At 47.7% G+C, this 57,671-nt stretch carries 42 protein-coding genes (2 of these 42 only partly in view); 26 read left to right on the plus strand and 16 right to left on the minus strand.

Translation table 11 applies throughout. The features are described 5' to 3' along the window. The 9 genes from SAPGRDRAFT_RS07915 to rlmB form a co-directional block, all read left to right on the plus strand. Nucleotides 1-2,811 carry the 3' portion of a CusA/CzcA family heavy metal efflux RND transporter gene (locus SAPGRDRAFT_RS07915; RefSeq protein WP_037349958.1) on the plus strand. 1,539 nt of this gene lie to the left of the window's left edge, so only the last 2,811 of its 4,350 coding nucleotides appear in the window; its start codon lies beyond the left edge, outside the window; it ends in the stop codon at nt 2,809-2,811. A 504-nt stretch (nt 2,812-3,315) separates the two neighbouring features. Then, entirely contained in the window at nt 3,316-4,497 is a 1,182-nt protein-coding gene (locus SAPGRDRAFT_RS07925; protein WP_002658548.1) for an efflux RND transporter periplasmic adaptor subunit, read from the plus strand. A 127-nt stretch (nt 4,498-4,624) separates the two neighbouring features. Beyond that, nucleotides 4,625-5,140: a hypothetical protein gene (locus tag SAPGRDRAFT_RS07930; protein ID WP_002658549.1), complete on the plus strand. Its 516-nt coding sequence runs from the start codon at nt 4,625-4,627 to the stop codon at nt 5,138-5,140. Between the two features lie 8 nt (nt 5,141-5,148). Next, the gene (locus tag SAPGRDRAFT_RS07935) at nt 5,149-6,153 is read left to right on the plus strand and encodes a leucine-rich repeat domain-containing protein (protein ID WP_002658551.1); all 1,005 of its coding nucleotides are present in this window, start codon (nt 5,149-5,151) and stop codon (nt 6,151-6,153) included. Nucleotides 6,154-7,050: 897 nt separating this feature from the next. Next, the gene (gene mutY, locus SAPGRDRAFT_RS07945) at nt 7,051-8,118 is read left to right on the plus strand and encodes an A/G-specific adenine glycosylase (protein WP_002658552.1); all 1,068 of its coding nucleotides are present in this window, start codon (nt 7,051-7,053) and stop codon (nt 8,116-8,118) included. 81 nt (nt 8,119-8,199) lie between these two features. Further along, a complete protein-coding gene (locus SAPGRDRAFT_RS07950) occupies nt 8,200-8,688 on the plus strand; it encodes a single-stranded DNA-binding protein (protein WP_002658556.1) in 489 nt (162 codons plus the stop codon). A 248-nt stretch (nt 8,689-8,936) separates the two neighbouring features. Next, the gene (gene gldE, locus SAPGRDRAFT_RS07955; RefSeq protein ID WP_002658558.1) at nt 8,937-10,304 is read left to right on the plus strand and encodes a gliding motility-associated protein GldE; all 1,368 of its coding nucleotides are present in this window, start codon (nt 8,937-8,939) and stop codon (nt 10,302-10,304) included. A gap of 15 nt (nt 10,305-10,319) precedes the next feature. After that, nucleotides 10,320-10,937 (plus strand): hypothetical protein, encoded by a 618-nt coding sequence (locus tag SAPGRDRAFT_RS07960; protein WP_002658560.1) that lies wholly within the window; start codon nt 10,320-10,322, stop codon nt 10,935-10,937. A 14-nt stretch (nt 10,938-10,951) separates the two neighbouring features. Beyond that, nucleotides 10,952-11,710 (plus strand): 23S rRNA (guanosine(2251)-2'-O)-methyltransferase RlmB, encoded by a 759-nt coding sequence (gene rlmB / locus SAPGRDRAFT_RS07965; RefSeq protein WP_002658562.1) that lies wholly within the window; start codon nt 10,952-10,954, stop codon nt 11,708-11,710. A gap of 565 nt (nt 11,711-12,275) precedes the next feature. Here rlmB and SAPGRDRAFT_RS07975 read toward each other — a convergent pair. After that, on the minus strand, nt 12,276-17,432 hold the full coding sequence (locus SAPGRDRAFT_RS07975; protein ID WP_002658566.1) for a contractile injection system tape measure protein: 5,157 nt from the start codon (nt 17,430-17,432) through the stop codon (nt 12,276-12,278). A gap of 599 nt (nt 17,433-18,031) precedes the next feature. Here SAPGRDRAFT_RS07975 and SAPGRDRAFT_RS07980 point away from each other — a divergent pair. Next, entirely contained in the window at nt 18,032-18,295 is a 264-nt protein-coding gene (locus tag SAPGRDRAFT_RS07980; protein ID WP_002658567.1) for a 4a-hydroxytetrahydrobiopterin dehydratase, read from the plus strand. On the opposite strand, the gene SAPGRDRAFT_RS07985 is transcribed toward SAPGRDRAFT_RS07980, so the two are convergent. Together SAPGRDRAFT_RS07985 and SAPGRDRAFT_RS07990 are read right to left on the minus strand one after the other, a co-directional pair. After that, the gene (locus SAPGRDRAFT_RS07985) at nt 18,279-19,142 is read right to left on the minus strand and encodes an STAS domain-containing protein (protein WP_002658569.1); all 864 of its coding nucleotides are present in this window, start codon (nt 19,140-19,142) and stop codon (nt 18,279-18,281) included. The genes SAPGRDRAFT_RS07980 and SAPGRDRAFT_RS07985 overlap by 17 nt on opposite strands. 123 nt (nt 19,143-19,265) lie before the next feature. Continuing rightward, complete coding sequence (locus SAPGRDRAFT_RS07990; protein WP_002658571.1) at nt 19,266-20,126, minus strand: STAS domain-containing protein; 861 nt, start codon at nt 20,124-20,126, stop codon at nt 19,266-19,268. 193 nt (nt 20,127-20,319) lie between these two features. Here SAPGRDRAFT_RS07990 and SAPGRDRAFT_RS07995 point away from each other — a divergent pair, with 193 nt between their 5' ends. Together SAPGRDRAFT_RS07995 and murB are read left to right on the plus strand one after the other, a co-directional pair. Then, nucleotides 20,320-20,616 carry a hypothetical protein gene (locus SAPGRDRAFT_RS07995; protein ID WP_002658574.1) on the plus strand — a complete coding sequence of 99 codons (297 nt, stop codon included), beginning with the start codon at nt 20,320-20,322 and terminating at the stop codon, nt 20,614-20,616. A gap of 4 nt (nt 20,617-20,620) precedes the next feature. Continuing rightward, nucleotides 20,621-21,619 (plus strand): UDP-N-acetylmuramate dehydrogenase, encoded by a 999-nt coding sequence (murB, locus tag SAPGRDRAFT_RS08000; RefSeq protein WP_002658576.1) that lies wholly within the window; start codon nt 20,621-20,623, stop codon nt 21,617-21,619. A 177-nt stretch (nt 21,620-21,796) separates the two neighbouring features. On the opposite strand, the gene SAPGRDRAFT_RS08005 is transcribed toward murB, so the two are convergent. The 4 genes from SAPGRDRAFT_RS08005 to SAPGRDRAFT_RS08020 are packed head-to-tail and all read right to left on the minus strand — an operon-like array spanning nt 21,797 to nt 25,114. Continuing rightward, nucleotides 21,797-22,384: a hypothetical protein gene (locus SAPGRDRAFT_RS08005; protein WP_002658578.1), complete on the minus strand. Its 588-nt coding sequence runs from the start codon at nt 22,382-22,384 to the stop codon at nt 21,797-21,799. A gap of 59 nt (nt 22,385-22,443) precedes the next feature. Continuing rightward, complete coding sequence (locus SAPGRDRAFT_RS08010) at nt 22,444-23,334, minus strand: STAS domain-containing protein (RefSeq protein ID WP_002658579.1); 891 nt, start codon at nt 23,332-23,334, stop codon at nt 22,444-22,446. 51 nt (nt 23,335-23,385) lie between these two features. Then, on the minus strand, nt 23,386-24,240 hold the full coding sequence (locus SAPGRDRAFT_RS08015) for an STAS domain-containing protein (protein ID WP_002658581.1): 855 nt from the start codon (nt 24,238-24,240) through the stop codon (nt 23,386-23,388). A 4-nt stretch (nt 24,241-24,244) separates the two neighbouring features. Beyond that, nucleotides 24,245-25,114 (minus strand): STAS domain-containing protein, encoded by an 870-nt coding sequence (locus tag SAPGRDRAFT_RS08020; RefSeq protein WP_002658583.1) that lies wholly within the window; start codon nt 25,112-25,114, stop codon nt 24,245-24,247. Nucleotides 25,115-25,834: 720 nt separating this feature from the next. Here SAPGRDRAFT_RS08020 and SAPGRDRAFT_RS08025 point away from each other — a divergent pair. Continuing rightward, nucleotides 25,835-26,503 (plus strand): hypothetical protein, encoded by a 669-nt coding sequence (locus SAPGRDRAFT_RS08025; RefSeq protein WP_002658585.1) that lies wholly within the window; start codon nt 25,835-25,837, stop codon nt 26,501-26,503. A 372-nt stretch (nt 26,504-26,875) separates the two neighbouring features. On the opposite strand, the gene SAPGRDRAFT_RS08035 is transcribed toward SAPGRDRAFT_RS08025, so the two are convergent. Then, nucleotides 26,876-31,843: a C25 family cysteine peptidase gene (locus tag SAPGRDRAFT_RS08035; protein ID WP_002658587.1), complete on the minus strand. Its 4,968-nt coding sequence runs from the start codon at nt 31,841-31,843 to the stop codon at nt 26,876-26,878. 428 nt (nt 31,844-32,271) lie between these two features. Further along, a complete protein-coding gene (locus SAPGRDRAFT_RS08045) occupies nt 32,272-33,393 on the minus strand; it encodes a PorV/PorQ family protein (RefSeq protein ID WP_002658589.1) in 1,122 nt (373 codons plus the stop codon). Nucleotides 33,394-33,725: 332 nt separating this feature from the next. Here SAPGRDRAFT_RS08045 and SAPGRDRAFT_RS08050 point away from each other — a divergent pair, with 332 nt between their 5' ends. From SAPGRDRAFT_RS08050 to queG, 4 genes are all read left to right on the plus strand, one after another. Next, on the plus strand, nt 33,726-34,133 hold the full coding sequence (locus SAPGRDRAFT_RS08050) for an ATP-binding protein (RefSeq protein WP_002658591.1): 408 nt from the start codon (nt 33,726-33,728) through the stop codon (nt 34,131-34,133). A gap of 4 nt (nt 34,134-34,137) precedes the next feature. After that, the gene (ybeY, locus tag SAPGRDRAFT_RS08055) at nt 34,138-34,575 is read left to right on the plus strand and encodes an rRNA maturation RNase YbeY (RefSeq protein WP_002658592.1); all 438 of its coding nucleotides are present in this window, start codon (nt 34,138-34,140) and stop codon (nt 34,573-34,575) included. Next, nucleotides 34,529-35,236 carry a nitroreductase family protein gene (locus SAPGRDRAFT_RS08060; RefSeq protein ID WP_002658593.1) on the plus strand — a complete coding sequence of 236 codons (708 nt, stop codon included), beginning with the start codon at nt 34,529-34,531 and terminating at the stop codon, nt 35,234-35,236. Before ybeY ends, SAPGRDRAFT_RS08060 begins: the two co-directional genes overlap by 47 nt. 184 nt (nt 35,237-35,420) lie before the next feature. Further along, entirely contained in the window at nt 35,421-36,350 is a 930-nt protein-coding gene (queG, locus tag SAPGRDRAFT_RS08065) for a tRNA epoxyqueuosine(34) reductase QueG (protein WP_002658594.1), read from the plus strand. Between the two features lie 452 nt (nt 36,351-36,802). Here the strand turns inward: queG and hisA are convergent, their stop codons facing one another. Next, a complete protein-coding gene (hisA, locus tag SAPGRDRAFT_RS08075; protein WP_002658595.1) occupies nt 36,803-37,528 on the minus strand; it encodes a 1-(5-phosphoribosyl)-5-[(5-phosphoribosylamino)methylideneamino]imidazole-4-carboxamide isomerase in 726 nt (241 codons plus the stop codon). A 507-nt stretch (nt 37,529-38,035) separates the two neighbouring features. Between hisA and uvrA the strand changes: the two genes are divergently transcribed. Next, nucleotides 38,036-40,867, plus strand: a complete 2,832-nt coding sequence (gene uvrA, locus SAPGRDRAFT_RS08085) for an excinuclease ABC subunit UvrA (RefSeq protein ID WP_002658596.1) — start codon at nt 38,036-38,038, stop codon at nt 40,865-40,867. 49 nt (nt 40,868-40,916) lie between these two features. Here uvrA and SAPGRDRAFT_RS08090 read toward each other — a convergent pair whose 3' ends face one another. From SAPGRDRAFT_RS08090 to SAPGRDRAFT_RS08100, 3 genes are all read right to left on the minus strand, one after another. Continuing rightward, entirely contained in the window at nt 40,917-42,374 is a 1,458-nt protein-coding gene (locus tag SAPGRDRAFT_RS08090; RefSeq protein ID WP_002658597.1) for a DUF58 domain-containing protein, read from the minus strand. 346 nt (nt 42,375-42,720) lie between these two features. Next, on the minus strand, nt 42,721-43,179 hold the full coding sequence (locus SAPGRDRAFT_RS08095) for a hypothetical protein (RefSeq protein ID WP_002658598.1): 459 nt from the start codon (nt 43,177-43,179) through the stop codon (nt 42,721-42,723). Between the two features lie 106 nt (nt 43,180-43,285). Next, nucleotides 43,286-44,392: a thioredoxin fold domain-containing protein gene (locus SAPGRDRAFT_RS08100; RefSeq protein ID WP_002658599.1), complete on the minus strand. Its 1,107-nt coding sequence runs from the start codon at nt 44,390-44,392 to the stop codon at nt 43,286-43,288. Nucleotides 44,393-44,698: 306 nt separating this feature from the next. On the opposite strand from SAPGRDRAFT_RS08100, the gene SAPGRDRAFT_RS08110 reads away from it, so the two are divergent. The 4 genes from SAPGRDRAFT_RS08110 to SAPGRDRAFT_RS08125 are packed head-to-tail and all read left to right on the plus strand — an operon-like array spanning nt 44,699 to nt 47,082. Continuing rightward, nucleotides 44,699-45,145: a GatB/YqeY domain-containing protein gene (locus SAPGRDRAFT_RS08110; RefSeq protein ID WP_002658601.1), complete on the plus strand. Its 447-nt coding sequence runs from the start codon at nt 44,699-44,701 to the stop codon at nt 45,143-45,145. Nucleotides 45,146-45,155: 10 nt separating this feature from the next. Then, nucleotides 45,156-45,824, plus strand: a complete 669-nt coding sequence (locus tag SAPGRDRAFT_RS08115; protein ID WP_002658603.1) for a CvpA family protein — start codon at nt 45,156-45,158, stop codon at nt 45,822-45,824. Nucleotides 45,825-45,833: 9 nt separating this feature from the next. Continuing rightward, entirely contained in the window at nt 45,834-46,415 is a 582-nt protein-coding gene (locus SAPGRDRAFT_RS08120) for an anthranilate synthase component II (protein WP_002658605.1), read from the plus strand. Between the two features lie 7 nt (nt 46,416-46,422). Continuing rightward, complete coding sequence (locus SAPGRDRAFT_RS08125; RefSeq protein ID WP_002658606.1) at nt 46,423-47,082, plus strand: CBS domain-containing protein; 660 nt, start codon at nt 46,423-46,425, stop codon at nt 47,080-47,082. A gap of 205 nt (nt 47,083-47,287) precedes the next feature. Here SAPGRDRAFT_RS08125 and lysA read toward each other — a convergent pair whose 3' ends face one another. Continuing rightward, complete coding sequence (lysA, locus tag SAPGRDRAFT_RS08135) at nt 47,288-48,529, minus strand: diaminopimelate decarboxylase (RefSeq protein ID WP_051018654.1); 1,242 nt, start codon at nt 48,527-48,529, stop codon at nt 47,288-47,290. Between the two features lie 94 nt (nt 48,530-48,623). Further along, nucleotides 48,624-51,392: a transglycosylase domain-containing protein gene (locus SAPGRDRAFT_RS08140; RefSeq protein ID WP_002658608.1), complete on the minus strand. Its 2,769-nt coding sequence runs from the start codon at nt 51,390-51,392 to the stop codon at nt 48,624-48,626. A 248-nt stretch (nt 51,393-51,640) separates the two neighbouring features. Here SAPGRDRAFT_RS08140 and SAPGRDRAFT_RS08145 point away from each other — a divergent pair, with 248 nt between their 5' ends. From SAPGRDRAFT_RS08145 to mutS, 4 genes are all read left to right on the plus strand, one after another. Further along, nucleotides 51,641-52,699, plus strand: coding sequence for a glycosyltransferase family 9 protein (locus SAPGRDRAFT_RS08145; RefSeq protein WP_002658609.1), 1,059 nt, complete (start codon nt 51,641-51,643; stop codon nt 52,697-52,699). Continuing rightward, a complete protein-coding gene (locus SAPGRDRAFT_RS08150) occupies nt 52,686-53,204 on the plus strand; it encodes a GNAT family N-acetyltransferase (RefSeq protein WP_002658611.1) in 519 nt (172 codons plus the stop codon). The genes SAPGRDRAFT_RS08145 and SAPGRDRAFT_RS08150 overlap by 14 nt, the downstream gene beginning before the upstream one ends. Nucleotides 53,205-53,347: 143 nt before the next feature. Then, the gene (locus SAPGRDRAFT_RS08155; RefSeq protein WP_002658613.1) at nt 53,348-54,412 is read left to right on the plus strand and encodes a Fic family protein; all 1,065 of its coding nucleotides are present in this window, start codon (nt 53,348-53,350) and stop codon (nt 54,410-54,412) included. A gap of 120 nt (nt 54,413-54,532) precedes the next feature. Beyond that, on the plus strand, nt 54,533-57,187 hold the full coding sequence (mutS, locus tag SAPGRDRAFT_RS08160) for a DNA mismatch repair protein MutS (RefSeq protein ID WP_002658615.1): 2,655 nt from the start codon (nt 54,533-54,535) through the stop codon (nt 57,185-57,187). Nucleotides 57,188-57,375: 188 nt separating this feature from the next. Here the strand turns inward: mutS and SAPGRDRAFT_RS08165 are convergent, their stop codons facing one another. After that, nucleotides 57,376-57,671 carry the 3' end of a DUF4837 family protein gene (locus SAPGRDRAFT_RS08165; protein WP_002658617.1) on the minus strand. Its footprint extends 787 nt past the window's final position, so 296 of the gene's 1,083 nt are visible here — the last part of the coding sequence; its start codon lies off the right edge, out of view; the stop codon is at nt 57,376-57,378.

Raw genomic sequence — 57,671 nt, forward strand, 5'->3', positions numbered from 1 at the left:
CGTTTGGTGGCTGCTTTGGAGCGGGCCTATAGCCCTGTTTTGGCCTTAGTGATGCGGGCCAAAGCCCCTATTTTGGGCCTAGCTATTCTGGCGTTGGGATTTAGTGGCTGGATATTTAGCCAAATGGGCGGGGAATTTATTCCCACTCTGGGCGAAGGCGATTTGGCCGCCCAATTTATTCTTCCTGAAGGCAGCTCTTTGGATCAAGAAATAGAGGTTTGTGGAAAGGCGGAAAAGCTACTCCTAGACAACTTTCCAGAAGTCTTGCAAGTAGTCTCTAAAATTGGTAGTGCCGAGGTGCCTACCGACCCCATGCCTATGCAGGTAGCCGATGGCATGGTCATTTTGAAGGACCGAGAAGACTGGGTATCGGCAACAAACCGAGAAGAACTAGTAGAAAAAATGCAGGCCGTTTTGGAGCAAATTCCAGAACTGACCACAGAATTTAGCCAGCCCATTCAAATGCGTTTTAATGAGCTAATGACTGGCGTTCGGGCAGATGTGGCCATTAAGATTTTTGGCGAAGACCTGGCCACCCTTAGCCAATTGGGCGAAGAAGTACAAAAGAAGCTAGCCAGCGTAGAAGGGACCGAAGATGTGCGAGTAGAGGCCGTTAGTGGTTTGGCCCAAATCCGCATTGAATATATTCGAGAGCGCCTGGCCTACTACCAACTCGATGTGAGTCGCCTCAATAGAATTTTAGAAGCCGCTTTTGCGGGAAGCAGTCTGGGCCAAATCCAAGAGGGGCAACGCCGTTTTGATTTGGTGGTTCGTCTAGCGGCCAAAGACCGCCAAGATATCAATGCCCTAAAAGCCTTGCAACTGCCCCTCCCCTCTGGCGAACAAATCCAGTTGGGCGATTTGGCCAAGATCGACTTTGTAGAAGGTCCCGCCCAAATTTCTAGAGAAGAGGGCCAAAGAAGAATCGTCATCAGCTTTAATGTGCGGGGACGAGATGTGCAATCTGTGGTAGAAGAGATTCAAGCTAAGGTTGAGCCTCAGCTTCAAATGCCAGCCTCTTATTACCTCAGTTATGGCGGACAGTTTAAGAATTTGGAAGACGCCAGCCAACGCCTTTTGGTGGTGGTGCCGCTGGCCCTTTTCCTCATCTTTTTGCTGCTCTATTTCACTTTTCACTCTATGGGCCAAGCCTTGCTCATCTTTACCGCCATTCCCTTTTCGGCTATTGGGGGGATTTGGGCACTTTGGCTTAGAGATATGCCCTTTAGTATTTCTGCTGCCGTGGGTTTTATTGCCCTTTTTGGTGTGGCGGTACTAAATGGAATTGTTTTGATTGCCCACTTTAATGAACTAAAAAAGAACCCTGATTTGAGTTTGGAAGAACGCATTTTACAGGCCTGTAGGCTTCGTCTACGGCCCGTCCTGATGACGGCCTCGGTGGCGGCTTTGGGCTTTTTGCCCATGGCGCTCAGTCAGGCCGCTGGCGCAGAGGTCCAAAAACCCTTGGCCTCGGTGGTCATTGGAGGCTTATTGACGGCTACGCTGCTCACTCTCTTTGTTTTGCCCATTTTATATTATTACAGCCAGCGATTGAGCTTTAACAAAGCGCCCAAATCGGTCCTCATGATTGGTCTTTTGATTTTGGCCAGTACTAGCTTGCAAGCCCAAGAAGCCAAAAGCTATGCAGCACTCAGAGCCTTGGGCCAAGAGAACTGGAGCCCGATCCAAGCCAAACAATCAGAATTGGCTGCGGCCCAAGCCCGCCAAGGCGGAGCCCGCAACTGGTCGCCCACAAATTTTCAGTTGGGTTGGGGCCAAATCAATACCCCAGAAAATGACTGGTCTTTTGGAATAGAGCAAGAACTGCCTTCGCTTTTGGCTTGGCGCCTCGAAGCGCAGGCCCGAGAACAAAAGGGAAAGAGCGCCCAGATAGCCGTGCAACTAGAACAGCAAAGTTGGGCCTATGAGCTACAGCAATTGCTCGCTCAACGAGCCTATTATCTGGAGCTCGCTCAGCTGTATCAGAAGAATATGACGCTATTGGAGCAACAGATGCAGCTTTTGCAAAAACAAGTAGAGCTGGGCGAGATTTCGCCCCTGAAGGTCCTGAGTCTAGAGCGTTTGCTCTGGCAATGGAGCGAGCAAAATAGGCAGCTCCAATTGGCCCAACAACAGCTGGAGCAATCGCTTTTGTTTCTTTTGGGCCTAGACGAATTGCCCGAGATGGAGGTCCCAACTTGGCAAAGCCGACTGCTTGAGATACAAGATAGCAGCCTACTGGCCCAACAACCCGAGCTCTTATTGGCCCAAATTGCCCAACAAGCGGCCCAACTAAAGCAAAAACAAGAAAAAGCGAGCTACCGCCCCCGCCTTAGCCTTAATTATCAAATCCAATCGATGAGAGAAGAGGCCCGGAATCAACAACTGCAGGCGCTGGGTTTGCCTCGCTACCAACAAATTGGCCTGGGCCTAAACGCCCCTATTTTGGGCCGCAAAAACCGAAAAAAAGAGCTGGCTGCCCTAGAGTTGGAGGCTCAAGCGCTGGGCCAAAGGGCCAATCAAAAAGCCGCCGCCCTAGGCCAAGAATATCTCCGCCTGAAGAGGACTGTAGATTTTTATCAACAGACGCTCAGTAATTGGGAGAGCCGCGCCGCCCAACCCCAAGCAGAATATCTGCAGAAGATGAAACGCGCTTTTGAATTGGGCGAAATTGAACAATTGGCCTATTTGCAGGCCTTACAGCAGTATTTGGAGCTGGAGCAACAACGGGCTACTTATGTCTGGGAACTGCATAAAGCCATGGACCGACTCGATTATTTGCTTGGCCGTTTTTTGCCTGAAGGGAATTAAGATTTGGGGCCTCAGCTGCGGCTTCGCCTTGCTGCGGTTACTCCCTTTGGTCGTCGAACTGCGGACTAAAGTCCTTGTTGTCGCTACAGGGCTCGCAGGTCTGCTCGGCCCTGCGGCCTGACGGCCTTGGTCTGCGGCTTCGCCGCCCCCTTTCGCATCGCTAGGCCTTTTTTACTGTAGGTGGAAACCTACAGCAAAAATGCTGTATTGCTTCGCAATGATCTATGAATGAGGGTTAAAACCCTCATAAAATTAACTTCTCGGCCATTCTTAGATAGAAGTGGTAGGGCTTCTACTTGGCCTTTTCCTGCGGCGGACAGGCGCCGAAGGCGCCGCAGGCTGAGGGATAGAAAGTGGGGCGGCGAAGCCGCAGACCTAGGGGCTGAAGCAAAGCGAAAGCCCCGCAGGGCCGAGCAGACCTGCGAGCCACGACATAGCCCGACCCGCCCGCAGGGCGGGGCAGCCCCAAAAAAATATTAACAAAAGAGAAAACTAAACAATTGTATGAAATCTATATATCCATTTTTGCTAGTGGCTAGCCTTATGTTTAGCCTTAGTGCTTGTGAGACAGAAGAACACAAAGCTGCGGAAGAACAAACAGCTAGTCCCGAAAGTCCATATATCGTTTGGACCGATGCCCAGCTCAAACAATCTAAATTAGAATGGGGGCAGCCTCAAGAACATCAGCTAGAAAACAGCATCAAATTGGGGGCTTATAGCCGCTTGCCCGAGGGGGCCAAGGCCAGCCTCAGTGTAGAGCTACCCGGAAAGCTTTTGGGCATCCGCAAACAAGAGGGCGAATATGTACAAAAAGGCGAAGCCATTTTACAAATTGAGAGCTTGGGCTACCAACAACTGCTTTTAGCAAACAGCCAATTGGAGCGCCAAATTGCCGAGGCAGAGCAGGCCCTATTTTACCTAGAAAAAGCCTTGCAACGCCAAGAAGCTCTGGCCAAAGAGCAAATCAACTCGGGCAAAGCCTTAGAACAGGCCCAGCTAGAAGTAGACAAGGCCAAAGCCAGCTTGGCCGGCATGAAAAAAGAGCTGAGCATTCGCCAAAACCAACTCCATCAATTTTCTTCGGCCCAAGCGGGGCACTATTGGTTGCAGGCTCCTATTTCTGGCTATATCAGCGAGCTCGACCTCAGTTTGGGCCAAAGCCTAAGCGCAGGACAGCCCCTATTGAGCATTGTAGATAACAAAAAAATGCAGGCCGAACTCGAAGTTTTTGAAAAAGACTGGCCCTTATTGGAAGAAGGCCAAAAGGTAGACCTCAGTTTGGCTGGGCCCATGGGCAAACGAAAGCTAAGGGCCAAAGTTTTGCGTTTGGGCCAAGCCTTTGGAGCCAACAAAAAAAGCATTTCGGTGCGTTTGGCCCTCGATAGCCTGCCTTTCAATCTAGTAGAAGGCCTTTATATGGAAGCCCAACTGCATTTAGGGCAACAGAAAGCCTTGGTTTTGCCCAGTTCGGCCATCTATCAGTTGGGAGAGCAAGCCTACTATTATGCCTTGGCCAAAACAGAAAATGGCCAACACTTTTTTGAGCCCCTCCCCTTAGTAGACGCCCAACAATATGATGATTTTTACTACAGCCCTAAAATTAGCGAGCAACTAAAAGGGCGGGCCGTTGTGCTCCAAGGCGCCTACTACCTAGGTGCCTCGGCCAATACAGAAGAGGGAGAGTAGAATGTTCACACTTTCTCCCTAGCTTGGGGGCGCCTAGGCAATTATGCCGTTCTTGGGTTTACTAAGAGCGGCTTTTTTTCTACCTTTAAAGGTCTTTTTATTTATTAGAAACAAACATAAAATCTAAATGAAAAATAGCCTTTATGCCGCCCTCCTTTTTTTAGGCCTAGCGGTACTGACAGCCTGTGGTGGAGAAACTGCCCCAGAAGAAAAATTTACCAAAGAATATGATTTGGCTCCTTTTGGCGTCATGCTAAAAGTGCGTGGACCAGAAGGCCTCAATATCAATAAAGTGACGGGTGGAATTTTGCCCCATGAAATTACGATGCAAGGAGAAGAGTTTCAGGTCTATCTCTATGGCCAAGGGGCCGAAACCGAAGATGTAAAAACCCTAAAGGAAGAACAAAAAGAAGAGACCAAGGCCAGCAAAAAAGGCTTTGAAATCATCAGCGAAGATGATAACGGCTATGTCTTTAGTATGCAATACGAAGGCGATACCACCAAATTCTACAACTTTGAGTACCTCTATATTCAAGGCGACCAACAGTTTCGCATGACTTCTAGCACAGTAACCCAATATAGCCAAGAAGCCATTATGGATATGTATAAAGCCATTGAACAGCGCCCTAGCGCAGAAAAATAACCGATGAGATGAGTGATTGGGAAAACATAGAAGCCCTGTTGTATTCGGGGCAAACCGAAAACATGGAATTGGCCCTTTTACTGGCCAAGGGAGAAGGCAAAGACCTTCGGCCTCGTTTTCAGCAACTGCAAGATTGCCTTGCCTTTTATGAAGAGCAATATCGGGCCCTCTATAGTTTTCCCAAACTCTTTAATCAGATTCGAGAAAAGGGCCTGCAATTATCGGGTTTGGGGTTATTTGAGCTGCCCGATTGCTTACTGGCTCTGGCCCCTTTGGCCAAATCGGTAGATATTAGCCGCAATAACTTGCGGAAGTTTCCGCTATTTTTGCTGCATTTTCAGCAAGCCGAAACCTTTAATTTGGCCCATAATCAGTTGGTCCAATTGCCCGATCATTTTTGGTCGCTCAAACAAATAAAAGCCCTTCATTTAGAGGACAACCTCCTCATCCGCTTGCCTGAGCGCATAGAGCGGCTGAACCAACTAGAAGAACTCTCTATTTCTTTTCAGCGGGCCTCTAAACTTCCGGCTAGTTTGGCCCAACTACAAGCGCTCAAGGGCCTATTTATTCAGTTGGATAGCCTCGACCGATTTCCTATGGTCATTTTTGAGCTGCGCAATTTGGAGCGCCTCATTTTGCAGGGCCAAGGGGTACAGCTCTTGCCCCAAGAGATTGGCCAGCTGCAAAACCTTCAGTTTCTGGCCCTCAGAGAGCTGCCCCTAGAAGAACTTCCGCCCAGTTTGGGCCAATTGCCTCAGCTTCATAGCCTACATTTGGTGGGACTTTCTCGCTTGGGCCAGCTGCCCGAGTTTCTTTGCGAGCTCCCTCAACTACAGGCCCTCAACCTTAATGATACGCCCCTAAACGGCTTGCCTCAAAACTTGGCGGGCTGGAAAAATCTGCGGGCGCTATCGCTATTTGGTACGGGCATCCAACCCCATGACGAACAACAATGGCAGGCTAAAATTCAGGCCGCAATAGGAACAATAGAGGAGCTAATTTGGGACTTTTAAAGCGATTTCTTTTTGATTAGGGTTTTGGGGCTGCCCCGGCCTTTGGCCGGGTCGGGCTGTGTCAGGGCTCGCAGGTCTGCTCGGCCCTGCGGGCTCATTTTATTTCGCCCTTGGTCTGGCCCTTCGGGCCACCCTTATCCATCCCTCAGCCGGCGGCTTCGCCGCCTCTAGACGCATAAAAGGAACTTCTCTAGGGACTGTTTAAACTTTTGTGTTTCTCCTTTTCTGCGCTGAAGCCCAGAAAGCAAGCAAAATCCTAGCTCGAGCTACTTAAACTCTAGCTCGAGCAAGCAAAATCCTAGGTCGAGCTACTTAAACTCTAGCTCGAGCAAGCAAAATCCTAGGTCGAGCTACTTAAACTCTAGCTCGAGCAAACAAAATCCTAGGTCGAGCTAATAAAGTCCTAGCTCGAGCAAGCAAAACCTTAGCTCGAGCTAATAAAGTCCTAGCTCGAGCAAGTAAAACCCTAGCTCGAGCTAATAAAAAGCTAGCTCGAGCAAGCAAAACCTTAGCTCGAGCTAATAAAAAGCTAGCTCATTAGCCTTTAGAAACAAGTTCATTAAGTTAGCACTTTAACTTATTAGTAACAATTGGACCTTTTTAAGGGGCCGAAGCGGGAAGCCCAGCTAAAACATAACTGTTGAGCGGCCTAGCGATGTGGAGGGGTGGCCGCAGGCCAGACCGAGCCGCTGAAAGCGGCGAAGGGCCGAGCGAAAAGCGAGCCCTGCAACGTAGCGCCCGCCGCAGGCGGGAGGCCCCAAAAAAATCAGCGAGCCTTGAAACGACAACAAGGACTTTAGGCCGCAGTTTGACGACCAACGGGAGTAACCGCCGCAAGGCGAAGCCGCAGCGGAGGCCCCCAAAAAAAATTGTACCTTTGAAAAAAAGGAAAGCAAGATGGATATAGACCTTTACTTTTCGAAGCAGCTGAGGCAGTGGTTTGAGCAGCGGGAGGGGCGTTATTTGCCTTGGAAAGAGGGCCAGGATCCCTATAAAATCTGGTTGGCGGAAATTATTATGCAGCAAACTCGTTTGGAGCAGGGCTTGCCTTATTACGAGCGATTTATAGCGGCATATCCGAGCATAAAAGAATTGGCGGAGACTGAAGAGCAAAAGCTGATGAAACTTTGGCAGGGCTTGGGTTATTATGCTCGGGCGCGGAACCTTCAGGCGACGGCAAAGCGAATAGTGGCAGAATATGCTGGTATTTTCCCAGACAACTACAAGGCTATTTTGGACCTAAAAGGCGTGGGTGAATACACCGCTGCGGCGATAGCCTCTTTTGCCTACGACCTGCCCTATGCCGTAGTTGATGGCAATGTATATCGGGTTTTGAGTCGGTATTTTGGGCAAGCATTGCCCATAGACAGCAGTGCGGGAAAAAAGTGGTTTAAGGCCAAAGCGCAGGCCCTTTTATGGGGAGATGATCCGGCCAACTACAACCAGGCCATGATGGATTTTGGGGCTCTGCATTGTCGGCCCAAAAACCCTAGTTGTGGAGACTGTCCCTTGGCCCAAAACTGCCAAGCCAAAGCCAACAAACAGCAGCTAGAGTTGCCCAAAAAAGGCAAAAAGCTAAAGATCAAAAAGCGTTATTTTTACTACTTCATTTGGCAGAGCCCTAGCGGAGCCTACTACCTAAGGAAGCGGCAAGAAAAAGACATTTGGCAGGGCTTATATGAATTCCCGATGATAGAGCTCGATAAGCCCCTAAAAACCAGCGAACTAAAATCACTTTGGGGGCATTGGGAGCTAGAAGAGCAGGGCTGGGCCTTAATTTCTGGCCAAGAACAACAGCAGCTCTCTCATCAGAAAATTATTGCTCGTTTTCTTTGGCCCAAACAGCCTTTACCGCAGGCTTTAGCCGCAGACTGGGAGCTAGTAGATGCCCAAAGCTGGCCCAGCTACCCTCTGCCTCGGCTCATTGCTCAGTATTGGGAGAAAAAACAATTGGCCTTTTTTTAATAAAAACTTTAATAACAGTTGCGAATCCAAAAAATTAGGCCTACATTTGTAAAACTTAGATATACTAAATATTTATAGACTATGATCAACAAAGTGACCTTAATTGGAAATCTGGGGAAGGACCCAGAAATGAAAACATTGCCCAATGGAACGGCCTATGTTCGTTTCAGTGTAGCAACAAATGAAAACTACCAAGTAAATGGGGAGTGGCAGACCAAAACGGAGTGGCACAATGTCATTATTTGGCGCCAGGCGGCCGAGCGTGCGGCTCAGCAGCTCAAAAAGGGCAGCATGGTATATATTGAGGGCAAACTCACCCACCGTAGCTGGGAGGATGAGAATGGCAACACCCGTTATATGACGGAAGTGGCGGCCAATCTTTTCCGCTCTTTGGATAAGCGCGAAGGCAGCGGCAACTCGGGCCGTCAGATGCCACCACCAGAGGAGCCCATGAATATGGGAGAAGAAAAGCAGCAGGCCACAGCTAGCGGCTCATCTAACTCTGGAGGAGATGCAACTAAAAAGGAGAGCTATGACAATGAAGGAGATAGTGATGATCTTCCCTTCTAGCATAGACTTTTTCTTTTAGCAGAAAGGACCAATAGCCTGATGGTTATTGGTCTTTTGTTTTGATGGCTTTTTTTCTTCTTAGCGTTCATTTATTTATCTGCTCTTGAAATAAATAGCAGATAGTTCTATATTCGCTAACTACTTAGTATATTGGGTAAAGGCTCTAGTAGAATAGCATTTTACTATTGGGTCTTGAGTAGTTGTCTTTTAGGGCAACGCCCTAACATTCTTCATCTAAGCGTATTATTTTGGACACAGACCTTATTCCATCCGAACTGGGCCTCAGTTTTTTATTTTTAACTGATTTGGGGCCCGCCACATGGATTTCTCTCGGCAGCATTATTCTTCTTTTAGCCTGTTCGGCCTTGTTATCTGGCTCGGAGGTAGCCTTTTTTTCTATTACGCATAATGATATTGAAGAATTACAGAAGCAGGCGGTAAATAAGGGAGGTCCAAGAGGGCGTATTCTGCGTCTTTTAGAGAAGCCACATTATTTGTTGTCGACTATTTTAATCAGCAACAATTTTGTCAATATTGGCATTATTCTCACCTCTAATTTTCTATTTGAGCAGTTGCTTCCAGAAAGCACTCCTGCTTGGTTATCTTTTTTGGTGACCGTAGTGCTTGTTACCTTTTTATTGGTTTTATTTGGAGAAGTAGCGCCCAAGGTGTATGCTAGCAGCAACAACATGCGGCTAAGCAAACTCATGGCCCAGCCCCTACTCATTTTGCGTCGTTTATTTTGGCTGCTAAGTTGGGTATTGGTTAATGCCACCCGTATTATTGAGCGCCGATTGGCCAAGCATTCGGGCATGAATGTCGTAACTGACAAAGACATTGAACAAGCCATTGAGCTTACTGTGGGCGACACCAAATATGCCGAGCAAGACATTGACATCCTCAAGGGGATTGTTAAATTTGGCAATACGACGGTCAAAAATATTATGTGTGCCCGGGTAGATGTAGAAGCTGTAGATAGCAGTATCAATTTTAGTGAGCTCTTGGCTGTTTTGCAAAACTCCAACTACTCTAGAATTCCTGTTTATGAAGAAACCTTTGATAAGGTTTTGGGGATTGTGCATACAAAGGACTTGATTGAGCACTTTGATAAAGATGACAGCTTTAACTGGCACAGCTTGATCCGCCCGGCCTTTTTTATTCCAGAGAACAAAAAAATCGACGACTTATTTAATGAGTTTCAGCATCGTCGGACGCATATGGCCATTGTGGTTGATGAATATGGGGGCAGCTCGGGGATTGTTACCTTAGAGGATGTTCTAGAAGAAATTGTGGGCGAGATTAACGATGAATTTGACGAGCCCGAATCGCAAGGTTATACCAAAATAAGCGAGCATATCTATATTTTTGAGGCCAAGACATCTATCCAAGAAGCTTGCAAAATTATGGATATTGAGCCTGAACTTTTTGAAGAAGCTCGCTCTTCTGCAGAAACGCTAGCTGGCCTACTTTTGATGATTCATGGAAGTATGCCCAAAAAAAATAGCCAACTGCTCTTTCAAGGGATCAAGTTTCAGGTCCTGAGCACTACAAAACGCCGTATAGAGACCATTAAGGTCACTTTGGCAGAGAGTGCCGGCGAGCAGGTTTTGGCCTAAAAATGACTATTCCTTATGAAGACTTCTTTCTTTTGGCTCTTTTTGGGTCTCTGTCTTTCTTTGGTTGCTTGCCAAGAAGAAGAGGTGTATATTCCCAAAAAACGCATCTACCCTAAGGTCGTTTATCCCGAGCGCAATTATCAAGCTCTCGACAAGAATTTCTGTGCCTTCCATTTTGATTATCCCGACTATATGGAGTTTGTCCAAGATACAACCTTGGGCAACCGCCAAGCGCTACATTCCTGCTGGTTCGACCTCAATTTCAAAAGCCTAAATGGCCGCCTACACTTTACCTATACCGACCTTTCTAAAGGCCCTATTGAAGAAGAACTCTATAAAATGTATAGCGATGCTTATCGCCTAGCCGAAGAGCATACCGCCAAGGCCGCTAGCCTCGATGATTATGTCATCAACCGCCCAGAAGATAAGGTCTATGGCGTTTTATTTAACATTGAAGGCCATGTGGCCTCGCCCTTTCAGCTCCTACTCACCGATAGTAGCCAGCATGCTGTTCGGGCCTCTCTCTATTTTAATACCCGCCCAGAAGCTGACTCTATGGCCCCCGTTATTGACTTTGTCAAAACGGATGTTATGGGAATGGTCAATAGCTTTAAATGGGCCAATTCTCAATAATCTAATCGCTTTTCATGCAGCACCGCAGACCAAAAAAGACGCCCGATCAAGAAATGATTTTTGGCCGTCATCCTGTAATGGACGCCCTTGAAGCTAAACGCAATTTTGAAAAAATCATCTTGGCCGCTAATGTCCGTGGCCCTTTTGAAAAGGATTTGCGCAAAACTTGCAAGGAACTAGACGTTCCCCTACAAACGGTCCCCAAAGAACGCCTCAATAATTATACACGCAAAAACCACCAAGGGGTGGTGGCCCTGCTCTCTCCTATCCCCTATTATCAGGTAGAAGATTTGCTCTTATTGGCCTACGAAAAAGGCAAACACCCGCTTTTTGTTTTGCTAGATGGCGTGACGGATGTCCGCAATATTGGCGCTATTGCCCGCTCTGCAGAAGCCGCCGGAGCCGACGCCCTGATTATTTCTAAAAAAGGCTCGGCCCAAATTAACGATTCGGCCATGAAGAGCTCCGCTGGCGCACTCAATCATTTGCCCGTCTGCCGAGTAAATAGCCTGATCCAAACGGCCGAATATCTGCAGATGAATGGCCTGCAACTAATCGCTGCCGACCTACAGGGCGAAAAAATGCTCTATGATTTAGAACTCAATCTCCCACTAGCCCTCATTATGGGCGATGAGCATAAGGGCGTCAATCGCGTTTTGCTCGAAAAGGTTGATGAGCATTTCCTCTTGCCTATGCGCGGCCAAACCGACTCTTTTAATGTTTCGGTGGCCACCGGCATTACGCTCTACGAAATCATGCGCCAACAAAAGTAATCTCGTTTTGCGCTATACCTAAAATGCCTATTCCCGCTTTTGAGGAATGGGCATTTTGTTTCTTGGGGCCTCCGCTGCGGCTTCGCCTTGCGGCGGTTACTCCCTTCGGTCGTCGAAGACGGCCTAAAGACCTTGTTGTCGTTTCAGGGCTCGCTGATTTTTTGGGGCCTCCGCTGCGGCTTCGCCTTGCGGCGGTTACTCCCTTCGGTCGTCGAACTGCGGCCTAAAGACCTTGTTGTCGTTTCAGGGCTCGCAGGTCTGCTCGGCCCTGCGGCCTGACGGCCTTGGTCTGCGGCTTCGCCGCCCCCTTTCACATCGCTAGGCCAAAAAAGCTGCCCTGATCGGGCAGAGAAAGGGCCTTGGGCCCAAATAAATGCGGCTAGTTGGGGCGGCAAAGCCGCCTTGGCCCTTGGGCCAAAATGGCTTAGCGCTGCGGAGCGGGTGGCCGAAGGCCAGACCGAGTTTTTTGAGCGCAGCGAAAAAAATGAAGGGCCGAGCAGGCTTGCGAGCCCCGCAGCATAGCGCCCGCAGCCCCAAATAAAAGGGCTGCGGGAAGCCCCCAATATTAGGTACCCGGAATATCCCATTCTACGGCAATGAACTTGGGCAACCAGCCATAACGGACAAAAGTAAAGCCCCAGGGCAGGGTGCGCAAAAGCATATCAAAAGAGCCTTTTTCCACCTTGAGTTTCCAACGGTCTCCTTCCTCCTTGATATTTCCATCTCGGATGAGGAAAGTGCCCCGCAGAGCATCCGGCGTCATGGTCCGCATGCGGCTCCAGTTATTAATGGCCCCCTGCAAAAGGCTATCACAGGTGCCTAGTTCTTGCTCCGTCAGGCCCACATCCATAGGGACCGGGGTCGAGAGCGGCAGGCCACACATAATTTTATTTAGAACCAATTCATTTTCAGGGGTTTCCGTTTGTCGAGTAGCAATATATTGCAGCATATGCGTAGCCCTAATTTGGGCTTCCTCATTGACAAATTTTCCTTTACTGACCATTTTAAGGGCCATAAAAAGGCGGGTATAATAAGGTTGAAGAATAACCAAACCTGCATTTCGGATATAAAGGGGTTCATCTACGGGCGGATCGGCGGGCTTGGGTTGTTCCTTTTTGGGTTTGACCTTTGTTTTCTCCTCAGCGGCTTCCAGTTCTGGCGCTTTTTCTAAGCGTTTCAACTCATTGATTCGCTTAATGCGCTCGGCTTCTAGGCGTTGTTCTTCCTCCTCTTGGGCCGTTTTTATTTCTTTTAGGCGGGCGGCTTCGGCCTGAGCGAGTTTGCGTAATTGGCGGCGGAACATCAGGCGCATTTTTCGGAAATAAACGCGGACCTTTTTGCGTAGGCTAGCCAATTCCTTGGCCATTTGGTCATCCCATTGCTCGGCTTCTAGGCGTTCCAACCACTCAATTTGTTCTTCCTCTCTTCCGCTCAGGCGTTGTTCCCATTTTTGGGCGCTATCCATATCGGGCAAGGCTTCAATTTCTCGGCGCCAATCTAGGCGTTTTTGGCTCATTCGCTGCAAGCTAGGCAGCAAGAGCTGCCGCATTTTAGAGCGCAAAAGCTCCAATAATTCGCGATTGGCCTGAAAGCCTTGGGCCAAATCCTCCCAATGGTCCTGAAGTTCTTGCAAATAGCGCTGGCGAATCCGGTCGGCCTCGGCCTGTTTCCAGGGCAGCTCCATCAAATAGCTCAAAAACTCTTGTACCTCTGGTGCTTGGCGAATTGTTTCTATGGGAAGATTGGGCTGTTCCCATTCATCCACCAACATCCTTTCGAGCAATTCTGGCTCGGGCAAGGCCTCTAGTTCAGTCTCCAAATCTCTTTGGAGCCGCTCTAACTCTTGGCGCAGGCGAATCAGGGCCAGCTCCTCTTTGGTGGCATCTTCGCCTTGGTCTTGCAGCTCCTTAAAGCGTTCTTGCAAAGTACGGCGCTGCTGTTCTAGCTGAGCAATTTCAGCTCTTATCTCCTTGGCAGAAAGGCCTTGTTTGGCATAACCTCCGAGTCGATTTATATTTGCATCTAGGCGCTCCATTTCAGCCCTGAGGTTCAGCATATCTTGTTGTAGCTGACGGATGGCAAAGGGCTCTTCTTGCCTCAGCAAATTGCGTTGGGCCTCTAGCTCGGCAATGCGTCGCCAGCGCAAAATCTTCTGCATGGCTTGGGCCTCATCAATATTGCTTTTCAGCTCCTCGATTTCCTTGTCGATGGCATCTAGGCGGCTATACAGCTCTTCTAAATCCTCTGGAACGATTTCTAGGCCTTCTTTTTCTAATCTTTCTCGGTTGAGGACCTGCAAGAGTTGGCGGCTAAAATGCTGTTGTTCTAGCTCTAAACTTCCTAATTGTTGGGCCAAACTGTCTAGCAAACCTGGGTCTTCGGTCGAGCGTCTTTGCGCCCGCAAAAGCGCAATTTCGGTTTCCAAAAGCTGCAAAACTAAGCCCGAGCGTTGGGCGGGTAAGTTCCGCAATTTGGTCTTCCAGTCATTGAGCAAGAGCATGGGGTCTCGCTGGGTGTTTCGGCTAATGGCCTTGAGCAGTTGTTGGACCAGACTGCGGACCGAGAACTGCCCGCCTTGGCTTAGCTCTAGCAGGTAGCGATATACCGTATCCTTGACCATAAACAGTTTTTGGTCATTGAGGGCACGGCCTAGCTCCTGCACATAATTTTGAGTGAGCGGCATAGCTGATTTGTTCAGCAAAAGGACCAACTCCCAAAAGATTTTATTGTCAAAATTGGTGACTAAACGCTCTCTGGCGGGGGCTCTGCCAATGGCATCGAGTAAGAGTTTGCGCAAAAACTGCCGATCCTGGACCAACAGCTCTTTGATGATCCCCTCCATTCCCGCTAGGGTATCTGTTTTGGCCCGAATTGCGGCTTCGGTAAACAACCCTTTGAGCAAATACTGCTCTAAAGCCTCTTTTTTCTTCTCTAGGCTCAAGATAAGGCCATCGGCTTGGCGCTGGCGAAGCAATAGCTCTTGGACCAATGCTTCTTCGGCGGCCAAAATGCTGGGGTCCTCCCCTAGATCGCCAATTACATCGGCAAAATAGGCCAAGCGAGTTTCGGGATTATTATGCGAGAGATTGGTCATGTACATCAATAGCTCTCGGGGCGAAATCTCATAGCTTCGGCCAAGTTCTAGGGCCAAATCCTTAAGAAATTGCTGGGGATTGCTGTGGCTGGGATGGAGGAAGAGGTACTCCAGAATTTTGTTCCATTTAAAGTCCTTGAGTGAAATAGACTTAATTTTGTCAAAGACCTGAGCCCCCTTAATTTTCTCTAGCATAATAGCCGTAGAAATGGCAAAACCCGCAAAGCGCGGAAAGAGCGCAATCAGGACCAGCTCCAAGACTTCCTCAGAAAGTTGGTTGACCATCCGTTGCCAAACGATGGGGTTTTTGCCTAATCGAGAAACCGCCTTACGGAGTTTATCTGCCTCTTTTTCGGCAAATTGCTTAAAGATAGCCTCTATAGAATAATCTCGGTATTCTTCGGCCCACCAAGGAATAGAACCATATTGAAGGAAAAAGACCAGAAAGTCGATTTGGGAGCTGGCGCTAGGTTCTTCGGCTGTTTCATCTTGCTCGAGCTTGCGTAAATCGGCATTGACTCGGGCCAGCATTTGGTCCAGTTGCTGCAGCTCTCGGTCGAGCTGCTTGAGCTGGCGGTTAAGCAGGCGAATTTGGCTTTGTAGTTGATTTTTTTCGGCTCTACTCAGTTCGCCTAAGGCAAAAAGCTCTTCCAATTGGCCCAATTGCAATTGCAATTCTGAGCGCTCATTATAGAGATCTGAAACTGCGGCGGCATACTCTAGTTTTAGTTCTCGAAGGGCCGAGCGGTCTTCTTTATCCACCTTTTTATAAGATTTGCCCAATTCTCGGGCAATCGCCTTTGTTTCTCGGCGCATATTGCGAATAATGCGGCGAAGTTGGCGGGCCTCATCTTGTTTGGCCTTGCGTTCTTTTTCGGCCATTTTATCCTCGGCCTTAATGCGTTTATCCTCGGTCTTTAGTTCTTTTTCTAATTGGATGAGGCGTTTTTTCAGCCATTTTTTTCGGTCCAAAAGGGCGCGAATAGAGCTAGGGGCCAGGCCAGAAATGGCTTGCAGTTCTCTTTCTAGCTGTCGTTCTTGGCGTTGCAAGCGGCCTTTTTTCTTTTGGAGGCTAGCCATTTGTTCTTGGTTCAGATCCTCCTGCGCCAGCTCTTCCTCTAGCGCCTGTAGGGCTAGTTCTACGGCCAGACTTCTACGCTTTAATTGTTCCTCTTTGAGCAATTCGCTATGGGCAGAAGCCTTCGTTTTGGGCAGCATTTGGCCTAGCTGCTTGAGTAATTCTTGGCGAGAGAGGTCAAAGCGCTCATTATTTTCCTGCTCCAACACCTTAAAAAGGGTTTGGGCCAACTCTTCCTTATTCTTTGTTTTTGTAGAGAGTTGGCTCGCCTCTTTGAGGAAGGCCTCAATCAATGTTTTTTCCGAAAAGCTCGAGCGGTTCAGCAAGAGCTGTTCAAAGAGTTGGCCCATAAGGGCGGGAGCTAGGCGGTGGCGGCTAATGCCCTCCTTTTGGCCCCAATGATGAAACTGTTGGAGCAGGCTGCGGACCATCCGCATACGGTCCTCAGTTAGCGGTTCTAGCAACTGCAAGAGTTGTTCTTCTTCAAACTGCAAAAAGAGGCGTTGCCAAAAATTGGGGGCATCTTTTTGGCGAATAATCAGCCGTTGTAGGGCGCTAAGTCGTTTATAGATAAGGCGATCAAAGAGTTGGCGCATAGAGGCCAGGCTATCGGTTTTGGCCCAATAGGGAATAGAACCATACTGCAGAAAATACTCCAGCAGGTCCAAATCGCCATAATTTTGGCTATGTTCTTGGCGCACCCCGCTATCCAGTTCGCCCAACTCTTGGGCCGAGACATGTTGATAATTTTTCTGGATGCGTTCCAGAATTTTCTGCACCAATTCTTGCTCCTTATACACAAATTTCCGCCCAGAGCGCACTTTTTCAAAAATGTACTCAAAGGCTACGGTATAAGCGGCTTTTTGTACCGATCGCTGTCCGCGCAGGGCTCGATATCTTTGGCCCAATCGTTTTAGGATAAGCTGAAGTTGGCGAAGCATATTGGGGCCTGCCTGTTGATAAATGAGTTGGAGTAATTGCTCTAGTTGTCGGGGGCTAAACTGAAAAATCAGGCGGTTGGCCAATTGGGGATTTCTGCGGCCAATATCCAAGAGCAGTTCGGCCATTTTGCTGGGCGACTTTCGCATGAGTTCTTCAACTACCGAGCTAATGGGCAGATTTTTGGGGCCGGCCCAACTGGGGTAATGGCCTTTTTCCAAAAAATCCTTAAAGAGGGTCCATTTACTCACCCTAACTCGGGTTCCCTCTTGTTCAAATTGGCCGCCCGAGCTTTTGATAATTGTTTTTTGGACCGTTTCTCGGGCTACTTTTTTAAAATAGCGCTCTACAGCGGGTCGAAAATCCTTAACGGCCTCGGCCCCACGCAAATCAATAGGGGGCAAATCAATATCTAAACGATCAATGACCAGATGCACATCTGGGGGGACCATCTCGCTAAAAAGGCGGTCCAAATAGCCCCCCAACTCATTCTTAAACAGATGAATAAGCGTTGTTTGCACCAACCGAAGTTGATAGTCATCTAGATAGCCCTGCACCTCAATATTGAGGTTTTGGGTTTCGATAATATGTTGCTGTTCGCGATTTTTCAAGGCTCTCTTTTTCAGATTTTCGTTAAAGCGCTCTTTTGCCGTTGAGCCTCTAAAGATACAGAAGAGATTTTAATTTTTGCAGTCATTTGGAGGGGAGGAAAAAATGAGTGTTGCTGCTTCTTTTTTGGGGCTGCCCCACCCTGCGGGCGGGTCGGGCTGTGCCGTGGCTCGCAGGTCTGCTCGGCCCTGCGGCGCTTTCAGCGCCTGGGTCTGCGGCTTTGCCGCACCACTTTCCATCCCTCAGCCGAGGCGCTGTGCGCCTTTGCGGCGGCTTCGCCGCCTGTTGGCCCTTATATTATGCTACTATTTCTATTAAAACAAACTGGGCTTTATTATTTTGGGGCCGAAGAAAAACAAGGGGCGCAAAACCTTTATTCAGCGGCCACAACAAGCCCTTTAGGGTGCAGTTCGACGACCAAAGGGAGTAACCGATATGCAAGGGGGCGGCGAAGCCGCAGACCAAGGCCGTCAGGCCGCAGGGCCGAGCAAGCCTGCGAGCCCTGAAACGACAACAAGGACTTTAGTCCGCAGTTCGACGACCGAAGGGAGTAACCGCCGCAAGGCGAAGCCGCAGCGGAGGCCCCAAAAAAAATAAAAAAATGGACTACCAACACTTTAGAGAGCAGCAGCAGCAGCTAGTGGCTGAATTTGTATTTGAGGACTTTGTAGCGGCCTTTGGATTTATGACCCAGGTAGCTTTTTGGGCTGAAAAATGGGATCATCATCCAAACTGGTACAATGTCTACAACCGTTTGGAGATTCGTTTATGCAGCCATGATGCGGGCAATACTATTACGGAGCGGGACCATCGTTTAGCGGCTAAAATAGAGGCTCTTTATTTGGCCTTTAAAGATTGCGATTAAGGGCGGCGGCTAGGGCGTCGCGCATACTGCCGCGGGTATCAATTTCGTCAATTTGGATGCCTAGTTCGACAATCGTTTGGGCGATGGGGCCTGATATCCCTGAGATGATACAATGGCAGCCCATCAGGCGGCTGGCCTTAGTCATTTTGATCAGGTGATTGGCGACGGCGGTATCGACGATAGCGACACCGGAGATATCGAGAATAAAGACCTTAGCTTGTTCTTTGGCAATATTGGAGAGCATAGACTCCATCATATCCTTGGCCCGTTTAGAATCGATAAAGCCGACAAGGGGAAGCAGCAGTACATTTTCGGCAATTTGGGCTACGGGAGTAGAGCGTTCTCTTAGGGCTTTATTTTGTTCTTCGAGTTGGTGGCTAATAATATCTTGGTAGACCTCGGTGACTACATCAATAGACACCTGCGTAAACTTTTTGAAGGCCGACATCAGTTCAAAGCTTTGGACTCCTTTTCGGACATAGGATTGTCGGATAAACTCGTGGAAAGCCACCAGGGCGCCCACATAGCCTTCGAGGGGAATATTCATTTTGGCGAACTCCAGGCCATAGACTGCTTCGGTATGGATATAATCATTGGAGAGGCGGCCTAGGACGATATCGGTCCAGAAGAGTTCTTCTTCTTCGGCGAGTAAGCTAATTAGTTCTTCGGTATAATACTTTTCGTAGCGTTTATGTTGGCGCATCCAGTCATAGAGTTGATCGTAGGCCCAGCGCATTTGGTCCATAATCTGTTCTCCGGCTTGGCGGATACAATTTAAGTCTTCATCAGAGATGAAGTACTGTTGCTTATAAAAGTCTACTGATTTTTCCCATTTTTTCAGTTCCATAACTCTCTTCCCTTAGCATTATTTATATTAGTATTTAATATAAAATATTCCCTTCTTTTTTCCTAGTAAAAGGCTTCTAAACAGCTCAATAGGAAGAAGAGAACTACTAACTTGGTTTATCCTTTAGGCTTGGGTTTGTTTCATGGCCAAAGCTAGGGCGTCGCGCATACTGCCTGTTGTTTGAATTTCGTCAATTTGGATGCCTAGTTCGACAATAGTTTGGGCGATAGAGCCTGATATCCCTGAGATGATACAATGGCAGCCCATCAGGCGGCTGGCCTTGGTCATTTTGATCAGGTGATTGGCTACGGCGGTATCGATAATAGCGACACCGGAGATATCGAGAATAAAGACCTTAGCTTGTTTTTCGGAGACATTAGAGAGCATAGACTCCATCATGTCCTTGGCTCGTTTAGAGTCGATAAAGCCGACTAGGGGGAGGAGGAGGATTCCCTTCCAGATTTCGGCTACGGGAGTAGAGAGTTCTCGGAGGGCTTCATTTTGTTCTTCCAGTCGTTTTAAGTTGGTATCTGAGTAGAGGCTAGTAATAATTTCGATAGAAGTTTGCGCCAACTTTTTGAAAGCCATCATAAGTTCTACAGAGGCTAGGCCTTGTCGCTGATAGGCTTGATAGAGGAACTCATGAAAAGCCAGTAGAACTGCGATATAAGCTTCTAGGGGAATACCTGTTTGGGCAAATTTTTCTCCATAGGCTCTTTCGGTAGTGATATACTCTTCATTGAATCGGCCTTCAATCGTATTATCCCAAAACAGTTTTTCATTAGCGCTTAGGGCGGCAATGAGTTCTTCTGGATAATAAGGGGCAAAATCTTCATGTTTGCGCATCCAATCATAGAGTTCATCAAAGACCTTTCGGCGTTCTGCTTGCATTTGTTCTGCGGCATTGGCTAGATGGGCCAAATCTAGGGCGGTAATAAAGTACTGTCGTTTGTAGTATAGTAGATCTCGTTTTATAGCTAGCATTTCTTTAGGGGATTTATTGGCCTAAGTTATTTTAATAAAAACAGAATGAAGAATAATGCTTCTTATTTTATTTTCATTTTTGCAGTTGCTAAGGCAGTTCTCCCATTTCAGGCCTGCTATTTTAGCTAGGGATTAAGGGCTTTTAGCATTCAGATTATATGTATATTTGGCTTTTAAAAAAGAGAATTACAAAATGGAGAATACACTCATCAGTATTACGATCATTTGCTTTTTTGCCGTTTTGGTTTTAGTCATCTACTCTCGGATTAGGGTAGTAAAGGCCTATGGGGTATTGGTTAAAAACCGGGTAGAGTTTGGGGCCAGTCATATTTTTAGTGTAAAAAAGCTAGAGGAGGAAATTATTCCTAAGTATCCGGCGCAAGAAAAGGCGATTCGGCAATTTTGCGGGGGAATTCGGTTCACGGTTCGCATGTCGACAGTATTGACGACGATTGCGACAATTTGCGTACTCATTTTAATGTATACCTAAAGCGATGATTCAGTATCAACATTCCTTAGGGGAGCTCAATAGCTTTAGGGTTTCGGCCAAGGCCGAGGCCTATTTGGCCCTTGAGCGTTTGGACCAATTGGCCTTATTATCTGATTGGCGGAATCGGCCCAACTACATTTTGGGTGGGGGCTCTAATATTTTGCTAGCTGGAGATTTGCCGGGTCTAGTTATTCACAACCAGCTCAAGGGCAGGCGTTTAGTGGGGCAAGACCAAGAGTTTGTTTACCTAGAGGTAGCTGCTGGAGAGAACTGGCAAGAATTGGTCTTATATTCTTTGGCCAACAATTGGGCGGGCCTAGAAAACCTAGCCTTGATTCCGGGTTCTGTAGGGGCGGCCCCTGTGCAAAACATTGGGGCTTATGGGGTAGAATTTTCGGAAGTTTGTCATTTGATACAGGCCTGGGATATGCAGCAGCAGCGCTTTTGCAAATTTGAGTCTACAGACTGTCAATTTGCCTACAGAGACAGCATCTTCAAATCGCTTTATCCGGGGCGGTTTATCATCTGTTCTTTGGTCTTGAAGCTGCGCAGGCAGCCCTCCTATCGTTTAGACTATGGCAATATTCGGGAAGAGATAGGCGATCAGCCTTTGAGTATTCGGGCGGTGGCGGAGGCTGTAATGCGGATTCGGAGATCTAAATTGCCAGATCCTAAAGAGCTACCCAATGCGGGTTCTTTTTTCAAAAATCCATTGGTGGCTCAAGAAAAGCTAGAGCAATTGCTGGCCCAATATCCGAAGATGCCTCATTATCGGCAGGTGGATGGGCGGCTAAAGCTGGCAGCGGGCTGGTTGATTGATCAGGCGGGTTGGAAAGGCAAGCGAATGGGAGCCGTAGGCGTACATGAGCGCCAAGCCTTGGTTTTGGTCAAATATGCCGAGGCTAGGGGCCAAGAAATTGTTCAGTTGGCGGAAGCGGTGCAGCAAGATATTGCCCAAAAATTTGGGGTTAACTTGGTTCCGGAGGTGAATTACTGGCCCTAATTGCGTTAGGCAGGGCGGCGAAGCCGCCCGCAAAGGCGCGCAGCGCCTCGGCTGAGGGATGGGCAGCAGGGCCGCCGAAGGCGGCAGACCAAAGCGCTGAAAGCGCTGCAGGGCCGAGCGAACAGCGAGCTGCGAGACAGCCCGACCCGCCTATAGGGCGGGGCAGCCCCAAATTAATCACCAGTTGATAATAAAGGTGCAGGAATCTCCACCTTTGGGTCTTCTTTCCTTGTCCAAGTCGGGGCGGACATCAATAGTTTTGATACAATCGGGGCGGAGGCGGCGACAAAGGGCCGTGATAATGCCTTGGTCAAATTTGCTGGGGTAGGGATTTTGGCAATACATGATAGCGGTTCGTTCTTCTTCGTTGTAGTATTGCAAGTCATAGCAGCCAATGCCCTCTGTTTTTTCGCCTGTTTCTGCATTAAAAAGCAATTGGCCATTTTGGTCTCTGTGGTTCATATGATAAGCCACATCAATAATCTCTAGGCCTTCTTTTAGGGAATTGAAGGGGGGGAAGTCGGCATTTTCCATAATGGCCATTCCGATCAAGAGGAGATTCATATCGCCCACGGTTTGGCTAAGCTCCTGAAAGGCATCTAGCCATTTTTGTTGTGGGTACCAGCCGTCTTTTTCGGGCTTAATTCCGTGTTTTTCTAATAAGGCCAAGCGTTTGTCCTGCCCTCTTTTCATAGAATAAATAAAAGAGAGTACGGTGGTCGCATTCACTTCGATATGCTCCGTAAAAGCTTTAAATTCTGCCATAATATTCCAATTAAGTAGTTTGAGGGGATAGTTTAAATTACTTAAAAAGAATTAAAGCCCTAGCCTTTTTGCTTTCTTTTTTCCAGAACAGCCCGGCCGGTCCAACTAAAGGCTCGTTCTAGCGCATCCTGCATATTGCTTCTGCTGCTTAGGCGGCCAGTGTCTACGCCTAGCTCTACTAATGTTTGGGCAATGCTGGGCGAAATACCGGATAGAATAGTTTTGCAGCCCATTAGCCAGGCCGCCTTGCTGACTCGAATAAAGTAATTGGCTACGGCGGTGTCTACAATGGCCACTCCAGAAATATCTAGAATAAAGACCTTGGCCTGTCGCTCGGCAATTTCTTGGAGGACGGTTGTCATGATGGTTTGGGCCCGAATAGAATCCACGATTCCCACAATGGGCAAGAGCAAAATATCTTCCCAGATTGGGGTTACGGGAGTAGAGAGCTGCATGAGCATATCATTTTGCTCTGCTAGCTGCTGATTGATTTCTTGGTTGAAGGTATCGATGGCAATTAATGCCCCTAGGCTACAAATTCGCTTAAAGACTTGGAGCAAGTCTAGGGTAGCCAAATTGTACTCCATGAACTTTAGTTCGATAAACTCATGCAAGGCAAAAATGGCCGTAAAGCAGGCCTCAAAAGCCAAACCTAGCTGTAGTAAATCGCGGACCAACTGACTGCGATAGCGCACAAACTCATCATCTATCTTGGCGGCTATAATGTGCTGCCACAGGCCATCTTGGTCTTGAATAAATCGCTGAATAACAATTTCGTTATAGTCTTCAGAAAAGGTAGGATGCAGGCGCAAGGAGTCATAAAAATGCTCAAAGATTTCGTCCTTTGCTTCTGTAATTTCTTGCCCTGCCTGACGAATTAAATCCAAGCGCTCTTCCGTAAACATATACATAGGCGCATACCGACTATAGGAAATTTGGCCTTTGTTCATACTGCAAACAATTTTCGGGAAATTTATGGGTAGACAAGATAGTGAAAAAAATTATATCTGTCCAATTGCCGTCTTAAGGGCCTCCTTAATATTTACATTAGTCTGTATGTTTTCTATATCGATCCCCAACTCAACTAGGGTTTGGGCCACGGCTGGCGTTACCCCCGAAATGATACATTCGCAGCCCATCAGGTTAGCCGCTTTGCTCACTTTGATAAAGTAGTTGGCGACGGCTGTATCCACTACGCCCACCCCAGAAATATCCAAAATAAAGACCTTGGCTTGATAGTCGGCAATCTCCTGTAGGACGGCGGTCATGATGTTCTGCGCCCGAAAAGAATCGACAATCCCCACCACGGGTAAAAGTAAGATTTGCTCCCAAATCGGGGTCACTGGAGTAGAGAGCTGCATGAGCATATTGTTTTGCTCTTGCAGCTGTTTGTTCATCTCATTATTAAAGGTGTCTATGGCAATAAAGATGCCCACACTGCTCACTTTCTTAAAGGCTTGCATTAGTTCAAAGCTAGCCACGCCCTCTTGCACAAAGGCTTTTTCTATTAGCTCATGAAAGGCAAAAACAGCTGACAAATAGGCCTCGAAAGGCAAGCCTAGTTTGAGCAAATCTTGCACCAAGCGCTCCCGATAATGCACCGACTCCTCATCCACTTGGGCCGATAAAATATGCTTCCAGAAGATCGCCGACTGCCGGTCAAAACGATCAATAATCTCTTCGCTATAATCTGCGCTATACTCTGGCTGAAACTCCAACCAAGCATAAAATTCCTCAAAAACAGCCTCCTGACGGGGTATAATGGCCTCTCCTGCGCGCCGAACGAGCAACAGATCCTCTTCCTCTAGCATAAAGATGCTCCAATATCGCTGTTTATTGATTTTTACTATGGCCATATATTTATTCTTTCTGCTCTCGAATCGCTAAGCGCAGCGCATCTCGCATACTGCCGGTCGTCCGAATTTCATCAATCTCTATCCCCAACTCAACAATGGTCTGCGCAATGGGCCCCGATATTCCAGAGATAATACAATTACATCCCATCAATTTGGCCGCCTTGCTCATCTTGATTAAGTGATTGGCTACGGCAGTGTCTACTATCGCCACCCCGCTGATATCCAAGATAAAAAATTTCGACTGAGTTTCTGCTACTTCGGCCAACATCCTTTGCATAATGTCTTGGGCCCGCTTAGAATCAATAAAACCCACCAAAGGCAATAAAAGCACGCCCTCCCAAATCTGAGCGACTGGGGTCGATAGTTCTCGCAAACTGTTGTTCTGTTCCTCTAAGGTGCAGGCCATTTTGTGGTTGTAAACCTCCGTCACAATATCGATAGCTACCTGAGCAAATTTCTTAAAAGCCGTCATCAGCTCAAAGCTCGCTAGGCCATTGCGCATAAAAGCAAAACGAATCTGCTCATGAAAACAAGCCAATATGCCAACAAAAGACGCTAAACTCAAACCCGCCATCGAGAAATGCTCCCCATAATGCCGCTGCGTATTCACATAAGTATCGGTCAAACGACCCAATACCACATCATCCCAAAATACTTCCTCATCGGAAGAAATGGCCGTAATCAGCTCCTCGTTGAAAAATGCCGCATAACGCTCCGATTTTCGCATCCAGTCATAAAGGGCATCGTATGCAACCCGCCGCTCTGCCGAAATTTGCTCTCCTGCTGCCCGCAATACCGCCAGTTCTTCTGCCGAAATTATGTATTGCTCTTTATAGTATGCAGCATTTTTGGTCCAAACAACTCTTTCTTGCATATCTCTTTTATTTGCCCCTAAAACAGTCACAAAACTAATTGATTATTAGCGCTTTTCACAATTTACAGCTTAAAATAGAATGAACTTTTGGTTAATTTATTTATTCACTGATGTTTTGGGGCGTTACTCCTTACTGTCGTCGAACTGCGGCTTGCTGCCTTGTTGTCCGCCTTTGGCGGGCGCTACGTTTACTCCCTTTGGTCGTCGAACGGCGGACTAAAGTCCTTGTTGTCGCAGCTCGATGATGTTTTGGGGCGTTACTCCTTACTGTCGTCGAACTGCGGCTTGCTGCCTTGTTGTCCGCCTTCGGCGGGCGCTACGTTTACTCCCTTTGGTCGTCGAACGGCGGACTAAAGTCCTTGTTGTCGCAGCTCGATGATGTTTTGGGGCGTTACTCCTTACTGTCGTCGAACTGCGGCTTGCTGCCTTGTTGTCCGCCTTCGGCGGGCGCTACGTTTACTCCCTTTGGTCGTCGAACGGCGGACTAAAGTCCTTGTTGTCGCAGCTCGATGATGTTTTGGGGCCTCCCGCCTTCGGCGGGCGCTACGTTTCGCAGCTCGCAGGTCTGCTCGGCCCTGCGCCGCCTGCGGCGGCTGGGTCTGGCCCTTTGGGCCACTGCTGCACATCGCTAGGCCAAGGGCTGCGCCCTTCTAACTGGCCATAAACGGCAGCAGGCATACGCCAAATTCTCCTTATCTTGGACCAAAATTTATTTACTCTATGTCTTATCTATTTCGTCTTTTTATTTGTTTGGGCCTGCTGCTTGGCCCCGCTGGCCTTTCGGCCCAGCTCATCAACAGCAGAGCCGATTTTCAGGCGGCCCTAAACGCTAGCCAAGAGCTAAAAGAAAATGGCCTGCTTGTCTTTCGCCTAGAAAGTAACCACCTCAAAACTGCGCACTATCAAAAACTCTTAGCCAATAAAAACCTCAAGGCTAAAAAACGAAAAAAGGTAGAACGTCTGCTCCAAAATATGCAAGAGGAGACCAAAGCGATTAACCAAACGGTTATTCGGGCCCTTCAAGATACTTTTGATTTTTGCCCCATTTATTTTTGCTACGACACCTCTGCCCAATATATCCGAAAAGGAGGCCGCAGCCAGGTCTTGCTCAATGGCCAAGGAGAAAAAGACCCTAATATAAAAATGCCCGACTCTCTCGCTATTTATTGGCTCTATTATGAACCTGCTGGAGGCGCCAACACCTTTAATTCGCTCCAACTTCGTCCCCTCAAGGGCCAATTGCGCCCCCCTTTTCCTAGGCAAACTATTATCCGAAAATCTTGGGTGCACAGCCAAAGTCTCCCTCGCCTTCGCCGAGCGGTTCCCGAAATCCAAAGGCGGCTCCAACGCCTCTACGAACGAGCCCAAAAAGAAGCTCAAAAAGAATAAGAAAGTGATAAGGCCCAAAACCAGTTTGGTTTTGGGCCTTTGTTTTTCTTTCTCCTAAAGATTTCAGCAAATTGCTCGGAGGGGGTGATTTAACTGGGGGCTTTAGCTGCAGGTTCAAAAGCAGGAGAGGCCAACAGCTAGCCAGCTGCCGAAGAAAACAGCCAAAAGAAAAAAGACAGTTGAGCGGCCCAGCGCTGCGCAGCCGTGGCGCGAAGCGCCAGACCCAGCCGCCGCAGGCGGCGCAGGGCCGAGCAGACCTGCGAGCGGCGTAGCATAGCGGCGGCCAGCGAAGCTGGCCGCGGGCCCCAAAACCACAAAAAAAGGTCCCTAGCACATTATAGCTAGAGACCTCAAAGAGAATAAGAGAAGGGTTTATCGCATCAGGTACATTTTGCCAAAGCCCTGTTCTGTAAAGCTACTGGCCTTATTAAGGTAACGTTCATAAGAGTCGCCATCGGCTGTTTTGGCCAAAATACGGTAGAGATAGACCCCATTGGCGAGGCGGTCGCCAAATTGGTCGGTACCATCCCAGGCAAATTCGGTTCTATTGACGCCAATATGCAAGGGGCCAAGTTCATCCATGCTAATTTCTCGAACAATTTTGCCTGTTACCGTCATGATTTGGATCTTGAGATAAGAAGGTAGCTCTCGGCCCGTGAGGGTAAAGACAAACTGTGTTTGCGTTGTAAAAGGATTGGGGTAATTGAGGAAATCAGAAATCATGGGCCGGTTAATCACCTCAAAATCAATACTATAATCTAATTCTCCAGAATTATTGCCGCTACGGTCAGTTGCTGAAACAAAGAGCGTATAGGTTCCATCAAACTCTAGATCGAGGTCTAGGATGAGTTGTGCTTTATTTTCGACCACTAAATTTTGGGCATCGGCGGGCAGAAACTCTAGGTTTTGGACCAAAGAACTATTGAGGCTCAGTTGGGTTTCGCCATTGGGCAGGCTAGGATGGCGCAGCGTAAGCTGAAAATCCTCCACCTCATCTAGGCCCAACCATTTATTTTCATCGGATAGCGAGACCACCACCTGAGATTTGCCCGAAACCATATCGCCATTCATGATGCGCACCCCATCAAAGGTTACATCGAGTAGAGGATTGATGCCATCTTGGCGCACAAAGAAATTGACTAGGGCCAAATTATTAAAGTGATATTGCTCGGCTTGGTCATTATCGGGATTGATTTCGACCAACAATTGCTGAGGCCCCGATAGATTATCGGTAGAGACCGTAAGCAGGCCAGTGCGCAGGCTATCGCCGGTGGGCAAGGGAGCCAAGCGTTTATAATTGACGGTACTGCCATTTTCCAGCAGCTGGTATTTGACCAAAATGCTATCCATATCTAGCGGGCTAATATTCTCCATTTGGACATTAAAGCCAAAAGGCTGTCCTTGGTCCACTGTATCATATTGAATAACACTAAAGCGTTCGGGGCGCAGAGCGGCTTCGGGCACCAAATCGGCCAAGACGCGCCAATAAGCGAGCTGGCCCGAGCTTCGGCTTTGTTCGTCCTCGGTTTTCCAGACCAACTCCAATTTGGGATACTGATTGGCATCAATACTATTCAGGCTAGTATTTTGGGCGATGATATCGGAAAGCAGCAGTTGGCGGGTTCCGTTTGCCTCAATGCCGTAGAGGTCTACCCCTACCACATCATTACTATCTAAATTGGCGGGCTCCCAATGGAAAGAGAACCAATTTTGGGCGGGACCAATTTGGGTAGAGAGCAAACTACCTTTATCCCAGTTGCCTGGCATCAGGCAAGAGAGGCCAATAATGTCGTTTTGGCTGGCTCCTAATTCTTCAGTTCTATAAGGAAAGCTTGCATTATTTTTCTGGTAGAAAAAGGCCCAGGGGAGGCCGCCTACGGCAGCCGTTAGGCCGGGCAATTGTTGGGCTCCTTGGTTTTGCAACTCGCCAATTAGGCTAGCGGGCCAGTTATCGGCATTGGCATCATTCAAAGTATAGACTAATACATAATAGCCATCTGGAATAGAATCGGCCAAAAAGCGCTCTAGGTCTAGGGCTGCGCTAGTTTGCTGGGTTTCAAATAAGAAGACCGAGGCCGTTCGGCCGGCCCCATCACAGTTAACGGCTCCATATTGGCTTTGGCCGCCGCCTAGGGTCCAGATGGTCAAATCAGAAGAATCAATGACCTGTACATAAACCCCTCTGTTGTTATAGCAACGGCATTTATCAACCAAATTACCATTGAGATAGGTCGCCAACTGCTCAGGATGCAAGGGCGAGGGGGTAAAGCCATTGGCCAAGGTAATTTCTTGCAAAGAGGTAATGAACTCAAAATTTCTTTGGGGTTCATCTAGCTCTAGGTTATTAAATTGATCTTTTTTGAACTGGAAAAAATGCGATTGGTTCCAGCCTGGATAACTGCCATCCATATAAATGAAAGAGCTAGCTGCCCAGCTGTAGCCAATAGTAGGATCAATAGAATCGGGGCTCACTCGCCAATAATAAACGGTACTATCGGTATAGCTCATATTGGGCTGCCACTCCAAAAGCCCTCCTCCCTGAGTTATACTTGTTTGTTGCATCAAAGGGCTATTAAAATAGGCAGTAGTATCTATTTGTAGGACATACGTCTGGCTTTGGGCCATAGTATTTCCTGTAGAGGCCTTTAGGCTAATATTTTGCTGCGGCACAATAGCAAACTCTCGAGGATAAACAGGGAGAATGGCGTCGGAAAGAATTTGGACCGGATAGCGTAGGACCTGATTATTTTGTTCTGCGCTGGGTTGTGGTCGTTCATCAATTTCGCTATCTACATCTATACTAATATCAAAAAAGTTAGTTCCTAAAGCTAGCTGGCCCTCTACGGGTACCGTTAGGCGCAGCTCCTTATAAAAATTTGGAGCTGTGATATACTCTCGGCTCACAAAGGCACGGCTGCCATTGGGGTATTCTCGGTTAATCTCGATCCAGAAAGAAGTATCAATGGCCATTCCTAGATTGTAAAGATCCACCACCAACTCAAAGTCGGCCATTTGTGTAGTAACTGTATTGGGGCTATGGCTGACTAAGCTATTATCTACATAATAATCTGGCCACTCTGAAATACTCAACTGAATTGCGGGGTCGCCATGATAGAGCATATAATGGCTAGCCATTTGGACCGTTGTAGAATAGAAAGTACCATTTTCTAGCGCTTCTATTGTTTTTTGGTTGATCTTAGCTGCACCTTGTCCATATTGGTTTTGGCTCGCCTGATAGTAATATTGGCCAGCAAAAACATTGAGGGCCGAGAGCGAAGCCGCCCCCACAGAGGCAAGAAAGACGCTAGCCCCAGCATTTTCTTCAAAAACAAAAGACTCGCTAATTCGAGAGCCATCCTCAAAGACAGTACCGCCATAACAGCCCAAAGACATGAACATAGGGTAACGGCGGGCATTGCTGTAGTTTTCGGGCCGGTCCAGATTAAAGTCAAAACTATTGGCCGAAGAGTGGCCAAAGAAGGTAATGAGACTCACGCCACTGTTAATCAAAGAATCTAAATAGGCCGATTGAGCCGCCTGAATGGGATTGGTAGAGGTTTTGAAAAAGGAAGTGACATTTCCACCAAATTGACTAGCAGAAATGGTGGTCCCCATATTGTTCAAGTTCTGTCGGATAATATTTTGCTCAGAGCTATTTCGGCCCCCACCTAAGTGAATCACATTTTTGGTCCAGCCTCGGCTCAGTAAATCAGAGGCCGCATTGAGGCGTTCGTTTTCATAATCTCGAACCTTATTGAGGTAGAGGCTGACCTGATCGCCATTTACTGCAGCTAATCGGCCCACGGGAATGGCGGGCACATCGCTACCAATTGGCGCCATCAGCAAATTATCTGAGGGCGGGTAGCCAAAAGAGGGAATCAGATGGTCATAGGTATGAAAGTTTCTCATTTGGGTGTAGGTCCGCCCCTTCCCAATGAGAAATATATATTGCGGATTACTCCAGTTTTGTTTGCAGTAGCTGGCCAAGTTGCGCAGGGCTACCGGATGCTTGTTAATCCCATAACCAAACTGATCAAAGATATCATCCACCTCAATAATCACCGGATTGTAGCCTGTGCTGGCCCGATAAGCAGCATACTCCAAAACGGGATCATTGCCTAGGCTATTTTGACGCAAGCTAGCATGTGTAACAATAATATAATCTGCATTGAGATTACTGTAATCTACAAAGTTGGCCTCTTCCAAGCGGCCCATAGTTTGAATGGCAGTCCCCCCTTCATTGATCAGCAACAGTTTGCGGTCTACAGCCGAGGCAGGCAGATCCGTCAAGACCCGGCTCCCATCCCAAAAGCAGCGAATGCGCAAGCCGTTGGTCAAATCATAGAGGTAAATATTCTGACCACTCCCCCCATCAAAGTTGCTAATTTCTAAGTACTGTCGGCTATTACTAGCCGCCAACTCAAAGACAAAGTTATTGGCTCCAGCAAAATCAAAGGTTCTAGGGTAGCTAATAGCTACATAACTGGCCGAAAGGTAGTCGCTACTACTGGCCAAACCCCGAATCCGCATAATGGTGGTGGGCAAAAGATTGCTCAATGGCAGCGAAAAACTATGCGTCCCTACACTGTCTCCAGCAAAAGTCGTATTAAAACGACTTTGCCCTCCCACTTGCACCTCAATATTGTGATTGACGGCGCCCGCAGCATAGAGACGAACTTCTCCTTGGGCGGCGGGCCCCGAAGCATAGAGGTTAGAAATCCCCACCGCATGACTTTGGTCCAACAAGGGGTTTCCGCCCCAACCTTCACCAAATTCAAAGCTCGATTTGGTCAGTTGTTCGTTGGCAATGTTGTAGCTTTTCCCCTTTTGCCAAGCCGTAGTAATAGGCCGAACGCTTTTGTACATAAAGTAGTCCTCCTTGGCCGGCAAATTAGAGAGGTTGGCCGCCTGATCGGCATAACGACGCCCCTGGCCCGTATTGCTCCAGGTCAGAAAATAGGCCGAGGTATCAGTAATAACACTATAAGTGGGGTTAAAATGATGGTTGGGGTTGTTATATAGCTGCTTATCCAGTTCGCCCCGATGTTTTTCGCCATAAAACTGAATATACTGCAGTTGTCCACCACTACTTTCTACCTGAATCGGCACTTCTTGGCCCATATGATAAATCGACAGGCCATTGAGGGGCAGGCTAGCCGTATTGATGCCTGCATTTTGCAAAGCCTGCACACTAATTCGGTAGAGGCCATCTTGGGCCAACTCCATTTTATAATAGGATTGGTTGTAATTGATCCATTCTGGACCAAAATTTCCATCATGCATTTGGGCCTGCAAAGCACCAGCAGCAAAAAGTAGGAATAAGAAGTAGAGGTATCGCATAATCTTATTTTTCAAAGGTTAATTGGGGGTTTTTTTGGGGGCTTCCCCTTCCGCTAGGTTGAAACCCAGCGCAAAGCGGTATCGCTTTGCGAACTTATGCAAAATGAGGGTTAAAACCCTCATGAATTATCGGGCGGGGCGGGCTGTGTCGCAGCTCGCAGGTCTGCTCGGCCCTGCGGGCTTTTTCGCTGCGCTTCAAAAGCCCTAGGTCTGGCCTTCGGCCACTGCTATCCATCCCTAAGCCAAGCTCGCTGCGCTCGCTTTCTGGACCAATATGGCGTCCTACAGGCGGCTTTAGCCGCCGCAGGCTTAGTTGCCTGTAGGGGGGCGGCGCAGCCGCCGACCAAAGCCCGCAGGGCTGCAGGGCCGAGCAGCCCTGCGAGCCCCGAAAGGGAACGGCCGCCAAAGGCGGCAAGCCCCAAAAACAATTAAATCTCTTTTTGAATCGCTTGTTTAATGTAATCGTAATCAATATCCAGTTTGATTGAGATAATATGAGAACGCAAGCCGCCCGCACTAGCACTCAAATTGGCCAAGGCATAATCAATATAGAAATGAGAAATACGAAAGCCCAAACCAAAATTGGGTTGGAGGGTCAGTTCTTTTTCGCCAGAAAAATTCTCAAATCGTTGAAAATTATTGAGGCCCATCCGCAAATAGGCAATGCGGCTATAGTTGAGTTCTAGGCCTAGGGCGGGGTCAATACTAAAAGGGCTGGCAGAGATCAGGGTATTGCGCTGCCCGTCCGTAGTCGCCAGCATATCTAGCTCGGCCAAAAGGCCAATGCTGCGAGCTTTTTTGCCTTCGGGAGTAGGGAGATTAAAGGTTTTTTTGTAGGCCGCCCCCAATATAATTTGGGGTTTGGTAATTTCAAACGACTGGATAGGGATCTCGTTGCCCGTGAGGCCCAGCGTCTGTTTTTCCTCTTCGGTAAAGCTAAATTGCCAGGCATTAAAGGTGGTGGTAATATCTTTGATCTGCGCCCCAAAGGCCCAGTTTTTAGAATATTGATATTGGGCCCCCAAATCTACGCCAAAGCCCCAAGAAGAGGCAAAAGGGCCCACTACTCTTCGGACCACTTTGGGGCTAGCCCCAACCGCCAATTTGCCAAACTTTTGGGCATAATTAAAAATAAAGGCATAATCAGCAGCCGAAAACTCAGTAACATTATTGTAATTAATGCTGCCATCATCCTCATAGAGCGAAAGCGTATTGGGGATTCCGTCAATGCCAAAGCGGATAAAAGAAAAGCCGAGGTACTTATTTTGGCCCTTAATCGGCATACCAAAGCCGACATAATCATATTTGCCGATGCCGCCAAACCATTCGGCATGCAATAAGCCAACTTGCAAGTCCGTTTCTATGCCCTGCAAGCCTGCTGGGTTCCAAAAACTGCTCGTTGCATCATCAACATGGGCCACCATAGCGCCGCCCATAGCTTGGGCGCGAGCGCCCAAGCCAATAGATAAAAATTCATTACTGTATTTTTGGGCCGTTAAAGTTGGGCCAAAGAAGCATAAGATGAGGGCTCCCCAGATTAATCGCTGCATAATCATTGTTTTCGGTTCAAAAAAATGCCGGTAAAACCTATAGATAGAACGTAAAAAGAAAGGTTTTGGAACTGTAAGCAGCTCAAAATTAGGCTTTTTATCTCCTTTTTGGGCTCAAAAGCAGCAAAATTGGACCGAAAGGAAAAAAGACTTAAGATAAACCTCATAAAATGAAACCCTTTGCGGGAAAGTTCCGTAAATGGACAACTTGAAAGGCAGCAAGAAGCACCCCTTCCCTCTACTTCCCCGCTTCTTGGGCCAACACACTATAGATGTTGAGCTATATAAAGGGCTCAAAGACAACAATTTTATCACTCGCAAAACGATGGCTGATGACCGGAACTGCACTAAAACTTACGCTAGATTCTCACCCAAAAAACATAGCAGAAGTAGAACCCTATGTAAATCAGGTTTTGCAACAATATGAGTTGGATGAGTTGCTTTTTGGCAATATTCTCATCACTTTGACCGAGGCTGTGAGCAATGCTATTTTGCATGGCAACCAGGCCAAGGCCCACAAAAAGGTCCATATTGCTAGCGCTATCCAGCAAAATTGCATTACCTTTACTATCGAAGATGAGGGGCCTGGTTTTGACCCCGCACAATTGCCCGACCCCACTGCACCAGAAAATCTGATGACCCCTGGTGGCCGAGGCGTTTTTTTGATGCAGAACCTCAGTGATCATGTAGACTTTAAGGAAGGTGGTCGCATGATTGAACTACAATTTAACTTGCACTAAGTTGATGATTGAATTTTACACGGAAGATATTGATTATAAGCTGCCGCAGGCTGAACAAATGGAAAGCTGGCTGCAAGCGATCGCAAAAAGAGAGGGTCTCGATATTGAGGCTCTTTCTTTTATTTTTTGCTCCGATGCCTATTTGCTGCCCATGAACCAAGAGTATTTGCAGCATGACACCCTCACGGATGTGATTACCTTTCAGTACCAAGAGGAAGGCCAGCCGGTAAGCGGAGACATTTTTATTTCGGTAGAACGCTGCCGAGAAAATGCCGAAAAGTTTGAAGTTTTGGCCCAAAATGAAATCCATAGAGTGATGGCGCATGGATTATTGCACCTTTTGGGCTATAAAGATAAAAGCAAGGAAGAGGCCCAGCTCATGCGCCAAAAAGAGAATGAGTCCTTGGAGTTACTTGCTCAATATGCCCAGCCCAATGCCTAAATTTATTCCTTTTCAAGCGCAAAATTTATCGGCGGAAGAGAGCCTAAAAAAAGCGCTTGAGCTAGAGGCCTTAATGGAAAAGCGCCGCTCGATTCGCTTATTTTCTGAGCGGCCGGTGGCCAAAGAATTGGTCCAAAGCTTGGTCCGAACGGCTAGCTCGGCCCCTTCCGGGGCGCATAAGCAGCCATGGACCTTCTGCATTATTGCCGATCCTAAGATCAAGCAGCAGATTCGCCAAGCTGCCGAAAAGGAAGAATATGAGAGCTACAACAACAGGATGTCGGAGGAGTGGCTAGCCGCCCTAAAACCTTTTGGCACCAATTGGGAAAAGCCTTTTTTGGAGCGGGCGCCTTATCTCATTGTTATCTTTAAGAAGAGCTATGATATTTTGCCCGATGGCAGCCGCAGCAAAAACTACTATGTGAACGAATCGGTAGGTTTGGCGGCGGGTTTTCTGATTTCGGCCATTCATCAGGCGGGTTTGGTGACGCTAACGCATACGCCTAGTCCCATGAATTTTTTGCAAGAGATTTTGCAGCGGCCCAAAAATGAGAAGCCGTTTTTGCTTTTGCCTATCGGCTATGCTGCAGAGGGTTGTGAGGTCCCTGATTTGCGTCGAAAATCATTGGATGAGGTAGCCTTATATTGGGAGGCGGATTAATTTATTTTATTTTTGGGGCTGCCCCGCCCTGCGGGCGGGTCGGGCTGTTCGTGGGCTCGCAGGTCTGCTCGGCCCTGCGTCGCTGCGCTCCTAGGTCTGGCCTTCGGCCACCCACTACCATCCCTCAGCCGATAAATTCTTGGCTCAAAGGCCTCATCATAGACGCTTAGAAGAAATACAATTAATGGACAAATACGAACTTACGGCCAAACTTAGATCGGCTGCCCTAGCAGAAGGTTTTGATAATTTGCGAGTTGCTCAGGCCCGAGAGCTGACCGAAGAGGGTCGTCGTTTAGAAGCTTGGTTAAACAAGGGCTATCAGGGAAAAATGCAATACTTAGAAAACCATTTTGAGAAGCGGATAGACCCTCGAAAGTTGGTAGATGGGGCCAAATCGGTAGTGAGTTTAAGCTTTAATTATTTTCCGGAAGAGCAGCAAGTAGAAGGCGCACCCAAGTTGGCCAAATACGCCTATGGCGAAGACTACCACTATGTATTAAAGGCCAAGCTACGTCGTTTATTGGCCCTATTGGAGAGCGAACTGGGTCGGCCCATTAATGGGCGGGCCTTTGTAGACTCTGCGCCGGTATTGGAGCGTGACTGGGCCAAGCATTCGGGATTGGGATGGATCGGTAAAAACACCTTATTGATTAGTAAGCAGCGGGGATCTTTTTTCTTTTTGGCCGAGCTCATCATAGATATAGACTTGGTATATGATGGGCCAATCAAAGACTACTGTGGTCGTTGTCGGCGTTGCATAGATGCTTGTCCCACCCAGGCCATTTCTGAAAAAGGGTATTTGATGGATGGCTCCAAGTGCATCTCCTATTTTACGATTGAGTTGCGAGACGAGTTGCCGGCGGAATACAAAGGGCAGTTTGCGGATTGGATGTTTGGTTGTGACATTTGCCAGGATGTTTGTCCATGGAATCGATTTTCTCGGCCTCATCAGGAGGAGGCCTTTAGGCCCAAAGAAAACCTATTAGAGATGCGGCGGGAGGATTGGATGGAATTGACGGAGGAAGTCTTTCGGAAAGTGTTTAAGAAATCGGCGGTAAAGCGGACCAAGTACAAGGGTTTACTGCGCAACTTGGCCTTTTTGAAAGAGGAGTAATTTTTTGGATGCAGAGGAGCGAAGCGACTGGCCTAGCGATGCGAAAGGGGGCGGCGAAGCCGCAGACCAAGGGCAGAACGAAGTGATGCCTGCAGGGCCGAGCAGACCTGCGAGCCCTGAAGCGACAACAAGCCCTTTAGGGCGCAGTTCGACGACCGAAGGGAGTAACCGCCGCAAGGCCGTAGGCCGCAGCGGAGGCCCCAAAACAGCTTACTATTGGCAAAAAAAGGCCCTATAAACAACAAGTACCTAACAAATCAACTTACATCTATTCTATATTTTACAATCTCTTTTTTCTTCGCCAAAAACCAAAAAAAAAGGCCGTCCCGCAATTGCGGGACGGCCTTTTTTTGAAAGCTTGGTTTATTGACAAAATTCTGGAAAAACCCCAGAAATTTGAATCACATTAGGCCAAACAGCCTAAGGTCTATTTTGTTCAAGCCTTCGCTATTTTATTCACTCAAAAACTGGGCAAGCTCTTCCAAACTAATCTTTTCCTCATAAAGCGCCTTGCCCACTACAGCCGCATAACAACCCATTTTATCCAACTCCCGCAACTCCTCAATAGAAGAAATCCCCCCATTGGCAATAAACTTTAAATCCGGAAACTGAGCCAATAAAGAGGCATACAAATCCAAGGAACTCCCCTGCATCATCCCGTCTTTATCAATGTCAGTGCACAAAATATACTGAATCCCATGCCACTGATAGTTCGTAATAAAGTCAAAGAGCTTAAATTCTGTCTCTCGCTCCCAACCCTCAATCCGAATGAGGCCATCCAATACATCGGCCCCCAAAATAATGCGGTCTTTCCCATATTTTTGCAACCAAGATAAAAGCAGTTTTGGGTTCTTTACCGCCAAGGTACCAATCGTCACTTTTTGCGCACCAGCCGCAAAAACCTGAGCCAAATCCTGATCCGACTTGATCCCACCACCAAATTCTACCTCCAAATCCGTCTCTTCCGTGATCGCCCGAAGAATCTCATAGTTGACCACCCGACCCGCTTTGGCCCCATCCAAATCTACCAAATGCAAATGCTTTACCCCAGCAGCAGCAAAACGCTTGGCCACCGCTACCGGATCTTCATCGTAAATTTTGGCTTCTTCAAAACTCCCCTTGGTCAAACGAACACATTTACCATCAAGGATATCTAAGGCAGGTATAACTTTAATCATAAGACTTTTTTTTGATTGGCTTGAGACGCTAGGTCTTGGCTCTAAATTTAACAACTTTCTAAGAAAAGAATGCCCTTCCCCAAAAAAACAAGCAGCCCAAAACAGAACAAAAACCAAATACCAAAATAATAAATCCCAAAAACTAACTTACACCAAAGCTTACTCCTAAAAAATACCAAAATACCAAAAGTAATTTTTAAACTTTTTTCATAACTAGTGTTATTTTTATTTGGGGCTGCCCCTCGCTTTGCTCGGGTCGGGCTGTGTCGCAGCTCGCTGTTCGCTCGGCCCTGCACAAAATTTCGCTGCGCTCATTTTGCTGGGTCTGCGGCTTCGCCGCCCTGCTGTCCATCCCTCAGCCGAGGCGCTCCGCGCCTTGAGGACCGCCGCACCGCCTCCTCCTCAGCAAATCTTTAATAAAGTTCCAATCTTTTTCAAGACGGCTCTGTTCGGAGCAAGGAAGACTTCTTATCTTTGCCACTTCATTCTCAATTAGAAACGCCAATCATGAGCCAGCAAGAGTCAAAAGAGCAAGAATTTATGGAAATTTGGGGCGCCTCCGAGCATAACCTCAAAAAAATTAACTTGCGTATTCCCCGCAACCAATTAGTGGTCATTACCGGAGTAAGTGGTAGCGGCAAATCATCGCTGGCCTTCGATACTATCTACGCAGAGGGCCAAAGACGCTATATGGAGACCTTCTCCTCTTATGCCCGACAGTTTATCGGAAATATGGAACGACCCGATGTCGAAAAAATTGAAGGCCTTAGCCCCGTTATCGCTATCGAACAAAAAACAACTAGCAAAAATCCCCGCTCTACCGTAGGTACCGTTACCGAAATTTACGATTTTCTCCGCCTACTCTATGCCCGCGCTAGCGATGCCTATTCCTATAAAACAGGCAAAAAAATGCAACGCTATAGCGAGGAACAAATTATCGAACATATCTTCCAACATTTTGAAGGGAAAAAAGGCATCTTGCTGGCCCCCTTGGTCCGCGCCCGTAAAGGACACTACCGCGAACTCTTTGAACAAATGCGCAAACAGGGCTTTAGCAAAATGCGCATAGATGGCTATATGATCGACCTTGAAGCCGGCATGCAAATCGACCGCTATAAAACGCATGATATTGAGTTAGTCGTAGACCGCCTCAAGGTCAGCGAAAAACGCCGCGACCGCTTCGAACTTTCCCTAAAAACAGCACTCAAACATGGCAACGGCTTTGTCATGTTTATGGAACACGAAAGCGAAACAATCCACCAGTATAGTAAGTACCTGATGTGTACCGATTCTGGCATTTCCTATGAAGAACCCTCCCCCAATAGCTTCTCTTTTAACTCCCCCTATGGCGCCTGCCCCCACTGTAAAGGCTTAGGCGAACTACATGAGGTAGACCTAGCTCTAGTCATTCCAGATGATAGCAAAAGTATTAACGAAAAAGCTATTGTCCCCTTAGGAGAGGTCCGAAAAAACCTGACCTTCAAACAACTGCGCGCCCTATCCAAAAAATATAAGTTTAGCTTCTCTACTCCCGTCAAGGAAATTCCCGAAGAAGCCCTCCGGACCATTCTCTACGGAGGAGACGGTAGCTTTGATGCCCGCAATTTTGGCCGAGAAGAATTATCGCACAACCTAGCCGATGAAGGCCTGGTGCGCATGCTCAAACATTATTATAAAAGCTCTAGCTCAGAAAAAATCCGCTCTTGGGCCGAGGAGTTTATGCGGGTTATCGATTGCCCCCAATGCGAGGGCAGCCGCCTGCGCAAAGAATCGCTCTATTTCAAATTGGCTGAAAAAAATATCGCCGAATTAGCCCAAATGGATATTCGTACCCTCTATGATTGGCTAGAAGAACTCCCCAGCCAATTGAGCAAACGCCAACAGCTAATTGGTACCGATATTATTAAAGAATTACGCCTCCGATTAGGCTTCCTCCTAGAGGTGGGCCTCGATTACCTGCAACTCAACCGCCCCGCCAGAACCCTCTCCGGCGGAGAATCTCAACGCATTCGCCTCGCTACCCAAATTGGCTCTCAACTAACCGGTATTACTTATGTCTTAGATGAACCTAGTATCGGCCTGCACCAAAGAGATAATGAACAGCTTATTGTGGCCCTCAGAGAATTAACCGATATCGGCAATTCGGTCTTGGTGGTAGAACATGATAAAGATATTATGCTAGCCTCCGATTATCTGATCGATTTGGGACCAAAAGCCGGTAAACTCGGTGGCGAAATTGTTGCAGAAGGTAAACCCCAAGACTTCCTCTCTCAATCAGGCATTACTGCCGATTATCTGGCTAACCGACTCAAAGTCCTCACCCCAACAGAACGCAGAAAAGGCCACGGAAAACAACTTCAGCTAAAAGGTGCAAAAGGCAATAATCTCAAATCAGTCAATTTAGAGCTGCCTCTAGGGACGCTCATCTGTGTCACTGGCGTATCCGGTAGTGGAAAATCAACCCTAGTAAATGAAACGCTCTACCCTATTCTCCGCCAACATTTCTATAATTCTATCCAAAAACCCCTAGCCTACGATAGCATCGAAGGAATAGAACATATTGATAAGGTCATCGAAATTGACCAACAGCCCATTGGCCGAACCCCCCGCTCTAATCCCGCTACTTATATTGGCGTTTTTGACGAAATTCGCAAGCTCTTTGCCGCTATCCCCGAAGCTAAAATCCGAGGCTACAAACCTGGCCGCTTTTCCTTTAATGTCTCCGGCGGACGCTGCGAAGATTGCGGAGGTAGCGGCTACCGCCTAATCGAAATGCAGTTCTTACCCAATGTAGAGGTAGAATGCGAAAGCTGCAAAGGCAAACGCTATAATCGAGAAACCCTCGAGATTATTTATAAGAAGAAAAGTATTAGCGATGTCCTACAAATGTCGGTAGATGAAGCTAGCGACTTCTTTGCCGACCTGCCCAAAATTCATCGCAAAATTGCCACGCTCCAAGATGTAGGACTTGGCTATATTACGCTCGGACAATCTGCAACTACGCTCTCTGGTGGAGAAGCCCAACGCATCAAGCTAGCCAAAGAACTCTCTAAACGAGATACGGGCAATACTTTCTATATTCTAGATGAACCCACCACTGGGCTTCATTTTGCCGATATTCGCCTGCTGCTCAATGTCCTCAATATGCTGGTGGAAAGAGGCAATACGGTCCTCATTATTGAGCATAATATGGATGTCATTAAGGTTGCCGACTATCTGGTCGATATTGGCCCAGAAGGAGGCGCCAAAGGCGGGCAAATTATTGCCCAAGGTAGCCCCGAAGAAATTGCCGCCTGCCCCAATAGCCATACTGGCCGCTTCCTAAAACTAGAGTTGTAGCCCCTTGGCCAGCTAAAAAGGGATATCGCAGAAGCGATATCCCTTTTTCTTAAATTAAGCCCCTAGCCTTGAGCTCTAAGTATTTATTTACGGTGTTGATAGACAAGTCCTCGGGCCGAGTTAAAATGGACTGAATGCCATATTGCCGCAACTCTCGAACAATCCGCTGCTTTTCCTCTACAAACTTTTGCGCAATGGTCCGATTGTAAATCATTTCGGTATCATGGGCCTCTTGCTTGGCATAATCCTGAATTTCGGTATTCTCAAAAAAGACGACTACCAACAAATGCAAATGGTTGATGCGCCGCAAAATGGGCAAAACCCGCTGCATGGCCGAAAAACTCTCAAAGTTGGTGTAGAGAAAAATCAAACTACGGCGGCGAATAAAGCGACGAGAGGCCTGAAACAACAATTCATAGTTGGCCTCAAAGTTTCGCTCTTTCTCTCGATAAAGCGCCTCTAAGATGGTCCGCAAATGCTTGGGCCCACTTTCTGCCTTTACCGTACTTCCAATTTTATCCGAAAAGCTCATCAAGCCTGCCTTATCGTGCTTTTGTAGGGCAATATTCAAAATGACCAAGCTACTATTAATGGCATAATCCATCAAGCTGAGGCCCTCAAAAGGCATTTTCATCGAGCGGCCTTTGTCTATCACACAAAAAACCTGCTGCGAGCGCTCATCTTCATATTGGTTAACCATCAACTCATTGCGGCGGCTGGTGGCCTTCCAGTTGATGCTCCTAAAATCATCGCCTTTTACGTAGTTTCGGATTTGCTCAAACTCATAGCTGTTCCCCAGTCGCCGCATTTTCTTGACGCCCGGAAAAATAGAGATTCGAGCAAGGGCCAAAAGCTCATATTTGCGCATTTGAATAATAGAGGGATAAACGGGAATCGTCTGCTCCTGCTCTACAATAATATGCCGCTCAATTAGGCCCAATTTAGAGCGCAAAAAGATATTGATATTTCTAAACACATACTCTCCCCGCTCCAACGGCTTGAGCTCATAGACCAAGGTATCTTTTTCGCCTTTTTGCAGCTGATGAAACAACTGAAAATCTCGCTTTTGAAACTGTAAGGGGAGCTCGTCAATAATTTCGAGTGATAAGCCAACAGGCGACTGATTGTCTAGTTCTAATTTAATTGGATTGGGGTCGCTAAGCGAAAACAGTTTAGGCAGTTTTCGCTTTGCTTTGAGCTTAATCTTGGGATGAAAAAGCAAAATGGCATCGGCCACAATCAGGGCAAAAAAGAGGAAAAGTGCTAGCTGCGCTATAATAAACAACCAGCTAGCGGCCATACCCAAGGCCAAAAAGACCACTAAGCTCCCCAAAACGATAAAAAACCGTCGGGGAAGATGCAAGGGTTTTAGGGCCAATTGGCTGGCGGCAATAATGAGTGCCAAACGAAGGGCATAAAGCAAAGGAGCCGCAATGCCCAAAGGCAAAAAACTAAGGCCAAAAATGGCCAGCAGGCCCAAAAGGAGGTATAAAGATCGCTTAGACATAGGGAGGATTCAAATCTATTACTAGAGAGTAATTGATAAAATAGGGTTTTTTTTTTAAGATGTTTACTTTCCTCTTTAAAACTAAGTCGGGGCTCTATTTTTTTGGCCCAAGAAGGCGGCGCAGCCGCCGCCAAGGCGCGAAGCGCCTCGGCTGAGGGATGGATAGCAGTGGCCCGAAGGGCCAGACCAAAGCGCTGAAAGCGCTGCAGGGCCGAGCAGACCTGCGAGCTGCGACACAGCCCGACCCGCAGGCCCAGAGGGCCGAAGGGGCAGCCCCAAAATAAAAAAAAGCTGTCCCTCTAAAAAGAGAAACAGCCCTTAGCAAAGTTAGGAAAGTCTGGAGGCGCTACTGCTTAGAAGCCGAAAGCGCTATATCTAGTAGCGCTCCATTATATTGCACATACTTGATGTGCGGGGGAAGGGTAATTTGATAGCTATATTCTTCGCTACAGCTCTTTTTGGCCAGCACCAAATCGCTAGGGACCTTAGCCATTTTGACCAGAAAAACCTGCTCTTGCGTCTGCTCTTCTCCAACAAGCTCATAGCGCCCTTTTTTGATCAAGAACTCTAGCACCCGAAGGCTGCCGCCATCACCTAAAGTAATCACTTGATCAACACGCAAACGACTGCCTTTGGCATATTTTACCGATATTTCGGCTCCGGCTGGCAACTCCAAATTGAGAATTTCGCAGGCCATAGAAGGACGAAAAGACTGAAAATGCATGCCGCTAATATCTTGGGCAAAAAGCTGTTGGCCCAGAAAAACTAGGCTCAGGAGCAAACTGAGGGGGAATAAATGTTTCATGGTTCTTTTTTTATGTTCTTGCATTAGAACAGCAACCAAAAGCCAACTATTATTCCAATTCAAACCCTGCCCCCAAAAAGGAAATGTTTTAACAGTCTTAGGCCAACTAATGCCCAATTTCATGCAGTTCTTTAACCAATTCCTTGGCCGCTTCTTCTTGCTTCAGTTTGCGCAACAAGTACAAATAGGTTTGGCCATACTCCGCAGAGGGCTGGGCCTCAAAGGCGGCCTTGGCCCACTTTAGCGCCTCCTTATGGTATTTTTCTTCCAATTGCGCTTCTCCAAAAATGCGGGCATACTTATGCTGCATTTGGGCATCGCCATATTTTTTGAGCTGTTTTTTGCTATACTTTAGCGCCTTGGGCCAATCTTTTAGGGCCATATAATAATCTACCCAAGCCTGGGCCTCAAAAGATTTGGCCAGCTGGGCATCGGCCTTTTTTAGCTTTTTGCTGGCCTCCTTAATTAGGGCCGGGGCCTGAAATTCTTGGGCCTTTTTGGCCGTTGCCCGAGCAGCCACTAACAACTGATCTAAAAAGACCTGCTCCCCTTTTTCTGCCCTAGCCTTTTTTTGCTGCTCCAACAAGAGCTCAAAGGCTGTACAATCGGCTTCTAAGGCAAAATCAAAGAGGAAATCTAGGTTGTCCTTAGTCGTCCAATCCTCTTGCGTCCGAATATATTCATTGGCCATTTTAAGGCTCGGCTTGCCCCCCATCAAAAGGGCATAAGCATAGGCCCGAAGCAGTTCTGGACTGCGATCGCCCTCCTCATAACGAGCTACAAACTCCCCACTATGGTCAATTTTTGACAAGGCCGTTTGGCCCAACTGCAAAAAACGATCAATCGGCAGACCGCCCCTTTGATAATGCACCAACTCCCCTTCTGCATCAATAAAAAGCAAGGTCGGATAAGCCGAAACCTGGTACTTTCTGGCCAAAGCCGGCCCCTCCCCTTTCTCCATGTCAATCTTCAAATTGACAAAATGCTTATTGTAAAAATCTCCCGCTTCTGCCTGCGAAAAAACCGTTTTAGCCATCCGCTTACAAGGGCCGCACCAGCTGGCATAAGCATCCAAAAAAATGATTTTATGCTCTTTTTTGGCCAACTCTTGGGCCTCGGCAAAGCTGCCATGAAAAAACTCAATTTGCCCAAAAGCCGATTGCTGCAAAAACAAAACAGCCAAACAAACAAAGGTGGAAACTAATCTGTACATACGATTTGATTATTTTTTATTTTTTGGGGCCTCCTGCCTACGGCAGGCGCTACGTTGCGGGGCTCGCTCTTCGCTCGGCCCTTCGGCCTTCGGCCTCGGTCTGGCCCTGCGGGCCACCCCTCCACATCGCTAGGCCATTCGGACCGAGCGCCTACTTCCCCAAAATCCATAGATGAACTATTACAAATTTAAGCAGAAATCTATTAGTTTGTTGGGCTAGTTTAGCCAAACTTTGCTGAAGGCTTGAACTATTCAGCGCTTTAGCTAGTTAGCCCAAGTAATTTTTAATCTGCAAAAAATAAATTTATGTCACTGAGTGAACGCATCAAAGAAGGCCTAAAAACGGCCATGAAAAACAAAGATGAGGCCCGCAAACGGACCATCCGCGCCATCAAGGCCCAACTTCTCCTGATGCAAACTGACGGCACAGGTGCCGAAATCACCGAAGAGCGCGAGCTCAAGATGCTACAAACCATGGTAAAGCAAAGAGAAGACTCGCTCACTACTTATCAAGAACAAGGCCGCGAAGAATTGGCCCAAGTAGAGGCAGAGGAAATCGCTATCATCAAGGAGTTTTTGCCCGCTCAACTAGAAGGCGAAGCTTTGCTTGCTGAAATTAAGGCCATCATTGAAGAAGCTGGCGCAAGCAGCATGAAAGATATGGGCCGCGTAATGGGTATGGCCAGCAAAAAATTGTTGGGCAAAGCCGATGGCAAAAGCATTTCGGCTACCGTTAAGCAACTACTCGGATAAATAAAAAAGCATGGGCGTTGATATCGTTTTTATTATCATGGTAGCCTATGGCTTTTACTTTGGCTACGCCTATGGCCTAATTAAAGTGGTGGTTTTTATCATCTCCTTAATTTTGGCCCTAGGCGTATCTATGTATATTACCCCCGCCTTGAGCGACTTGATTAGCCTGACCATCGAGATTGACTCCGCCTTTTTGCCCTTTGTGGCCTTTTTGGTCTCTGTTTTTGGCATTATGGCCATTGCTCGAATTATTTTCTTGCTCTTTGATAAAAACGTAACCAGCAAAAGGGTTAATCAGTTTACTCGCGCCATTGGCGGATTTATGATGTCGGGCATGTTTAGCTTTTTGTTTTCGGTTTTGGTCACCTTTTTTAGCCAGGCCCATGTATTAAAACCCGAAAAGCTAGAACATAGCTCTTTTTTCTATCCCTATGTACAAAAAATACCCAATGTGGGCACTGCCGTTCTAGAACGAATTGCACCCTATGTAGGAAGCTTTACCAAATATATGAAAAAGTCATTGGACCAGCTGCGGGAAGGAGGGGCCTACAAAGAAGAAGGCCCTCGGCTAGATGATTTGTTTATTGAGGAGGATTATAGCTTGGACAGCCTTAAAAAAGCGCCGCCCCCTCCTCCCCCTGCCACAGATAGTACCGACTTAAGTACAGAAGAAGACTAGACAACGGCTATGCGTTTATTGCTAATAGATAATTATGATTCCTTTACCTTTAATCTTTATGATTACTTCTTACGTTTAGATTGTAAGGTGGTGGTAATTCGAAATGATGCGGCTAACTTGCTCTCGCAATTGGCCCAAGGAGGCTGGGATGGGCTCTTGCTCTCTCCTGGTCCAGAACGGCCCGAAAAGGCGGGGCAGCTCATGGCTGCCCTAGACCTAGCCTATGAATTGGGCCTACCCACTTTGGGCATCTGTTTGGGGCATCAGGCCATTGGCCTAAAATGGGGAGCTGTTCTTCATCGGGCAGTGCAGCCCATGCATGGCAAAACCTCTCTGATTCAACATCAGGCCAAGGACCTTTTTGAGGGTTTGGCTCAGCCCATGCAGGTGATGCGCTACCATTCGCTCGTTTTAGACAATTTGCCTAGCCGCCTAGCAGCAACGGCTTTTGGTCCAGAAGGCGAAATTATGGCCCTTAGAGATAAATTGGCCCCAGTTTGGGGAGTGCAATTTCACCCCGAATCCATTCTGAGCCCTGAAGGGCTCTCACTTTTGGCCAACTGGCTCCACAGTTTGGCCCTCATAAAATAATATGCTTATGCTTGCAGCCAATTTGATTTCTTATGCCGTTCCGCCCCTAAGGGCTAGCGATAGCGGTGAAAAGGCCCTCAATTGGATGAGCGACTTTCATGTTCGCCACCTCCCTATTGTAGAGGACCGACAGCTTTTGGGCATTCTCTCTGAAGATGAGCTGCTCAACTTTAATGCGCCAGAAGAAAGTATTTTGGAAAATGAGCCCATTTTGCTGCATAAGAGTGTAGAGCCTGGCCAACACCTTTTTGAGGTCATGAAACTGATTGTAGATACCAATCTTACGGTAGTGCCTGTTTTGGACCAAGAACAAAATTATTTGGGCCTCATCACCCTAGAGAATTTGCTGCGGCATTTTGCCGAAACGGGGGCCATTTCGCATCCTGGAGGCATGCTCCTCATTCGGATGCCCGCCCGCGATTATTCTTTGGCTGAAATTGCCCGTTTGATTGAAGGCGAAAACTGTAAGGTGTTGAGTTGTTTTATCTCTTCGGCCCCAACAGCTGCTCATTTAGAGCTCACGCTCAAGTTAAGCCGTCAAGACCTTAAGCATGTGGTGGCCACCTTAGAGCGTTTTGGTTATGAGGTAGAGTCTTTTTATGAATCGGAATATTTGGATGATCTTCGAGATCGTTATGAGGGGCTAATGCGCTACCTCAATATGTAATAAGAGAGGGGAGCCGCTTGAGCGGCTCCCCTTTTTTGGGCCCAGCGGCAGGGCACTACCGCCAGGGCAAAGAAGGTCCAAAAGGCCCAGCGCTGCGCAGCCGTGGCCCGCAGGGCCAGACCCAAGCCGCCTTTGGCGGCTGCAGGGCCGAGCAGACCTGCGAGCGGCGCAGCATAGCGGCGGCCAGCTTGCTGGCCGCGGGCCCCTAAAAAATAGATAAATCAGCTTGCAGGCGAATGAGGTCCTCAAACGTTTCTCGCTCTCGGATGAGATAGGCCTGGCCCTCATGCAACAGGAGCTCGGCGGGGCGGTAGCGAGAGTTGTAATTGGAAGCCATTGAAAAGCAGTAGGCCCCTGCATTTTTGAAGGCCAAAATATCGCCTTCTCGGACCTTTGCCAGCTTGCGGTTATAGCCAAAGGTATCGGTCTCGCAAATGTAGCCCACCACCGTATAAATCTTAGGTTTGCCTGCGGGATTTGAGATATTGACGATCTCGTGATGAGCATCGTAAAACATGGGGCGGATAAGGTGATTAAAGCCGCTATCGATGCCGACAAAAATGGTCGAAATGGTTTGTTTGATTACATTGGCTTGGGCCAAAAAGCAGCCCGCTTCGCTAACCAAATACTTGCCGGGTTCAAACATCAGCGTCAGCTCTCGGCCCAACTCCTTGCAAAGGGCATTGAAGCGTTGAGAAATCTCTTGGCCAAACTCCTGTATATTGGTTTCGATATCGCTCTCCTTGTATTTCACCTTAAAGCCGCTGCCCAAATCGACATAGCGGACCGTATCGAATTTGCGGGCAATATTGAAGAGAATATCGGCGGCCATAGAAAAGACCTCCACATTGAGAATATCGGAGCCCGTATGCATATGCACCCCTTCAATATTGAGTTTTAGGCTACTCACAATTCGTTCGACCAGGGGCATTTGGTGTATAGAAATACCAAACTTAGAGTCGATATGGCCCACTGAAATCTTTGCATTTCCGCCCGCCATAATATGCGGATTGATGCGGATACAAAAGCCTTGGCCGGGGTATTTATGGCCCAAATACTCTAACATTTCGATATTATCGATATTGAGTTTGACGCCTAGGGCAAGGGCCGCTTCTAGCTCCTCGGCCCCTACCGAATTGGGGGTATAAATAATATCTTCGGGGGCAAAACCAGCGGCTAATCCCAGCTTAATTTCTTGATAAGAAACGGCATCTAGGCCAGCGCCAAGGCTACGCAATAGCTTAAGGATACTCAGATTGCTCAGGGCCTTGCAGGCATAGTTAATTTTGACCGAGGGGCAGGCGGATAGCGCCTGCTCCATTTTGAGGTACTGCGATTTGATTTTGGCGCTATCATAGACAAATAGTGGGCTGCCAAACTCTTGGACCAGTTCTTCTAGGGCAAGTTGGCCCAATTCATAGCGCTGCTGCGCATCATTCCATTGCATAGGGTTAGAAATAAAAAGTGAATAAAAAACAAAACGGGCGATCTCCATACTCATGGAAACCGCCCGTTTTGGAAGCTTGTCTACAGCCAATAGTCTACCGGCTGCCTTCCTCATTAGTAGGCGGCTGCTGTGGTTTCTTCTTGGGCTGTTTCTTAGGGGCCGGTGCGGCCTCTAAGTCATCATAATCTTGATTATAAATTTCATCTTGGTTGGTCATATCTTCTCCTTCTTCACCAAAGGTATCGCCACGGCCAAACTGCGCATATTTAAGGCAGTTCATTTCGCGGTCAATTCTTTCAGGTTTGGGAAATTTGGCTTTGGTGTCTAGTTCAAAGGCTTCATCGGCCTCTAGGTAGCGGAGTACATTTTGGAAAATGGGGCGAGCCATGCTTCCGCCTTGGCCATAGCGCAGACTACGGAAGCGGATAAAGCGGTCGTCGCAACCTACCCAAGTTCCTACCACTAGATTGGGGGTAACGCCCATAAACCAGCCATCGGCTTGAAAGTTGGTGGTTCCCGTTTTTCCGCCATAAGTACTTTTAATACCTTGGAAGCCGGGAGCGCCAGCCTGCACACTTTTGAGCATTTGGCTCATCACATAGGCACTACTTTCAGATAACACTTGCTGCGTAATTTGGTCGGCTGAATTATAGATGAGGTTGCCATGTCGGTCCTCAATTCGCTCTACAAAAACGGGTTCGTTATAAATCCCTTTATTGGCAAAAATGCAATAAGCGGCGGCCATTTCTAGGGGCGTAAGGTCTGGCGTTCCCAAACAAATTGTGGGAGAAGCGGGCACCTTGGCGGTATCAATTCCGGCCTCATGCAAAAAGGATCTAAAGCGCTCGGTGCTGCCCAGATCTTTCATCAGTTGAGCAGAAACAGAGTTGAGCGATTGGCGGAGGGCCTGCGTTAGGGTAAGGCGCTGCCCACTATATTGGCCATTGGCATTTTTGGGGGTCCAGTTCTTAATTAGGCCAAAATCGCCATAGCCTTTTTCAATCGTAATTTTTACATCTTCCACCTCATAGCAAGGCGAGTAGCCTCTCAAATCAATATTGAGTGCATAGAGAAAGGGCTTCATACTAGAGCCCACCTGACGGCCAGCCTTGGTATAAGTTTGTCCGGGACGTTGTTTGTTAGGGTGCACATACAAGCCACCCATACTAACGTGATCGAGCTTAAAATAGTGGTGGTCAATACCGCCCACCCAGGCTTTTACATGTCCCGTTTGCGGCTCTATAGACACCGAACCCGTTTGCAAGAACATCCGGTGGTAGCGGATAGAATCCAGTGGGCTCATCAGGGTATCTTTGGTCCCGGGGCCCCAGTGTTCTCCATTTTTCTGATAGGCAAAAATGCGCATATCTACAGGGGTCTGCATATACTTGAGCAGCTGCTGATACTCGCCTTTAATGCTTTCCCATTTGCCCGATTTCAGCAAATCTCGATAAAGAGCGATCTGCTTTTTCGTGGCATAGCCATCTTTTTTCCAGCCCGCAAGAACGGCCTCGGCCTGCTCTTTTTTGCTGCGTTTTTTATTGGCCCGTTCTAGGATCTGCAAACGAGAAATATCTATATCTCGCAGCTCATATTTTGCCGCTGTTTTGAGGTAGTCTTCACGGACCGCCTGATAGCGCTCAGAGTTCCAAATCAAACGATCCAAGGCCCGCATACGCAGCTGGATTTCTCCCTCTGTGTTTTTATGCGTTTTGTAGGTCCAGGGGTTGTATTTGCTATAACCAATAGGCGGATCAATCATGTTCCAATCCTTCCAATGCTTAAATAGCTTTTCCTGATGCTGACTAAGGTGGTCCCAAACGGCCTGCTCCGCATTGCGCTGAGCTCTAGAATCAATGGTGGTGTAAATTTTTAAGCCATCTCGATAGACATCATAGGCCTCGCCATTGGGCTTGAGGTTTTCCGGGCGGCTCAAGACCTCCTTGACGTACTCCCGCAAATATTCCCGGAAATAAGTGGCCTGGCCCTCATTATGGTTCAAAACCTGAAAGCTGCCCTTATTGATTTTTTCTTGGCGATATTTATGGTAGTCGGCCTCTGTGATATGCCCAGCCATCTGCATGTTTTTCAATACCACCTCTCGGCCTTTCAAGGCCTTTTTCATATCTCGGCGATAATTAAATAGGGCGGGGTTTTTTAACATCCGAACCAACATAGCAGCCTCGGGAATACTCAATTCACTGGGCTTTTTCCGAAAATAAGTCTCGGCTGCCGAGCGAATCCCATGAGCATTATACAAGAAGTCAAACTCATTGAGATAGTTCGTAATAATCTCTTTTTTGGTATAAGAACGCTCCAATTTTACCGCCGTCAACCACTCTTTGAGCTTGACCTGCAAAATGGTCCAAAGCCGCTCTACTGTCCCCATGCCTCGAGTATCGGGCCGGCCCACCAACAATTTAGACAGCTGCTGCGAGATGGTACTTCCCCCTCCCGCATTCCGCTGCTGGAACACAATGGTTTTTACCAACACCCGCGCCAAAGCCTCGGGATCAATGCCAGAATGGCTATAAAAACGAGCATCCTCTGTAGACACCAACGCATTAACCACCGCTGGCGCAATGCTGTCATAGGTCACTAAGGTCCGGTTCTCAATATAATATTTACCCAAAAGCTCTCCATCGCTACTATAGACCTCAGAGGCCAAACGCAACTGCGGATTCTCCAGCTGGTCAAAAGAAGGCAGCTGGGTAGAGAGATAGGCAAAAAGACTAAAAACAGAGACAAAGCCCAAAATAAAGATGCCCCATATCCAACGCAAAATGCGCTTGAAGCTCTTTTTATGTTGCTGACGATAGCTCAGTTCGGGAACGGCCGCTGTCGGTTTATTTTCTGATGACATAATGGGTCCAATTTATTGGGGGAAAATGCTTTGGGGCAAATATCGCCTTTTTTGTCCAATTTTTAAATCCAAGCCAAACTCCTTTTCTTCTCCCTACAGTTTGCTAACTTTGTGCTTTTATTTTGGGGCCTCCCGCCTGCGGCGGGCGCTACGTTCCAGGGCTCGCAGGTCTGCTCGGCCCTTCGTTTTTTCGCTACGCTCAAAAACTCGGTCTGGCCTAAGGCCCCCCTTTCACATCGCTAGGCCATTTGCCTCCCTTCGATCGTCAAATTAAGGCGCTGCGCGCCTTACTGGACCACAATACGATTATGGACAAAATACTCATTATTCAACCCGCCTTTTTAGGCGACCTTATTCTGGCCACTGCCCTGATCGAAAAGCTTAGGGCCTATTACCCTTCAGCCCAAATTGATCTCTTGATCCGCAAGGGGCAGGGCCGCATTCTCAAAGGGCATCCGCATATTCATCAATTGTTGGAGCTAGACCGCAGCAATAAATGGCGCTCTATTCGGCAGCTCTTGGCCCATATTCGGCCCCAAAACTACGATTTGGTCATCAATTGTCACCGACATTTTACCGCCGGCCTCTTGGCTACCCTCTCTAAAGGGAAAAAAGTGGTGGGCTTTAAGAAAAATCCTTTTGCTTGGGCCTTTAGCCAAGCTGAGGAGCATATTTGGGCCGAACAAGAGGTCTACAGAAACCATCGCCTAATTGCCGCTTTTACAGATAAAGAAGCAGCTATGCCCAAGCTCTACCCCTCTGCAGAAGATTGGGGTTTTGTAGCAGAAAATTATGGCCAAAAGCCTTATATTACGATTTCGCCCGCCTCTTTGTGGGAAACCAAGCGCCTGCCTTTGGCCGTTTGGGCCGAACTGCTTCAGCAGTTGCCAAAATCACTCTATATTTATGTTTTGGGTGGCCCAGCCGACCGCGAACATGCGCAGGCTTTGGTCCAGTTGGCCAAGCGCCCCAATTTGTACAATTTGGCCGGCCAACATAGTTTTTTGCAAGATGTGGCCCTCATGAAAGGCGCAAAACTCAATTATGTCTTAGATTCGGCGCCCTTGCATATTTGCTCGGCCATAGATGCGCCCGTAGCAGCTGTTTTTTGCTCTACCTCGCCTACCTATGGCTTTGGCCCCTTGTCTAAAACACAATTTATTATTCATCAGCAACCAGCCCCGGCCTGCTGGCCCTGTGGCTCGCATGGCTACACCGCCTGCCCAAAAGCCCATTTCAACTGTGGCCAAATTGCAGTAATGCCCCTATTGGCTCCACTAAAACAGCTAGCCCATGAGTTATTTTAAGCCCTTCCCGATGCTCCAAAACGACAAACTACTTTTGCGTTATATGGAGGAAGAAGATGCCCGAGCACTCTTTAACCTCCGGTCAGATGCCGAGCAAATGCGCTACATTGACCGCCCCTTGCATCAGACAGAGGCCGAGAGCCTTGCTCATATTGAGCTACTGCAACAACAAATTGATAGCGGAGAAGGCCTCAGTTGGGCCATTTCTTTGCCTGGCCACCCCAGAATGATTGGCTCTATTTGCCTCTTTAATTTTTCTGAGGACCGCAAAGAAGCAGAAATTGGCTATGAGATCCACCCCAATATGCAACGCCGAGGCCTAATGAAAATGGCCGTTGGACTGGTCCTGAACTATGCCAAAAACGAGCTCCAATTGCGCTATGTGCATGCCCATACGCATAGAGAAAATGAAGGCTCCAAACGCTTATTGGCCCATCATCAGTTTAGAATATTGGGCGCCTCGCCCATAGCTAAAGATAGCTTTTGGTACCGTAAACAGTTCTAGCTGGCTGGCCTAGCGATGTGCAGCAGTGGCCGAAGGCCAGACCAAGCAGGCTTCGCCTGCGAAGGGCCGAGCGAGCAGCGAGCTGCGAAACGTAGCGCCTGCCGCAGGCAGGAGGCCCCAAAAAATCAAAAAAAGAGCAAGAGATGAGCTATCAAGTATTAAAATTACCTCCTAGAGAAGAGCTAGAGACCATTCCTTTATTGAAAAAAGCCATTGAGGCCAACCGTGTGTTAGCGGAACTGAAGGGAGTAACTGGAACACTGCCCAATGCTAGCATTTTGGTAGATAGCTTGATTTTAACAGAGGCCAAAGAAAGCTCTGCCCTAGAGAATATTGTTACCACTCATGATGCACTTTACTCGGCTCGTTCTACACAAGAAATAGCTAGTTTGAGCACTAAGGAGGTATTAAATTATGCTTCGGCCCTAAAGACGGGTTTTGCTTTAATACAAGAGCAGGGCTTATTGCTCAACCGCCATATCCTACAAATTCAGGAAGAACTAGAAGCCAATAATGCAGGTTTTCGGACACAGGCGGGGACTAGCTTAAGAGATGCTTACGGCAATTTAATCTACATGCCCCCTCAAGATGCACAAGAGATAAAGGACCTGATGTCTAACTTAGAGGCCTATATCAATGAGCCCGAAATGGATCATTTAGACCCCCTAATAAAAATGGCCGTGATTCACTTTCAGTTTGAAAGTATTCACCCTTTCTATGATGGCAATGGGAGAACTGGGCGAATTATTAACATTTTATACCTCTGCACCCAAAAACTTCTAGATTACCCTATTCTCTACCTTAGTAAATATATTATTGCCACAAAAGCGGCCTACTATGAACGCATACAAGCTGTTCGGGATCATGGCGACTGGACGTCTTGGGTGCTTTATATCTTAGAAGGGGTGATTCAAACCGCTAGGAGTACAATTCAAAATATTCAAGCCCTATTAAGGCTGATGAAAGACTATAAAGATCAAATTCAGGCCGCGCTACCTAGAATATATAGCAAAGATCTATTAGAGCATTTGTTTAAGCATGTTTATACTAGGGTGGAGCACTTACAATTAGCCATTGGTAAAAGTGAATCTACTGCTCGCAGGTACTTAGAGCAACTATTTGAGCTAGGCTTTCTTGAAAAAAGAGCCTATGCCAATAGCCATATTTATATTAACCCCCGACTTTTTAGCCTACTCACTAAGATTTAAACCTTATTTTCAGCCCCCTTCCTTCAAAAAGTGCGTTTTTTGACGGAGGAACATTCCCCGCCTTTCAAAAAGGACCTTTTTTGAAAGGGCCTATTTATTATCATGACCTCTTAAAGCCGAATGAAATTGGCCAAGTCGAAGAAAAAGACCAAAGTGACGCCCTTGATGGCGCAATACAATGATTTTAAGCAAAAATATGCCGATGCTGTCCTCCTCTTTCGAGTAGGGGATTTTTATGAAACCTTTGGGAGTGATGCTGTGCTGGCCTCCAAGGTCTTGGGCATCACGCTAACTGCTCGAAACAATGGCTCTTCTAAGATTGAGCTGGCGGGTTTTCCGCATCATTCTTTAGATACCTACTTGCCCAAATTGGTGCGGGCAGGTTATCGGGTGGCCGTTTGCGACCAGCTAGAAAAACCCTCTAAGCAAAAGAAAATTGTAAAAAGAGGGGTGGTCGAGCTGGTTACGCCGGGGATTACCACCAATGACAATATTCTGGACCATAAGAGCAACAACTTTTTGGCCGCCCTACATATTGGGCGCAAAGATCAGCTTGGTTTGGCCCTACTCGATATTTCTACTGCCGAGTTTTTGGTGGTTGAAGGCAATACGGCTAGCATCGATAAATTGCTGCAAAATTTTCAGCCCGCCGAGATCATTTATGCCAAGAACCAAAAGAAAGAACTTTTGGACCGTTTTGGCGAGCGCTACTATACCTATGGCATTGAAGATTGGGTCTTTATGCCCGATTATAGCCGAGAAAAACTGCTGGAGCAGTTTGAGGTGAGCTCCTTAAAAGGCTTTGGCATTGAGCAATTGGAAATGGCCCAAATTGCCGCAGGAGCCATTCTGCATTATGTACAAACCACCGAGAACAAAAACCTCAAACATATTGTACAAATTGCTCGGATTCCTACCGACCGCTATGTTTGGATGGATAGTTTTACCATTCGCAACCTAGAATTGGTGGGCAGCGCCTATAGCTCTGGGGTGAGTTTGTTGGATGTCATGGATAAAACGATTTCGCCTATGGGCAGCCGTTTGCTCCGCAAATGGGTCCTGATGCCTCGCAAAGACTTAACCTCTATAGTAAGCCGACATGAGGTGGTGCAAGCCTTTATTGAGCAGCCCAATTTGGCCTTGCTAATTGCGGAGCAATTGCAGCAATTGGGCGATCTAGAGCGCTTGGTGGCCAAAATTCCTTTGGGAAAAATCAACCCCAGAGAGGTCCGCCAATTGCAACGCTCTATTCTGGCCCTTGGCCCAATTAAAGAGGCTTTGGCCCAAGACCAACAGCCCCAACTGCAATCTATTGCCGAACGCATGCAGCTTTGTCCCCTACTCTGCCAAAGAGTAGATAATTGGCTAAAGGAAGAGCCCGCCGTTAAAACGGATAAAGGCGGCTTTATCGCTAATGGGGTATCGGAGGAGCTAGACGAATTGCGCGACCTGATTGCCAATAGCCGCGAACACCTAGAACGCATCCGAGTGCAAGAGGCCAAAGAAACAGGCATCGACAAGCTCAAAATTGGCTTCAATAATGTTTTTGGCTACTACCTAGAGGTCACCAATCGCTATAAAGATAAGGACCTGATTCCCGATCATTGGGTGCGCAAACAAACCCTCACCAACTCCGAGCGCTATATTAGCGAGGAGCTGAAACAATTGGAGGGCAAAATCCTTTCTGCCGAAGAGAAAATCATCGCCTTAGAGCAAAAGCTTTTTGGAGAGCTGGTCCTTTTCCTCAATGATTATATCCGCCCCGTACAAACCAATGCCCAACTGGTGGCCCAACTCGATTGCCTGCATAGCTATCATGTTTTGGCCTTAGAGCAGAATTATTGCCGCCCCCAAATGCATGAGGGCCTCGAAATCGAGATTAAGGCGGGCCGACATCCCGTGATTGAGCAACAGCTCAAGGCTGGAGAACTGTATGTACCCAACGATATCTTTTTGGACAATGAGCGACAGCAGGTTTTAATGATTACCGGCCCAAATATGTCAGGTAAATCAGCCCTTTTGCGACAAACGGCTCTAATTTCCCTAATGGCCCAAATGGGCGCCTTTGTCCCTGCCGATAGCGCAAAACTGGGCCTAATTGACCGCATTTTCACCCGGGTGGGCGCCTCCGATAATATCTCCTCGGGCGAGTCTACTTTTATGGTGGAAATGAACGAAACGGCCAGCATTCTCAATAATATCTCGAACCGCAGCCTCATTTTATTAGATGAAATTGGGCGGGGAACGAGCACCTATGACGGCATTTCTATTGCCTGGGCCATTGCCGAATATCTGCATAACCACCCCACAGCTCGGCCCAAAACACTTTTTGCCACCCACTATCACGAGCTCAATGAGCTGGCCCAACAGTTTGACCGCATCAAGAATTTTCATGTGGCCACCAAGGAGCTGGGCAAAAAGGTCATCTTTTTGCGCAAGCTCAAGGCGGGCGGCTCCGAACACAGCTTTGGGATTCATGTGGCCAAAATGGCGGGCATGCCGCCTCAGCTCATTTTGCGCGCCAGCGAAATTTTGGCCCAACTTGAAGAGCAGCGCTCGGCCCAAGAGGAAAAAGCCGAAAGCCTAGGCGATAAACTCAAGGCGGTCCAAAATGTACAGGCCATGCAGCTCAATATCTTTGATGCCGCCCCCGATCCCCGCTTCGAGAAAATGCGAGATTATGTGGAGGCCCTAGACCTCAACCGCATGACGCCTATTGAGTCTATGCTCAAGCTGCTGGAAATTAAAAAAATACTAGGCGAGGAAGATCATTAGGATTTGGGGCTGCCCCGCCCTGCGGGCGGGTCGGGCTGTTCCGGGCTCGCAGGTCTGCTCGGCCCATCGCCGCTTTCAGCGGCTCGGTCGGGCCTTCGGCCCCCCTCTCCATCCCTCAGCCTGCGGCCCTATCGGGCCTGCTAGAGGCAGAAAGGCCCCAAAAACTTAGGTTTTTGGGGCCTTTAGATTTACTTTTTAGTCTTTAGGGCAAAGGTGGAAAATATCACATCCAGTTTGCGCATTTCGGGTCGTTTCTTTTGGCCCGGGGCATGAATAAAGCCATCTAATAAGATGATTCTATTTCTATCGGGATCAGGAATAAGGTAAGTTACAAAGGGACCGCCCATAAAGTCGTTGGCCATAAACCAAATGCCACGAGCTTGTAGGGCTTCTCTTTCTCCAAAGTCAATTTTTTCGTAATAAGTGGGCAAATTCACATCGTCAATTTGCATATAAGAGCCTTCTTGCCAGCTAGCAAAATAGT

Source organism: Saprospira grandis DSM 2844 (assembly GCF_000275825.1).
GTDB classification, from domain to species: domain Bacteria; phylum Bacteroidota; class Bacteroidia; order Chitinophagales; family Saprospiraceae; genus Saprospira; species Saprospira grandis_A.

What these genes read in the sequence shown, in the direction of transcription:
- SAPGRDRAFT_RS07925 (WP_002658548.1), top strand. Translation starts at nt 3,316, where the DNA reads ATGAAATCTATATATCCATTTTTGCTAGTGGCTAGCCTTATGTTTAGC.
- SAPGRDRAFT_RS07930 (WP_002658549.1), top strand. Translation starts at nt 4,625, where the DNA reads ATGAAAAATAGCCTTTATGCCGCCCTCCTTTTTTTAGGCCTAGCGGTA.
- SAPGRDRAFT_RS07935 (WP_002658551.1), top strand. Translation starts at nt 5,149, where the DNA reads ATGAGTGATTGGGAAAACATAGAAGCCCTGTTGTATTCGGGGCAAACC.
- mutY (WP_002658552.1), top strand. Translation starts at nt 7,051, where the DNA reads ATGGATATAGACCTTTACTTTTCGAAGCAGCTGAGGCAGTGGTTTGAG.
- SAPGRDRAFT_RS07950 (WP_002658556.1), top strand. Translation starts at nt 8,200, where the DNA reads ATGATCAACAAAGTGACCTTAATTGGAAATCTGGGGAAGGACCCAGAA.
- SAPGRDRAFT_RS07960 (WP_002658560.1), top strand. Translation starts at nt 10,320, where the DNA reads ATGAAGACTTCTTTCTTTTGGCTCTTTTTGGGTCTCTGTCTTTCTTTG.
- rlmB (WP_002658562.1), top strand. Translation starts at nt 10,952, where the DNA reads ATGCAGCACCGCAGACCAAAAAAGACGCCCGATCAAGAAATGATTTTT.
- SAPGRDRAFT_RS07980 (WP_002658567.1), top strand. Translation starts at nt 18,032, where the DNA reads ATGGACTACCAACACTTTAGAGAGCAGCAGCAGCAGCTAGTGGCTGAA.
- SAPGRDRAFT_RS07985 (WP_002658569.1), bottom strand. Translation starts at nt 19,142, where the DNA reads ATGGAACTGAAAAAATGGGAAAAATCAGTAGACTTTTATAAGCAACAG.
- SAPGRDRAFT_RS07990 (WP_002658571.1), bottom strand. Translation starts at nt 20,126, where the DNA reads ATGCTAGCTATAAAACGAGATCTACTATACTACAAACGACAGTACTTT.
- SAPGRDRAFT_RS07995 (WP_002658574.1), top strand. Translation starts at nt 20,320, where the DNA reads ATGGAGAATACACTCATCAGTATTACGATCATTTGCTTTTTTGCCGTT.
- murB (WP_002658576.1), top strand. Translation starts at nt 20,621, where the DNA reads ATGATTCAGTATCAACATTCCTTAGGGGAGCTCAATAGCTTTAGGGTT.
- SAPGRDRAFT_RS08005 (WP_002658578.1), bottom strand. Translation starts at nt 22,384, where the DNA reads ATGGCAGAATTTAAAGCTTTTACGGAGCATATCGAAGTGAATGCGACC.
- SAPGRDRAFT_RS08010 (WP_002658579.1), bottom strand. Translation starts at nt 23,334, where the DNA reads ATGAACAAAGGCCAAATTTCCTATAGTCGGTATGCGCCTATGTATATG.
- SAPGRDRAFT_RS08015 (WP_002658581.1), bottom strand. Translation starts at nt 24,240, where the DNA reads ATGGCCATAGTAAAAATCAATAAACAGCGATATTGGAGCATCTTTATG.
- SAPGRDRAFT_RS08020 (WP_002658583.1), bottom strand. Translation starts at nt 25,114, where the DNA reads ATGCAAGAAAGAGTTGTTTGGACCAAAAATGCTGCATACTATAAAGAG.
- SAPGRDRAFT_RS08025 (WP_002658585.1), top strand. Translation starts at nt 25,835, where the DNA reads ATGTCTTATCTATTTCGTCTTTTTATTTGTTTGGGCCTGCTGCTTGGC.
- SAPGRDRAFT_RS08035 (WP_002658587.1), bottom strand. Translation starts at nt 31,843, where the DNA reads ATGCGATACCTCTACTTCTTATTCCTACTTTTTGCTGCTGGTGCTTTG.
- SAPGRDRAFT_RS08045 (WP_002658589.1), bottom strand. Translation starts at nt 33,393, where the DNA reads ATGCAGCGATTAATCTGGGGAGCCCTCATCTTATGCTTCTTTGGCCCA.
- SAPGRDRAFT_RS08050 (WP_002658591.1), top strand. Translation starts at nt 33,726, where the DNA reads ATGACCGGAACTGCACTAAAACTTACGCTAGATTCTCACCCAAAAAAC.
- ybeY (WP_002658592.1), top strand. Translation starts at nt 34,138, where the DNA reads ATGATTGAATTTTACACGGAAGATATTGATTATAAGCTGCCGCAGGCT.
- SAPGRDRAFT_RS08060 (WP_002658593.1), top strand. Translation starts at nt 34,529, where the DNA reads ATGAGTCCTTGGAGTTACTTGCTCAATATGCCCAGCCCAATGCCTAAA.
- queG (WP_002658594.1), top strand. Translation starts at nt 35,421, where the DNA reads ATGGACAAATACGAACTTACGGCCAAACTTAGATCGGCTGCCCTAGCA.
- hisA (WP_002658595.1), bottom strand. Translation starts at nt 37,528, where the DNA reads ATGATTAAAGTTATACCTGCCTTAGATATCCTTGATGGTAAATGTGTT.
- uvrA (WP_002658596.1), top strand. Translation starts at nt 38,036, where the DNA reads ATGAGCCAGCAAGAGTCAAAAGAGCAAGAATTTATGGAAATTTGGGGC.
- SAPGRDRAFT_RS08090 (WP_002658597.1), bottom strand. Translation starts at nt 42,374, where the DNA reads ATGTCTAAGCGATCTTTATACCTCCTTTTGGGCCTGCTGGCCATTTTT.
- SAPGRDRAFT_RS08095 (WP_002658598.1), bottom strand. Translation starts at nt 43,179, where the DNA reads ATGAAACATTTATTCCCCCTCAGTTTGCTCCTGAGCCTAGTTTTTCTG.
- SAPGRDRAFT_RS08100 (WP_002658599.1), bottom strand. Translation starts at nt 44,392, where the DNA reads ATGTACAGATTAGTTTCCACCTTTGTTTGTTTGGCTGTTTTGTTTTTG.
- SAPGRDRAFT_RS08110 (WP_002658601.1), top strand. Translation starts at nt 44,699, where the DNA reads ATGTCACTGAGTGAACGCATCAAAGAAGGCCTAAAAACGGCCATGAAA.
- SAPGRDRAFT_RS08115 (WP_002658603.1), top strand. Translation starts at nt 45,156, where the DNA reads ATGGGCGTTGATATCGTTTTTATTATCATGGTAGCCTATGGCTTTTAC.
- SAPGRDRAFT_RS08120 (WP_002658605.1), top strand. Translation starts at nt 45,834, where the DNA reads ATGCGTTTATTGCTAATAGATAATTATGATTCCTTTACCTTTAATCTT.
- SAPGRDRAFT_RS08125 (WP_002658606.1), top strand. Translation starts at nt 46,423, where the DNA reads ATGCTTGCAGCCAATTTGATTTCTTATGCCGTTCCGCCCCTAAGGGCT.
- lysA (WP_051018654.1), bottom strand. Translation starts at nt 48,529, where the DNA reads ATGCAATGGAATGATGCGCAGCAGCGCTATGAATTGGGCCAACTTGCC.
- SAPGRDRAFT_RS08140 (WP_002658608.1), bottom strand. Translation starts at nt 51,392, where the DNA reads ATGTCATCAGAAAATAAACCGACAGCGGCCGTTCCCGAACTGAGCTAT.
- SAPGRDRAFT_RS08150 (WP_002658611.1), top strand. Translation starts at nt 52,686, where the DNA reads ATGAGTTATTTTAAGCCCTTCCCGATGCTCCAAAACGACAAACTACTT.
- SAPGRDRAFT_RS08155 (WP_002658613.1), top strand. Translation starts at nt 53,348, where the DNA reads ATGAGCTATCAAGTATTAAAATTACCTCCTAGAGAAGAGCTAGAGACC.
- mutS (WP_002658615.1), top strand. Translation starts at nt 54,533, where the DNA reads ATGAAATTGGCCAAGTCGAAGAAAAAGACCAAAGTGACGCCCTTGATG.